Here is a 56,204-nt window from a genome sequence, read left to right on the forward strand (position 1 = left end):
CTATGTCACCGGTGGTCGCAACGCCCAAGATGGCACAGAAATGCAGCGGATCGACTCGTACCATCTTATCGATAATCAGTGGAGCAGACTTCCTGACATGCCCGTTGGGCGTGCGGGCCATGGAGCTTTTACCTCTAACGGAAAATTGCATATATTCGGCGGGGAAGCACTCAGCGAAAACAAGGTGCTGGATGATCATATGATATTGGATCTTCAAAGTGGAGAATGGACTTCTGCACCAAGGCTACTGCAACCACGGCATGGATTTGCCGTTAGTGATGTAAAAATCGGCAATGAAATTGTGATTGTTGGCGGCGGGGCGCGGGCCGGCTTGGAAACCATCTTTTCCGTAACCGGCACTGTTCAAATGCTCAATTTACAGCGCAAGATCAAAGGTTTAGAGAAAAGTCCAGAAAAATAGGAGGTAGGATTAATGAGAACAAGCGACCAGGATGGCGTACTGCTTTATGCGTTTACCTGCGGGTATATTACCCTACCGATGAGCTTTTTCCTTGATGGCGAACCAGGCAAAGCCAAAGTACCCGCTTGTGTGTTTTTGATTGACCATCCCAAGGGCCTCGTCCTGTTTGATTCCGGATTTAGCGACCGATTCATCGGAATGGAGAAAGGCCTAGGTAAAATAGTCGATATGCCAGCTGGTGAAACAGTTTCGGACAAGTTGCGCGGGTTGGACATTGACCCTGCGCAAATCGACTATGTAATCAATTCTCACCTCCATATTGATCATGCCGGTGGCAATCGATTGATACCGGACGCCACGATTATCAGTCAAAGCAGCGAATGGGACTATGGAATGGCTGGCGAAGATACGGCCTATGCCATCGAAGATTTTGACACTGGTCAACCGGTTCAACGCATCACCGGAGAACTTGATTTATTTGATGATGGAACGGTAATTATTTTTCCGACCGCAGGCCACACACCCGGCCACCAATCGGTGCAAGTCAAAACGGCTACTGGTCTGGCCATCCTCGCGGGCGATTGCTGCAATATGCGTCGCTCCCTGGATGAAATGCATTTGCCGGATCATTGTTTCAATGTCGATCAATATCGAGGTTCGCTGGAAAAACTATCTAAAATCAGACGCGCCGGTGCGCAAATTTTCTACGGACATGATCCTGACTTTTGGGCCATGATCCCTCAATCCGAGTCCCTCAATTTGAATCGGATTGGTGAACCCAAATAGCGAGCCTACTCCCTATAACAATAGTGGCGAGCAGCGGGTCCTGCGCTATGTAGTTTGAACAAGAGAGAACCCCGTTAGCGGGCGATGATTAGAGGAGCTAGGCTTGAGCGATACACAGATGGCAGACAAAGATGTCCTGATCGACATTTTTACCCGCGCAGACTTGATCATGCAGTCGGATATTAAATTTCGCAAAATGATTGGCGCAGGACAATTGCAGATTGTCTATTATCCCGTGCGCGGCCAGGAAGTTGTGTCCGCCGCGATGATGGCCGCAGTTAATCAAGAAGATTATCTCGTCACCATTTACAGGGGCCTGCATGACCAGCTCGCCAAAGGCATCCCATCGAAGGATCTTTGGGCCGAGTTTGCCGGCAAAATGGCAGGCACGTGCAAAGGCAAAGGTGGCCCGATGCATATTACCCACCCGGAAACCGGCGTGATGGTTACCACCGGCATTGTTGGTTCTGGCATTCCTATAGCCAATGGTTTGGGCCTCGCCAGCCAACTTGAGAAAGACAATAAAGTAACGGTCTGCTGTTTCGGTGATGGCGCATCCAATATCGGGGCCTTTCATGAAGGCTTGAACATGGCGCAAGTTTGGAAATTACCGGTGATTTTCTTGTGCCAGAATAATCTCTATTCAGAGCACACACCGATGGCTTTCGCCACCAGTTCCGACACAATCAAACAGCGCGGGGACGGGCTCGGCATGCGTTCGGTTCGCGTCAATGGCAATGATGCCAGCGAAATGTATGCGGCTGCGAAAGAAGCGGTAGACTATGCGCGCGCTGGCAATGGTCCGACCTTAATCGAAGCAATGACCTTCCGCTTTCACGGCCATTTATTGGGGGATACGGGACACTATATTCCTGAGGCGGAAATGGAACAGGCATTAAAGGACGACCCGATGCCAATCTTGCGCCAGCAATTGCTCGACATTCAAATTAGCGAAGCTGATATCGCCGCTATTGAAGCCAAGAACGCGGCAATAATTGACGAAGCCGCTCAATATGCTCTTGATGCTCCATATCCTCCAGGTGACGAATATCGGATTGATGTTCTGGATGTGGAGATTGCAGCATGAGTGATGCACCCAAGGAAATAATGTTCGCGCAGGCATGCAACATGGCCATGGCCAAAGCCATGGCGGATGACCCGAAAGTCATTCTCATGGGAGAAGATATTGCCGATGATCAAGGTGGTGGCGTGTTCAAAGTGACCGCTGGCCTATCTGCTCAATTTGGCACGGACCGGGTCCGTTCTACACCTATTTCAGAGCAAGCTATCGTCGGCGCGGCAGTTGGCTCTGCTTTGGTGGGATATAAGCCCGTGGCCGAAATCATGCTAATGAATTTCATCACCGTGGCAATGGATCAGATCGTCAATCATGCTGCCAAGTTACGGTTTATGTCAGGCGGACAGACAAGCGTTCCGTTGACAATCCGCACCACTACCGGTGCCGGAACAGGCTTGGGCGGCCAGCATAGTGATATGCTAGAGGCATGGCTTGCTCATGTCCCCGGTTTGAAAGTGGTTGCCGCCTCTAATCCAGCCGATGCTTATGGCTTGCTTTATTCCTCGATCATGGATCCCAATCCGGTGATTTTCATCGAGAACACACCCACTTATTTCACCAAAGGCCCCGCACCCGATCCTGATCATGTGGTCCCGTTGGGCAAAGCTTCTGTCCCTCGCGAAGGCAGTGATGTCAGTTTGATCAGCTATAGCCGCGGTGTCGGAGCCTGTCATGCCGTCGCTGAGAAATTGGCGGCGGACGGTATTTCTTGTGAAATTGTCGATTTGCGGACTATCGCCCCATTTGACGAAGAAACCGTGCTGAAAAGCGTCGCCAAAACCAAGGCAGCGGTCGTTGTTCATGAGGCAGTCAAAAATTTTGGTACGGGTGCAGAAATTTCGTCACGCATCCATGAAGAGCTTTTTTCTGAACTTAAAGCTCCCGTCGGGCGTGTCGGTTCAGGCTATGCGCCGGTACCCTTTTCGCCAGCAATCGAAAAAGCATGGATGTTCAGCGAAGATGATATTGAACGCGAAATTCGTAAGATATTGGGGTAAAAATGACTACTGAAATACGTATACCAAAATTGGGATTCAGCATGGAAGTCGGAACCTTGGCGGAATGGCTGGTTCCCGACGGAGCGGATGTCACCGAGGGCCAGGAAATCTACGCGTTGGAAAATGACAAATCCACCCAGGAAGTCGAATCTCCTGCCAGCGGTAAGTTAAAGATCATTGTCGCCGAAACTGGTGAAGAATATCCGGTTGGGGAACTGATCGGAACAATCGAGTAACAAACGGCAGGATCAGCGCCGAATTTTAGAGCAAATCAGCCCCTATCGTTATTAATAGCAATGTTTGGTTGACTGCAAAACCAAACAACGCGACAAGTGGTGCAAATTGAGAGGCGCAAAGGAGCGGCTCCGTGGAGGATTGCATCATTATGGCAGAAAATTTCGTCGCCGAAATACCCGATGTTTCAAAAGCCACTTTCCGTCGAAATCTAGACAGTGTCACCATAACTAACGCCGCCGAAATCCGACCCGCGGCTGAGGCCATTCACAAAATTGCCCAATCCTATAACTTCCGGATCGCCGTAAGCGCGGATATTTCCTCTAAAGCCCATTTGGTGGATGCTGAAGGGGAGTTGATTAACAAGGATATTTTCGGCTGGGTCGCGGAAGGTGAACGCTGGTGGGAAGATACCAGACTGGCATTGAGCTCTCCTTTACCGCGAGCCTGCCGCTACGAAAGTGAGCCTATTTGGTGCAATTCCGATGGTTTTCATGGCCATTGGCAAAATGAATATCTCGATGAAATTGAACTCAAAGATTTTTACGAGAGCGGGGCCACCGCCAAATCTGCCATTTTGATCCCGGTGCATTTGCCATTCGGGCAAATCGCTGCGGTTAGCTTTACCCCGATTGACTATAGTGTAACCGACCTCAGCGAACCTTATCGGCTTTATTCTGACTTTTTGTCGATTGTTACCAGTCGATTTGTTACCGGCTACGTTTTGGCGATGCGTAAGAAACACCGGATGCCGACCAATTGTATTTTGTCGAAACGTGAAGCTGAATGTCTGCATTGGGCGGCCATCGGTAAAACCGATAAAGAAATTAGTATGATCTTATCGTTGAGCCATGCGACCATTCGCTATCACGTCAACCGCGCAGGTCAAAAGCTCAATAGCGTCAATCGCGGACAAACGATATTCAAAGCCGGACAATTGGGTTATCTGGGAGCAACCGACTAAGCGCAGTCATTTCCGGAGCAAAGCAAAAACCCCGGTCATCGTCATGAGCAATCGGTCTGCTGCAACAATTTCACCATGGCAATAAGCGGTTCGCTTGCCTTTGCGATCAATATGCGCATGGGCCACTACCCATTCCCCCAATTTGGCACCGGCTAAAAAATTGGTGTTCAGATTAATCGTGGCGATCGGCAATCGGGGTTTTTCGCTGACAAAAAGTTGATAGCTCAGTGCGACGTCGGCTAACGTCGTCAACACACCGCCATGGGCCACATCGATCCCGTTGAGATGGGCTTCGGTAATCCGCATGCCCACCGCGATATGATCATCGTCCTCACGCGTGAAATACGGACCAGCAACATCCAGAAAGCCGGTCGAGAATTTTGCTGGCAGGAACCCGTCAGGTATCGACACCAAGCTGCTATTCTGCCGCTTGAAGCTTAGGGCTCTTAGGCGGTTCTTTACTGTTTAACCACAGATCGAGCGTCTCATGAAAATGACGAATTTTGCTTTCTTGATATTGAGCAAAAATCGACACACCATGCGGTTGATTTTTGACTCCTTTTTGCATCGCCTTGTGATTGAGATAATCCTGATTGAAAATCTTGTTCAAGTAGCTGCCAAATTCCGTTGCTTGGGTGTAATCATCGTGCAAATCAAGAAATGTGCACTTTGCCGGTTCCGGGCGCTCTGCCCCTTCCGGCAAGGCGACCATGAACATAACCTCATGCAGAGACTGTTCAGGGTTGTCACCATCGGGCCGAAAGCGATAGAAGATCGGGTTAAAATCAGCCCAAGGGCTCATGTTGGGGAACACGCTATAAAAAATCGCATCGGTTAGATCTGCATCGCTGATGTCATCTACCATATCACCCCATGCCGGACGCATTTCTTCGCGGCGTGCCTGCGCCGCTTCATCGCGCAACTGATGCGCAGAGACATCCGTATAAACCATCGGCGTATCTTCTTCGTCGGGCGCGATTTTCCCTCCAATCCAATTGCACATATGCGGATCAGCGGATTTCAGATCGCCTTCAATATAGTTGGCATCCATGTCGAATAGTCCCTTTTTGCCATTGGGCAATGAAACTTCAACTCGGTTCTCTTCCAAACGCCGGAATGTATGTTTGCTAATCGGATGAATGAAGCTCTGAAAGGCTTTTTGATCTGGGAATGCCGTCGGATCCGGCTTTTCTAGATCAGTATGCGGACTTGGGGCGCCGTGAGCAGACATGGCGCGCGATACATTATGCCAAACATCATATTTGCTATTCGCGTCAGCAAAGGCGGGCATGAGTTCTGGGTGCGTGCCGACGACATGGTAGGATTCCATAAACGCCTCTTGCGCAATTTTCCAATTACACGGCAATCGTTTGATCATATGAGCCGCTTTGTATCGGCGTTCGAACGGGATTTGAAAATGGCGGTCCAGATCGCCAAGAAAATCTTCCAGTGGTTCGCAATTGCGATCGGGATTGATAAAAATAAATCCACCCCATTCGCCAATGCTCACTTCTCGAAGACTATGAGTTTCTTCGCTGACCGATGGAAAATCCCATTGGCACGGCACTTCTTTTAGCTTCCCATTCAATTCCCAAGACCAACCATGGAACGGGCAACGCAATGCTTTTTGCCCTTTCTTATGATTGTCGCAAAGCGCGCGCCCCCGGTGCATACAGCTGTTGGGATAAGCTTTGATCTCATCTTCAGAGACGCGAACAATGATGAATGACAGTCCGGCAATATCATAGACAAACGTATCGCCAACTTCCTTAATTTCATCCTTGTGGCAGGCCATTTGCCAGACCCGCTTCCAGAGCATCTCCACTTCTTTATCATGCTCTTCTTTCGACCAGTAGCGGCTGACTTCAACTTCAGTCAGTCCCGGCTCCATCGGAGATTCTTCAAAATAAACCGCCGGCGCCCTCACTTTGTCGCCTTCGAGCAATTCCGTATACGCAATTCCGTTTGACCGATTGTGACCTGTCAATGTCTCGACCATTATCTTCTCCTGAAAACCAACACTATTTTGCCATAGACTACCGCAAGAGCGACCAAACTCCACTAGTGAATCTGGCAGCTTGAGCAAATCGCCAAGAGTTTTTGCTGGGGATTGGTTTGCGCCCAAAACCTAATGTTTTTGAGAGGACCGTTTGAACCGCTTACCTGTGTATCTTCTTCTGCAAGAGGCCGTTCCGAATCTGCCCAAAGGAGAGAAATCAGTGAAACTCTATTCCAGCCTTGGTCCCAATCCGCGACTTGCCCGCATGTTCCTGATGGAAAAAGGCATAGAAGTGGAACGAATCCATCTCGATATCATCACTGGCGAAAACCGCAGCGAAGAATATGCCGAAAAAAATGTCATGCAAACCACCCCAACTCTGGAACTGGATGATGGAACATTATTGAGTGAATCGACGGTCATTTGCGAATATCTGGAAGAGATAATGCCCAACCCAGTATTGATTGGCACGACCCCAGAAGAACGTGCTGAAACTCGGCGTTGGGCTCGGCGCATTGATCAGGACATCGCTGTTCCCATGACCATGGGCTTTCGCGGCGGCGGCGGGCGGCCCATGTTCGAACCCAGGATGAACGTGGTCAGCACCGAAGCTGCTGCAGAGCTTTCAGCCATGTCAGACAAGCATTGGATTTGGCTCGACGGCCAATTGGGTGACAAGGACTATATTTGCAATGGCCGTTTGACATTGGCCGATTTGGTCGCGTTCTGCTTCATCAAATTTGGTGGCACGGTCGGTTGGACACTGCCCGAAGGGGCCGACAATTTGGCGCGTTTCGCAGCGCAAATGGAAGAACGTCCTTCCGCTGAAATCTGGCGCGGTGCAGAATGACGAAAAGTCCAGCGACTCTGGCGCAGCTTGGCACGATCATGCAGATTAGCTATGTGCCCGACGATTATGGTGCAGCTTTGGCTTATTGGACCGAAACCATGGGCGCGGGACCGTTTTTCCATACGGAAAGCGTCCAAGTAGAAAATGTTAAATATCGCGGTGAACCATCTGATATCCAGTTTTCCATGGCCATTGGCTATTGGGGCGATGTCCAGATCGAACTAATTCGTCCGGATAATGACGCCCCATCTATGTTCCAAGATTGGCGCACAAAAGGGCTACAAGGCGTGCAACATCTTTGTGTCATCGTCGATGACTTGTCAGAGGCTCGGCAAATGACAGAGGATAAGGGTGGCGAAATCATCCAGGAAGTCAGCCTGCCTGGAGGTGTTGGAGGAGCATTTTATGCCGATTATGGCGGCGGCCCGGGCACAGTGGTAGAATATTTGCAAATCCCTCAGCCCGGTCTCGATGGTTTCGCAGCCATGCGCCAAGCCCATCTTGATTGGGATGGCGTCAGCAACCCTGTCATAGGAAAAGAATAGATGAGCAATACCCAAGATCAGCAATCACCATCAGAGCGCCGCCCGGATCAAAAACCCATAAAATGTGTTCTTGTGGCCGCAGGAAAATATCACGACATCGATTTCGCGCGTCTTGAAATATTGAAATTGCTGGCTGAAGATGATCGCATCCGAGTGCGTATCTTTGAAGACTATGAAAACCTCGAAGCCATTGTAAATGCTGATTTGTTGATCAGTTATACCTGTGATCTGTTGCCGAGTGAAGCAGCGCAAAAGAATATTCAACAATTCGTCAATTCCGGCGGTCAGTATTTTGCGTTACACGGCACCAATAGCGTATTGAAATTTCTAGAAGATGGCCGCGTTGATGCTCCAGATGATATGCCCACTTTTGTTGATACATTAGGCAGCCGGTTTTTGTCTCATCCCCCAATCATCCCGTTCACAGTTGACAATGCGCAACCCGATCATCCGCTGGTCAAAGATATTCCCAGCTTTGAAACCGTTGACGAGCAATATCTGGTCGAAACCCGAGCTGAAATTGATGTCTTGCTCGACACTGAATATAACGGAGAAGACGATATTAGCGGCTTTGTTCATAGCGATATTAAGAAAAGCCGCCACCCGGTTTTCTATATTCGCAAAATGGGTGAAGGCGCGGTGCTTTATCTGACCATGGGCCATTGTCGTGGCCACTATGACATGGACCCAGTGCTGGACTGGTGGCCCGAGGTTGATCGTTCAGGTTGGCAACAGCCGATAATCTATGACCTGCTCCGCCGCGGTATCAAATGGTGCTGTCAGCCCGCAATCGCCAAATTTTAGACGCAAGACCCCAATAATATCACACCCCAAATTACAAAAGGAGAGCAACATGGATTTAGGATTGAAGGGCAAAAAAGTCATTCTCACGGGCGGCAGTCGCGGATTAGGGCGTGCCGCGCTCGAGCATTTCGCCAGAGAAGGTGCTGATGTCGCGTTTTTCTCACGCAATGCAGACCAAGTGGCGGCAGCCAAAAGTGAGTTGGAAGCCCATGGCGGCAAAGTGTTTGCCGAAGCATTTGATATGACCGATGCCGATGGCTACCCGAAATGGCTCGAAAAAGCGGCCGGCGAGCTGGGCGGCTGTGATATTTTTATCCATAATGTCAGTTCTTCGGGTGCAGGCGCGACCGGCGATTGGGAAGTCACTTTCCAGACCGATATTATCGGCGCCGTCAAAGCGCTGGAAGTATTGGAACCTCATCTGGAAAAATCGGATGATGGTTCGATCATCTTCATGTCATCGACCGCCGCGTTCGAAACATTTGTTGCGCCGCAGGCATTTAACGCAATGAAAGCCGCATTGATTACTTATGGTAGTCAGTTGAGCCAAGCGCTCGGTCCCAAGGGCATTCGGGTGAATATGGTATCTCCTGGTCCTATCAAATTCCCTGGCGGCAACTGGTCGCAAATCGAAGCGGGTATGCCAGAATTTTATGAAATGACTAAGGCTGGCTTTGCTTTGGGAGATTTTGGTGAGGCGGATGATGTCGCACGCAGTGTTGTATTCCTTGCCAGTCCGGCGTCGAGCTATACCACTGGCGCCCATCTTGTCATTGACGGCGGCTTTACCAAGCGCGTCCAGTTCTAATTTCGTCGAATGCCGGGCGGTTTAGTTGACCGCCCGGTCTTTCCCTTCCCAATAGGGAGCGCGCAATTCGCGGCGCAGGATTTTGCCGGAAGGATTGCGCGGCAATTCCGGAATAAAGTCGACTGATTTTGGGCATTTGAATCCTGCGATATTGTTGCGAGCATGGACAATAACATCGCTTTCGGTCATCGCCGCCGACTCTTTCAGCACTACACAGGCCTTTACGGCTTCCCCCCATTTATCATCAGGTACCCCGATCACAGCGACATCTGCAATTGCCGGATGCCCATAAATCGCATTTTCCACTTCAGCAGGATAGATATTTTCCCCGCCTGAGATGATCATGTCTTTCACCCGGTCATGGATATAGAGATAGCCATCTTCATCAAAATAGCCGGCATCGCCAGTTCGGAGCCATCCATCTGCATCTATCGTCGCAGCCGTGGCTTCATCCATGTTCCAATAGCCCTTCATATTGAATGACGATCGCGTGGCAATTTCTCCGACTTCACGCGCAGCCAATGTCGCACCGGCTTCATCGATAATTTTCACCTCCACTCCTTGCAACGGTTTGCCCACAGACCGCATTTTATCATTGCCATTGGGATCATGGTCTTCCGGCGGCAGCGCTACAATTGTCCCTGATGTTTCGGTCATGCCGTACATTTGTATAAATTCGCATCCAAACATGTCGATGCTTTGTTTCATCATTTCCAATGGAATCGGAGATGCACCATAGGAAATATATTTGAGGTTGGAAAAGTCGACTTCACTGACACGCGGGTGATTCAAAAGGATCTGTATGGCCGCCGGCACCATGAATATCTTGCCGATACCATATTGCTCAATAAATTCGAGCGCTTGAGATGGATCATATTCCCGAACCACCACGGCATGCCCGCCGCTATACATATTGCCCAATCCTGATCCGGTTCCACCGATATGGAAACATGGCATGGCCAGCAACATTGTTTCGCCTGGCTGGGATCTTTGCCAGTCAGCCAAATCGTCATCGGTCAATTTCGACCGCGCACCAAAAATCGAATAGCCGGTCATGATGGCACCTTTGGGATGCCCTGTCGTTCCGGATGTATAGAGCTGCAATGCATCATCGTGAGGAGCGCAAGGCACCATTGGATCAATATTCGAAAATTCATCCCGCCACTGCGTATAGCTGGCAAAATCTTCACTGGCTTGCTCAGAACAATAGATGGATTCAACATGTTCAAATTCTGATCTTATCTGCTTCACCAGATCGATAAATTCCGGGCCGATAAACAAGGTTTTCGCTTGGCAATTATTGACAATATAGCGAACCTCGGGGCCGGCTAACCGCCAGTTAACGGGTGTCATTACCGCTCCGATTTTCGCGGCACCCAATAATATCTCGAAATAAAGATGCGAGTTTTTGCCCATATAAGCAACGCGGTCGCCTTTCCGAACACCCAGCGATGCCAGAGCATTGGCGGCTTTGTTGCTGTTGCGATTCAATTGCGCATAAGTCATTTCATCGCCCTCAAAGGTGAAGACGAGAGCGTCGCTTAAATCCTTTGCTTGTTGGCGTATAACGTCTGCGATCGTGACTATATCTTTGCTCAGCATATGTCTTTCCCGGTTAATCGCGACCACCATTGCGGTCGATTCTCTGGTTCTTTTAGTCGCAGCCCCAGTGCATACTGCCTAGCATATTGACTAGCGGCTGCGATCAAACTCTGCACCAAAATCATAGGTGCATTGCAGATGAGTTGTTTTAAACTAACCTCATGCGAAACGTCGCCCTCCATCAAATTACCATGACACAAGGGGGAGCCAAAGGGCTCGTTGTTTTCGCAGCGCGACAAGGCCTGACAAAAGTGTGCCTGTTTACGGCCTCACCCGTTTCCCAAACGGGAGAGAATCTTTTCCCAGTGGTAGTCCCAAAAGAGGAACAAGATTTTGCCGCGCTTCTCGATGACAATGGAATCTCAATTCTCAATGCTGAATATTTTCCGGTAATCCCGGACAAAGACGTCGCTGATTATGAACCGACCTTAGCGCTAGCCGCCAGATTGGGAGCGAAACGGGCAATCAGCCATATTCATGAGCGCGATCCAGCCCGAGCAGAAGATCAACTGGCCGCCTTATGCTCAATGGCAATGCAAATGGACTTGGAAATTGGGTTGGAATTTACAGGGTTTGCACCGGGCTGCAATAGTCTCGATACGGCCATCAAATTGCATCAAAAGGCAAACCAACCCAATCTGACAATCGCGATTGATGCCTTGCATCTTTTTCGGACTGGCGGAACCATGGCACAGATACAGACGCTGGACCCGGAGGTTGTCGGTTATGCCCAGCTATGTGACGGCCCGCATTTGCAGCAATCAACCAGCTATATTGAAGAGGCGATGAACCGGATGATCCCCGGGGAAGGACAATTCCCACTGGCCGCCCTGATTGATCAATTGGGTGAGCAAGTTGATTGGGATATTGAAGTTCCTCAATATAATTATACGCCCGATTTCGACCCGGAAAAATGGGCCATCAGAGCGATTAAGGCGAGTAAAAAATTGCTATGAAAACCGAAAAAAATACCCCAGAAAGTCTAGTCGATCGGGCGAAGATTACCGATCATATTCTCAAATATGCAACGGGCATCGACCAACGTGATTGGGATCTTTACCGATCCATATTTGCCGAAACAATCACACTGGATTTTTCCAGTTGGTCCGGAGAACCAGAGAGCGAAATGACAGCGGACAATTGGGTGGCCGGCGTGCGCGCAACCTTGGAGCCATTTGATGCAACACAACATGTGCTGACCAATTTTGTGATCGATTTGCAAGGCGACCGCGCCCAATGCACATGTTATATGGCGGCGCATCATTACCTGGTGATCGACGGTAACCGGCAGATGCATTCTATCGGCGGATTTTACATCCATGAATTGCAGCGCGCTAAAGCGGGTTGGTTGATCCATCAGACAATGTTGAACGTCACATGGGAAATGGGTGATCGCGTCCTCTTTGAATTGGCAGCTAAACGCGCGGCGGCGACTTTGATCTAAGTTTGTTGCTTCTCGAGCAATACATGGTAAGTTGTCCGGACAACATCAAAAGGTCCTTTAGCAATGTTCATTACCAGCTTGTCGATATTCGCAATGGCCGCCGACACCCAAAACATCGCAGCGCTCGACCATCAATTGCCCGGCATTTATACCAATGAAGAACATAGCTATTTTGAGAAAGATGCCGGTCGAACTCCGCCCGCTTGGATTGGTCTGAAGATCGAAAAACAGAAGGATCAACTCGTCATCACGCGAATCGATGATTTTGGAAAATCGATTGCTCGCCCATTGCAGGCCGCTGTTTCTGCACATAAAATTCGAGACAATTTAACCGTTGATGGCTGTTCGCGTAATTTTGATCGCGTCGAATCTGGCTGGGTCTATAGCGCCTTACAAAACAAGAAGGCCTGCAAACAGGACTATCAGATTATTGCGGTCAATGCGGCTGGCCTGAAATTACGTTTTAGCGATGGCACCGAAACCAGCTTAAAACGGTCCCGCCCTGTCCAATGCTGGGCGGCCGCCAAGAAAAACCAACCCAAAGCAGATGGCAGCCCTGATTGGCATTTTGCGCAAAAACTCGATCTGCATGACCAAGGCGGACGAGTGCTTGTGGGCGGCGGCGAAAGCGGGGCTGATCCCCTTGTTCTGCGGATGCGCTCCGTATACTGGCCCGCGCCCAGCACCAATCGGCCCAGCATGGTGCTCTATGTTCACCGACCCGATGCGCCGGATCGCGCGGTGAGTTATAGTTGGGCGGACATAAATGCCAGTCGAGTGGGATTGAATCTGCGTTGGATGCAAGCCAGTTGTACGATCAAAGGCGCCGAGCGCCCGTCTCAAGTCAACCCAAAGAATTTTCGGGGATAATTAAGGCGGAGGTGACCGGAAAATCGCTGGGGCAATGACCTGATTGACTGTTGTCTTTTCCCAGAACACTTCATTGGATTTCTTTCCATCATAGTAAAGCGTGACGTGGCGCGATTGAAGCCAGCGCGGTTTTTGAAGTCGAACAAAATCATCATAGACACGCAAATGCCATCCTTTCGGCGTGCGAAAGCCCATAGTCCGTATGGCGTAGGATTGCTGATCAATGCCAAACTGGGTTTTGCCGCCCGTTGGGTCAACCAACTCCACTTTATAAATCGCATGTCCTCCAATATCATCATCGGGCAATCGATTGGCGACAAAACCCGGTTGCTGCGCCTGTCGAATAATCCCAAAACCAAAATTGCTCGCCCAAAATTTATCAGCTTGCGCTTTTGGCGTTATACCTTTTTCGGTCCAGGTAGTTTCCCCATCATAGCCGACTTCAAAAATCAGTTTACCGTCATTTTTCGCAATGATTCTCACTTTACCATCCGCGCCATGCGCAATATTGCGATCCGGATCAAATTCTCTCCACATGCGATAATCACTGGCGATTGAGCGAGGTTTATATCCTGTCGGCCCATAAAAGACAGCCCGGCCCGATAGCATTAAGGTCTGCGCATTGGCCCAATCATCACCGCCCGCCGCCTCTCGAGCCAAAGCTAATATTTGTGGACCATCAAGATCACCGTCTGCCGCCCAAACGGGTCCCGACAACATAAAGGGCAGTATGAAAAGGGATAAATATCGATAGTTGGGCATAGCAAACAACCTCTTTGTCCGGACAAATTCACCTTGCCTTTTGGATCATGTTTCTGTCAACATATCGGCATGAAAGATCGGCTAACCCATATCACCAGGCGCACATTTGTCGGCGGCGCCAGTGCATCGCTTATCGCTTGTGCGGCTCCGCGTCGAACGTGGAGCAAGACCACTGCGGATGTTATAGTTATCGGCGCAGGTCTCGCCGGCCTCCACGCCGCCAGCCAGATAGAAAAAGCGGGCTATAAGGTAATCGTCTTGGAAGGAGCGGCGCGGATTGGCGGGCGGCTGCATAATTTGGACGACTTGCCCGGCCGACCTGATGCTGGTGGTATCCAAGTCGGAGCCAGTTACAAACGCTTTCATGCTATTGCCGATCGGCTCAATGTTGCGCGCTATAGCCCGCCCCAAACCGGCCGCGGGTCTTTATATCATATTGGCGGTAAATCCTTGTTGGCCGAGCAATGGCCGACCGCAGACCAGAACAAGCTTGCCACCGCTGAAAAAGAAACACCGCCAGATCGACTGTTTTTTTCCTATCTTAAAGACTTACCCAAATTGAAGAATATCGAAGATTGGATGCGCCCATCCCATCAGAAAATAGATATCGCGCTGCGTGAATATTTGCTGCAACGCGGCGCATCAGATGAGGCTTTGCGGCTGATCAATGCCAATCTCAACGGCAACGATATCGCGGAGCAATCGGCACTGCACATGGCACGAAGCCTAGCCATATTTCGGGCTGGCAGTGGTCCCACAACCTATGTGCGCGGAGGCTCGCAACGCATGACCGACGCGATGGCGAATGCGCTGCGTAGCGAGATTATCTTAAACAGCGCGGTTGCCGTTATTGAAGATGAAGGAGATGGCGTTGAACTCGGTTTGACGGATGGCCGGAAATTTGGAGCGCGGCACGTGATTTGTACGGCTCCGTTTGCGGTCATGCGTGCGATGAGGATAGAGGCCGACTTGCCGTCTAGCCTTCGGATGATGATCTCTCAGCTTCCTTACACCAAAGCCAGTTTTGCTTATTTGGAAGCGCGCTCTCTTTTTTGGAAAAAAGATGGCTTGCCACAAACCATCTGGTCCGATGACCCGTTATTGGGACGAATGTTTGTACTCGGCGAAGATCCGGCGATGGTTAAAGTCTGGCTCAATGGCAAAAGTGCAGAGCGTGTTGATCAAATGGATGAGCAAAGCGCTGGTGCCGAAATCGTTAAACGGATTGAACAAGCGAGACCGTCGGCACGAGGACAACTCAAGTTTCTACGCCTGTTCAGCTGGCAAAAAAATCCCTTTGCTCGCGGAATTTACCATCATATTGGCGCCGGACAAGGCGCGGCCCTAGCTGCCTCGACCCGGTATAAAGGTGCGCGCTTGCATTTTGCCGGAGAACATCTCGCGCAACAAAGTTCGGGAATGGAAGGCGCCTTGGAATCGGCTGAACGGTCCGCACTTTATGTGCTGAAAAAACTGTGATCCGAATTGACGAAACCCGGTTGATCCCGATCTACTAACAAGGACCGTTTGATGCGACGAAAGTGGAACCGACGGCAAGTTCTTGGAAGCGCGACAATGGCAGCTTGGGGGCTTTCCATATCCGGATGTTCCCATGTCAATGCGGGATCGCTTGCCTCCGCTAAAAGTGGACCCAAAACATTTTTGCTGGTTCATGGCGCCTGGCATGGCGGTTGGTGCTGGCGCGATGTACGTGCTCAGCTTGAAACGCAAGGCCACAAAGTGTGGACACCAACTTTGACTGGTTTGGCTGACCGCGCGCACTTATTATCGCCTGCCATCGGGCTGGATACTCATATTCAAGATATTACGACACTGATCGCTTTTCATAATCTGACCGACATTATCTTAGTGGGTCATAGCTATGGCGGAATGGTTGTCACTGGTGTCGCGGATCGTATGAAAGAGCGGGTTAGCGCGATTGTCTATTTGGATGCCGCCTTACCAAAAGATGGCGATACCATGATTACACAAGGTCCACCGCGCAGCCCCGAGATTATTCAACAAACCCAAAGCGCTTTAGCCAATTTGGCTCCTGATGGCATTGGCATGGCCGCCTTTGCTCCTGAGTTTCTGGGCATTCCCAAAGATCATCCGAGCTATTCATGGGTCGCTGCCAATCTTACACCGCATCCGCTCAAGACCTGGCTTGACCCTATAAAATTGCAATCCGGAGGATCGATCGGTTTGCCGCGAACTTATGTACATTGTACATCACCAGTTCTACCCAATAGCAGCTTTCCCTATCATGCTGCTAAAGCCGCATCGGATCCCAGCTGGACCTATCGTCCATTACGCACCGGCCATGATGCGATGATCACCGCGCCGGAAGCGGTCGCACGAATATTGATGGCTTCGAAATAGGGGCGAACTAAAAACGGGCCGGAAGGTTTGTTCTGCCGGGATCTGGACAAAAAGAAAGCCGCTAAAAAGCGGCTTTCCTCTTCCATCTTTCAGGTATCTTAGAAACTAAAGTCTAGCTTGATACCGAATTGACGGCGCGGGCGCAGACCAATTTGTACGCTTTCCCGGAGGAAATCGAACACGCCGCTGAATAGAGGCAATCGGCCCCGGACATCAGCGCCGGTATCGGCAACATTATTGGCAGAGATAGGTGCATCTTCTCCCAATACATTGGTCACAAAAAACTCGATCCGTACATCATCGGTTTTGATACCGGTCCGGATGTTCAAGTCATATGCGCTTGGCGTTTCAGCCAAGTTAGTATTGCTGTCGAAAAACTGCCCTGTGTGGAACAAGTCACTGCGAATATACCAATCAGCATCTCCCAGTCCCAAAAAGTCCCCCTTGATCGGTTGGGTAAATGTGTTGCCAATCGACCAAGTCAATTTCGGGAAACGCGGAGCTCGTTGTCCAGTCACATCTGCGCCGGGACCGAATACATCGGTAAAGTCACCCGCTCCTTGCCCAACTGGGAAGGACTGGATCTGCGCATCTACAATGGCCAATGAGCCTTGTACCGAGAAAGCATCAGATACATTCCAACTTGCATCCAATTCGAGACCATAGATGTTCGTTGTAGCTCCGTTGCCGGTATAAGAAACCGTCCGAATAGGATTAGGTGCACCCGGCGTTGTGTCTGTGACAGTTTCAAAAGCGGAGAAGATTTCATTGCTTCGCTTCATGTAGAAAGCAGCCAAGTTAAAGGCGAGTGATTTGTTGAACAATGTCTGCTTCCAACCCAACTCGAAATTTTCCAATTTCTCTTCTTCGTACGACACATCATTGCCAGGTGCGGCGGCGTTAAATTCTGCCAATTGGGCCGCATCCAGTTCGGCTACTTCCGGATTGAAACCGCCCGGTAAGTTACCCACACTGTAGTTAGCGTAGAGCAATGTATCGTCTGTCGGCTCATATTGTACCAGAACGCGCGGAAGGAATTTTTTGAACTTGGTCGGAGAAATTGGCGTTGCCAATCCCGCATTGACCGCATTTTCGCTGATCTCATCCACTTGATACCGACCTTCGAATATCAGCGTCAGTTCGTTGGTCAATTCAAAATCAACCAGTCCGAACACACCAATAGTCTGCGCTCCAGTTTCCGCAGGATCCGCATAGACACCAGGGAACCAGGTGTCCCGTGGGAACACTGTACCCCCAAAATAGCCAGCGAAATTATCATAAAAGCCGCCAGAGCTTAGGATATTAATGTCGAGATAGTTACCGCCTACGGTCCATGAAATCCGATCGTCCCAGAAGCTTCCGGACATGCGCGCTTCAATACCGAAATCTTCCAGATCACGGCCGATTGAGGAGTTAAACCCAAAACCAATCGTGGCATCAAAATCGCCGAAGAAAAGGAATTTTTCTCGGTTATAACCGGTCAGTAAATCGAAACTCAAATTGTCGCTAATATTATAAGTTGCCGCAAGACTGGTACGGTAGGCTTTGCGTTTCAAGCCATAGCCACCAAGTTCTTCGTAGCTAATGCCCACATCCGGCACCGTCGCGCCAGGTGCCAAGCCAGCATTAAGAGCAGCCAGTGCGCGCTGAAAGTCTGCGTCCGTTGTATCTGTGCCGACTTGATCAAGCGAAGGCACTCGCAACACGCCTTGAAACGCGGTTTCAGTAGTGCCGCCGCCGGGCAATGGGAATCCACCGAAATTGTGCTGGAAAAATCCACCGGCACGGGTGAATGCCGCTGGGCCATCATCATCTTCATAATAAGTGCCGCGAATCTTCACCCGAAAATCATCACTGGGCTCAAACAGCAAAGTTGCGCCAACAGCCCATGTTTCTTCGGATCCGAGTTTTTGAGATGGATCCTTGGCGTTGCGATAATGCCCACCATTGGAATCGAAACTACCGTTCACACGAAAGGCTAAGCTATCTCCTATCGGCCCTTCAATACTTGCCGCTACGCGATATTCATCACGCGTTGCTGCGGTCAATGAAACATCGACACCAAAGTCACGGCCCGGATCTTTTGTGATGTAGTTGATTGCGCCAGCAAATGTATTCCGTCCGAACAGCGCCGATTGTGGGCCTTTGATGATTTCAACCCGCTCCACTTCGCTTAGACCAATGCCCTGGATACCACCGGAAACATATACGCCATCCACAAAAACCGTTGCGGTTCTTTGCAAGGGATTGCCATTGTCCACGGTGACACCGCGAAAGCGAGGAACTGAATCCACCCGCGCTGCCGTATCATTATAGGCTTCAATGAACACACCCGGTGACGCTTTTGCGATATCCAATATGCTATCAAAGCCGGCTTCTTTTATATCTTCACTATCAAAAGCAGAAATGGCAATCGGTGTATCTTGTAAGGTGGATGCATTTTTCCGTGCCGTCACGATGATGACATTGGAATCATCTGCGGCTTCTTCGCCGCCATTATCTTGTGCCAATACTGGCGCGCTTGCCAGAATTGTTGCTGCAAGCAGTGATGTTTTAAAAACCATTTTCATTGAGTTAACTCCCTGACGTCAGATTGTCTGACAAATCCCCATGAGCAGAAATCACATCGAATTGCAGATTTGTCCAGACAAATTTTACTTTATTTTAATCTCCAGCAAAAACTGTCGCATAATTGCAACTCTTCTGAGATTTTTGCTGACTTTTTGTTAGTTTTCCGCCATTTTTTGTAGATTAATTTGTCCGGACATTTTATAGAGTTATCATAGAAAATGGCGCTGAAATTCAGAAGGAACCATCATGCGACTGATTCAAAACTCTCAAATTTTGCTTTGCCTGACTTTCTCAGGATTGCTTTTGTCCGCCTCTCCATCTCTCGCCCAATCCCTCACTTCTGAAGCAACCCAAAGTCCGATGATTACAATGAAGCGGGCATTTTACGATGGCCCTTTTGGTCAAGTACATGTGCGCATCGCGCAGCCAGATAACAAAACTCAAGAACCACCACTGGTGCTCTTTCATCCCACGCCTTATTCCAGCGACTATTTTCTGAAATTCATGCACCTGATGGCCATTGACCGCGTGGTCATTGCGATTGATACGCCTGGCTATGGCGACTCGGATCGTCCCAAAAAGTTGCAATCGATTGATGGCTATGCCGCTTCTGCGGCTGCAGTGCTCCAAGCCATGGGCTATGGTAAAGAGTCAAGCCAACCACTAGATCTATTAGGATATCATACCGGCTGCCTCATCGCTGTAGAGCTTGCTGCGCAGCATCCGGAACTGGTCCGTCGCCTGATCCTTCCAGGTCTTCCTTTCTTTTCCGGAGAAGACCGCGGCAAGGGCTATAAGGCCAACGCGAAACCGGATCAGGTCTTGGCAGATGGGTCGCACCTGAACAAAAAGTGGCAATTTGCCGCAGCAGCGACAACGGTCAATCTGCCTTTGAGCCGGGCGCAGGAGCATTTTAATGATATGATGCAATGCCACCCGCATTGTTGGGAAGCCTATCATGGTGTCTTCACTTATCCGGCAGAGAGTCGCTTTCAGAAAGTCAAACAACCGGTATTGCTCATCACCAATGATGGCAGTCTCAAACAGGAGACCGAAGCGGCTTTATCGTTTTTTCCCAACGCTCAAATGCGTCATATTGACGGAGTCACTTTAGGGGGCTTTGATCTGGCGCCGGAAAAATATAGAGCCGTCATCCTCCCCTTTCTCGGCAACGAAACAACCGTCGACAAATAGTTCCAGCGATATAACTTTTATAATATTCGCTTTTTCTCCAAACTTGCACAAATGCCTGATCAATTTTAAGCGACAACTCCTGTCGGTTGAAAATAGCTGTTGCAATCGTCTCTCCTTGCCGTAATTTGTCCGGACAAATCTAAAGGAGGAATCGTTCATGGCTGCTTACATGATTGTCACCGCCGCTATATCCGATCGCGAAAAATTCATCCAAGGCTATGGCGCAGCAGCGGGAGCCTTAGTTGAAAAATTTGGCGGCACTTATGTGTTGCGCGGCCCTGGTGCAGAATTGCTGGAAGGCAGTTTCGGTGACGGGGCCTCGATGGTCATTTCTGAATGGCCAGACAAAGAAGCGGTGTACAAGTTCTGGAACAGCCCCGAATATCAGGAAGCCAAAAAATTGCGTGCTGATATCGCAGATTGCCAAGTCCTTGTAATAGAAAGCCCGAAAATCACATGACTGACATTATCAAACGCACAACATTAATGGTCCGTGATGGCGACATTGCTTCCCATTGGTATGAGACGGTATTGGGCATGACCAAATGGATGGACACGCCCTTCACCCTGTCTGGTACCCAATTGGCCGCGGGCAAAAAGGGTGATCAAACGCGCTTGATCATATTGAAATGTGAGCATGACATGATTGGCATGATCGGCTTACTCGAATGGCTTGACCCCAAACAAGATGCTCCAAAAGAATTGCCAACCGAAATCAAATTTGGCGCACCCGTTTTTGTTGTTGCTTCTGAAGATGCCAAAGGAGCAGTCGAACGGGCACGAGCTTTAGGGTCGCGCATTCACAGCGAACCCAGAGAATGGACCGTTACCGGAGCGGATGGAAAGCAAAAGGATATGATCGGCTGTTCCTTCTGGGATTTGGACGGCTATTTCTTTGAAGTGAACCAAGTTGTGAAGGTTCATGACTGAGTGACAACGCCGCTTTCCTCCCTAGCTGAATTTGACGCGCTGTCCGCCAATAAGCAAATGGACGACAATGCCAATTATCAATGGCGGGTCGCCGCTCGGCCTGTTGGCAATGTTAAGCCAACTGACTTTATGTGGACGCAAAATGATATTCCGGTGCCGGGAAAAGGCGAAGTGCTTTTGAAAACGCATTATCTTGGCCTTGCGCCGGTTATGCGTTTCTACATGCAAGGCACCGGTGCGGCAGGAGAAAAAGTCCTGGAGCCTGGAGATATTATTCACGGCCGCGGTGTGGCCCAGGTCATTCAATCCCGGCATCCTGATTGGCGCGAAGGCGAAATGGTTCAGGGCCAAATGGGCTGGCAGACCTACAAGGTCTCTAAAATGACAGCTCAGGAAAAATTTTATAGAATGCCGCCAAACGGCTTGCCGGCTGCACTTGGATCTGGCGTACTGGGCATGACCGGCCTGTCGGCTCATGCTGGGTTTTTTACCTGCGGCGACCCGCAACAGGGAGATCGGATGATTTTGTCCGGCGCCGCCGGCGGTGTCGGTTCGATGGTCAGTCAATTGGCCGCAAATGTATCCGGTTGTGATGTGATCGGGATGGCCGGTGGGCCAGAAAAATGCGCGTTCATTCTCGAACATGGCTGTTCACATGCGATAGATTATAAATCCGAAAATATTGCAGCGCGACTGGACGAATTACAGCCTGATGGCATCGACCTTTATTTCGACAATGTCGGCGGCGAAACTTTGGAAGCCTGTCTCGAAAGACTGCGCTTGCATAGCCGGATTGTGCTGTGCGGATCGATCAGCGAGTATACGCGAGACGAACCATTTAAACTGTCTAACTATACCCGTTTGCGGGCCACAGAGTCCCGCATGCAAGGGTTTTTCGTCTACAACCATCTCGATCGCTGGAAGCTGGTCATGGATGACCTTGCCGGTTGGATCCACGAGGGTAAATTAAAACCCGTTCAGGATATTGAGCAGGGGTTTCAACATATGCCACGCGCCTTGGCTAATCTCTATTATGGTCAAAATGTCGGTGTACAATGCTGCTCAGTCCGCGGTGAACCGGAAAACTGGATTTAAGGAAGATAGTAATGACGAGTAAACCTCAAACACGATTTCAACGCGGCAATTTTGTTGTGGCCGATATCGATCGTTCTTTGACTTTTTATCGGGACGTGCTTGGCTTTGAAGAAACGTTTCGCAAAGGCCATAATCCAGACAGCTATTCCTTTCCGGTCTTTGAAATCCCGAAAGATGCGGAGATTGGTTTTTCGATCCTGTCGCTACCGGGACAGCCCCGAGTAATGGCTCTGTCCGAAGTCAAAAAAATTCCGCTAGATCCGGTACCTCATCCAAGACGCAGCGCAATTGTCCTCGACGTTGCCGATCCCGATGCTGTGATGGAAGGCGCCCGCAAACTGGGCCTGCAAGTCTATGAAGAAGGCCGACTTGAAACCCATGATGGCAGGATCGGTCGGGAAATCGGCATTGTAGATTTTGACGATAATCTGGTGGTCATCTACCTGATTCCGGACGCGCAACCATGACCGATAAAGCAGACAGTCCCGCGGCGACGTCGCCATCAGCAGCGCCCTATCCGAGCGCAACAGCCGGCTGGTTTCTCGTCGTCATGCTGACCATCGCCTATATTTTTAGCTTTGTGGATCGATATATATTGGGATTACTGATTGAACCGATCAAAGCCGAGTTTGATTTGTCAGACCGGTCAATCGGTTGGCTGCTGAGCGCGTTTACATTGGTCTATGGCTTTGTCGGTATATTCATGGGCTGGTTGATTGATCGCGGAAAACGGATTTGGATCGTATCCATTGGCGTCGCACTCTGGTCCGCAGCCACGGTGGCGACGGGTACAGCCAAAAATTTCGCGCAACTGTTCACCGCGCGTATGGGCGTCGGTATTGGCGAAGCGACGCTCAGTCCCGCAACATTCTCTATGATCGGAGACAGCTTCCCCACCGAAAAGCGCGGGAAGCCGATTGCTTTCTATTCCTCCGCTCTTCCCATTGGTGCTGGCTTGGCATCCCTCCTAAGCGGCGCAATAATCGCCTGGACGGTATCGAGCGGGAATCAGTCGCTACCGCTGTTTGGTGAATTATCACCCTGGCGCTTCACGCTCATTCTTGTGGGCCTTCCCGGTATATTATTCGCGCTCTTCTTTCTGTTTATGAAAGAACCGGTGCGGCGGCCTGCTGCTGCGACAGCCGATGTCATAAGCGGCAGCGGCTTTTTCGATGCGCTCAAATATATCTGGTGCAACAAAACACTCTATATCGGGTTCGTCCTCATCATTTGCACGATGACAGCCATTGCCTATAGCCAAGGCTTTCTCGCGCCAACATTCGAACGAACCTGGGGTTGGTCGCCACAAAAATATGCCACTATAAACGGTATCGCGTTGCTCATCATTGGTCCGGCCAATATGCTCATCATGGGTACAATTTCAGACTGGTGGACCAAAAAGGGTGTTCAAGATGCGTCCTTGCGGATTCTGTATATCGGCTTTTTCATCATGGTTCCAACCGCGTCACTGCCCTTGTTTATGCCAACAGCAGAACTGGCCTTCGCGATATTATGCATCAACACAATTGGCATCGGAATTGTCTCTGCCATTGGCGTAACATCCTTGTTGGTCATCACGCCTGCACAGGTTCGCGGGCAAATTATCGCACTTTACTATCTTGCAATCAGTTGGTTCGGATCATTGGGTCCGATAGCGGTCGGCGAACTGTCAAGCAGCGTGTTTGGTGAGGATAATATTCGGTATGCAGTGGCCACAGTGCCGATTATTTTTGCAATTATTCCCCTGGTGATGATGCCGCTTACCCGCCGGCTCTACCGGGAACAAATGACTCGCCTTGGAGACTCCAACAAATGATCCGAAAAGGATATTCAGACGGCCCATTTGGTCAAATTCATTGGCGCAAGTTAGTGCCCGAAGGCCCAATATCCGCACCGCCTCTTTATTGCCTTCACCCCGGACCATTTAGCGGTCTCGCTTTTACCGCAATCATGCCCCATCTCGCGCGGGATAGAATGGTGGTTGCTCCTGACTATCCAGGCTATGGTGGCTCTGATCCGTTTAAGGAAGAACCCACTATCGCAGAATATGCACAGGCGATGCTCGCAGTGATTCACGAACAATCCGGTAGTGGCACGGTTGACCTCTTGGGCTTTCACACAGGCAATCTGGTTGCGGTGGAAATGGCATTGATAGACCCGCTTAAAATAGGGCGTCTCGCTTTGGTCGATATACCGGCCTTTGACGCCGAAACGAGCGCCAAGCATAAATCTGCCAGCTCCAAGACTTTTGAAATCACATCTGAGTTAGAATGTCTCGAATGGCCGTGGAAGCGCGGCATTACCAACCGCATCGCCAGTCAAACCTATGACCGCAGCTTTGAAATGTTTGTGGAGCAATTGCGGCCCGGGAAATTCATGAACAAGGCCTTTCATGCTGCTTTTAGCTATGATGTGGACAGTAAACTGCCTGCCATGACACAGGACAGCTTGATCTTGGCGACACAATCCGGTTTGCTTGATGCAACGCGCCGTGCAGCCACATTAATTGCAGATGCAAGACTGGTTGAGCGATTGGACATTACCCGCGCCGTTTTGGATGAGGCGGCTGAGATCACAGCAGCTGAAATTTTGAATTTTCTTAATCGGACAAAAACATGAAAGCCTTTGCCATATATTGCACGGATAAACCGGATACCGCACAAAAACGACTAGCGGCCCGAGACGCGCATTTTGCCCATATTGAAAAAACTATCGAAAATCTGTTTGTTGCTGGTCCATTGAAAAACCAAGAGGGAGATACGATCGGTTCGCTGCTCATTGTCAAAGCAGAAACCGCAGCGCAGGCGCGAGCCCAGCTCGAAGCGGATCCCTATTATCATGCTAATCTTTGGGCCGATATCCGAATCCATGAATTTACGGCTGCGGCGGGCGACTGGATCGGCGGGAAAATATGGTAAGATCCCTTATACAGCAAGGATAGAATATGACCCGGATTACACCTCTGACCTTAGAGCAATTGCCTGAAGAGACTCAGGCGGCGCTTAAATTTTCCGAAAATCTGATGGGCTATGTCCCCAATTCCGTGATGACCATGGCGCATTGGCCAGAATTATTGGGCGCTTTTCGCGGACTTGTCAGCGTTATCTATGGCGATAGCGCAATTGATAATGGACTAAAAAGGCTCATCGGTGCGGTAACCAGTGCGGCCGCTGGGTGCCAATATTGCAAAGCTCATACAACCTTAGGTGCCCGAGATGTTGGCGTTGATGAAGCTAAAGTCCAGGCGGTTTGGGATTATCAATCCAGTCCGTTATTCTCTGCTGCAGAAATTGCTGCGCTCGACCTTGCCTTTGCAGCCGGCCAAGTTCCAAATGCGGCCACGGACCAGCACTTCGAAGCCTTGAACGATCATTTTGATGAACGGCAAAAGACCGAAATTATGGCCGTCATCAGTATGTTTGGTTTCCTTAACCGGTGGAATGACAGCCTCGCCACCGCGCTTGAGGACAAACCTTTTGAATCCGCCAGCGCGCTATACAATCCTGACCAGTGGCAATCAGGACAACACCGACCCTGAAGCGAAAGAGGATAAATGACTGGAAGAATATTATTTATCGCTGCACTGGGCGTCAGTCTTGTTGCAAATCCGACGGCTGCCGAACCGGCAATATCAGCCCCTGCCCATAGCGATGCAAAAGCGATAGTCGCGCATGGTGCGCTATGGAAAAAGCTGTTCGAAGCAGGTGATATCGCTGCCATGCGGGATCTGTATGAAGAGGATGCTTGGCTCATGACGCATGGGGCACCAGCGGCCAAGGGTGTCAATGCGATATTGACCTATTTGCAACGCAACAAGGACCGCGGGAACCGGGTCTCGTTTTCCTTCACCCCGGAAGATATTACGATTAATGGCAATACCGGCTATCTAATTTCGAAATATTGGATGAACGTTGTCACACCCGGCAATGAAAAATTTACGGCAGCGGGGCGATCCTTTCTTGTTTTCAAAAAGGGAACAGATGGTAAATGGCGGCTGTGGCGTGATATGGACAATCAGGCACCTGACGTGACCGCCAGCGATCAACCGGAGCAAAGTTCCAACTAGCCGATTTCAATCAACTCCAGCAATTCTCCTACGGGGCCATGGACCGTGGCAGTGCGTCGGTCCCGGTAAATTGCCCCTTCTCGAACCTGCGGTTTGGAAATCCAGTCCAGGTTTAGTGCGTCCAACTTGTCCACCGCGAGCGTGACCAATGCATTACCAGGAGGCAATAAACCCTGATGGCGCAGGCGTACCGTTGCTTCTTTCGGATAATCATCGACCTCGACTATCGGCAACCGGTCATTTTGGATCATCGTCAGATCAGAGACCGTTCCAGCGGGTTTGCCGAATGCATCGTTGATCATGCTATATTCCAGCGTGTAGGTATCGCCGACAGTCAGATGCAATTGATCACGATACCAATCCACGGTCGCCTCACGATCGGGCGTTGCCAAGATCACGATAAAAATATGGTCGGTCAACGATCTGGCTTTCGGCAAATCGGAAGATGGTGTGTCTTCGCGGACCTCATTTAGATAGATCATTTCTCGCCCGCGACCCAATACTTGCATCGGTACAAAAAACGGTAAGCCTTCAAGCTCTTTCGGCGGACCAATTATATCAAAACCGCTTTTTTCCAATCGCTTTGGCCATCCAAACACATCCTGGACCGTCAATTCATAGGCAGCCCAACCATAAGTGGTGGTGGGTTTAAATTCCGGATGATCCGGCTGTTCGACTAGCCGAATAAAGCAGTCCGCACCACTCGTTGGCTGCAACACTGCACTCGATGCTCCGGCATTTTTCGGACAGGCCCAGCTTTGAGCCAATGCCATATCCAAGTCATCGGCCTCAACAAGCTGCATACCCAATATGTCTTGATAGTCATTAATCGCATGTTGAATATTGGGAACAGTGACGACACCGCCCAAAATAGAACCATGTTGAAGAGCATGTGTCATGTTAAAATTCCGGTTTTCTCTTGTCTAGAAAGGCACTGACACCTTCTTTAAAATCTCGGCTTTCAAAGGCGGCATCAAACAGGGCTGAGGTCTCGGCATCATCGTCGGCCTGACCATCCAATATACGTTTAATGATTGCTTTGCTCATCGTTTGGCTGTGCGAAGATACAGAGGCCATAGTTTGCGCGATCGCGGCAGCCTCTGCATAAGGGTCAGCAGCGGATATTGTAATCAAACCAATATCCAAGGCTTCATCGGTGGATAATAGTTGACCTGTAAATAATATGCGTTTCGCCTGTGAGGGGCCCACCAGATCAACAAGCAATTTGGTGTCGTGCAAGGGATAGACCAATCCCAATTTTGATGGCGTGATCCCAAAGCGGGCTTTGGGCCCCGCAATCCGCAGATCACAGGCCAAAGCCATACCGCAGCCGCCGCCAACGCAATCGCCATCGACGATTGCAATAGTAGGTTTCGGCGCCCCAGCCAGTTCATGTTGCACACGGCCTATGGCCGCCTGGTTTTTCGCACGCCATTGCGGATCGGTAGAACCAGTAGCAAATTCACCAATATCCGCGCCCGCACAAAAGGCACTATCGGGCTGACTGGCATGCAAACATAATATTCGAATGCTTGTATCCGCCATCGCATCAGCTAATAAATCGGGCAGCAACTCCCACATCGCTTGATTGAACGCATTGCGCTTTTCAGGCCGATCAATAATCAGATGTGCGATCTTGCCCTTTTTCTCCAAACGCAAACTCATAGTGGAGAGACCGTGGCCAGATGTTGCGCGATTTGGTGGCGGGTGGTTACCCAGACATCCTTTTTAGATCTTACATGCTTGATAAATTCTTCAAATGCCCAAATGCGGCCAGGCCGGCCGATAATCCTTAGATGAAGACCGAGCGACATCATTTTGGGATTACCCTCTTCGCCCTCTCGGTAGACTTGATCAAAATTATGCTTGGCATAATCAAGCCATTGCTGAGGCGTCATTGCCGGATCCGTCCACATTTTCATGTCGTTACTATCCAATTGATAGGGCACGATCGCAATAGGCTTTTCCGGGACAGTCATTTTGTCCCAAAAGGGAATATCTCCGGAATAATCGTCCATATGATAGGCAAAGCCCTCTTCGATCAAAAGCCGTCTGGTGTTATCGGTATGGAAATAGCGCGATAGCCAACCATAAGGCCTGGTGCCGGTTGTCTTTTCAATGGATTGAACCGCTTTGCGGATAAACTCCCGCTCTTTCGCCTCATCCATTTTAAATTGATGCACCCACCGATAGCCATGGCTGACAGGTTCATGACCCATTTCAGCGATAGCTGCGGCTATTTCCGGGTGGTTCTCGAGGCTCATGGCGGCCACAGTCCAGCTCGCTAGAATATCATATTGCTTGAGCAATTTTACAATGCGCGGTGCACCGGCTTTGATCCCGTAAAGATAATTGCTCTCATTACCATAATTGCGAATGGGCGATTTTATATGAATGCCGAGTTCATCCACGGGCTCCATTCCCCGGTCGCCACGGGCCACGGTCATCTCGCTGCCTTCTTCAACGTTGACGACAATACTAAGCGCCATTTTCGCGCCGCCCGGCCAATCCATCCGTTCTTCTTGCATATTAGTTTTTTTCCTTGATCATAGTCGGTGTCCGGGAGGCGCAATGCACTTGGCAAAAGGAACTATGGCAACTCCGCGTACCCAATTCTGCGGGCATTTTCTCGCTATGAAAAATAAGATTCAGTGTTCCACAATGACAAACTCCAGGATCGTGCATCATCAGTGCATTTCCTCTCCGCCGGATACGTTAAGTGCTTCTCCGGTTACGTAAAAGGCATCATCACTTGCCAGCCACGCGCAGGCGGCGGCCGTATCGGATGGTAGGCCCGGTCGGCCCATCGGATTGCTCTTGCTCATATTGGCAAGATAGGCCTCCACGCTGTCAAAGCCGAGTAATTTCGAAAAATAGGCATTTTGCTGAGCGCCGAGGCCGGTGGTCACATGGTTGGGACAAACCGCATTGACAGTAATCCCATGCGCCCCCAGCTCCACCGCACTGGCCCGGGTCAGGCCGACCATGCCATGTTTGGAACTGACATAGGCGGGTAAATGCGGGAAACCAGTTTTGGCGGCTTGCGAAGCAATATTGATGATGCGGCCGCCATTGCCAGCTGCGACCATCGCTTTGGCTGCTGCCTGCGTGCAATAAAAAGCACCGGACAGATTGACCCCGATCACCTGATCCCATTCCTTGGCCGTATCGACCTCCAGCAGCGGCTTCATCATGAAACCGATACCGGCATTATTGACGAAAATATCTACCGCTCCAAATGCATCGACCGTTTGATCAACCAACGCCTGACATTGCGATGCATCGCTTACATCGCATGCGACAGTCGCGACTTTGGCGCCGCGACCCCGCAATTCTTCGGCCACGCCTTCTTCCTGATCACCAATGGCGAGATCCGAAACAACACAATTGGCACCTTCATCAGCAAAGCGTTTTAAAATGCCCTGACCCAGGCCTTTCTCTTTGCCTGAACCCGTGACGACGATAGTTTTTCCTGCAAACTTATCGGACATTATAAATCTTCCGTGAGAATGAATTGCGGGCCATCAGCATAATCCTGAAACGGAGCCGACATCGCTTGGAATTCGGGATCGGATACGTCTGCAACAAACTCATCCATACCAATAATATCGATAATTTCGAAATATTCATAAGGTGAGGGGTCATCGGAACCGAATAGGCCGGTTGCCTTGTGCACTGTAAATGAGGTCACCGAGCCGAGGGCACTGGCGGCAGGGATATCCCGGGTTTTCGCCCATTCTTCATATTCGCCGATATTCACGCCATCTTTCAAGTTAAACAAAACGATGATCCGCATAGTTTTTCTCCTCTTATGAAATTTCCAAATAGGTGCTAGGGCGGCGATAACCGTTTAATTTTTCATCCAGCCTCCTCGCCAACGAAAACAAATCCGCTTCACAGCCCTTAGATGCGATTATCTGGAGGCCCAAGGGCATGCCATTGTCATTGAAACCAGATGGAATGGTTATCGCAGGAAGGTCTGCAATGCTGGCAAGACAAGTATAATCAGCTTGATTGGCCGGTGCTTCTTCGCTTTGGGGAAAGGCTCCTTGCGGAGCGGTCGGCAAGATACAAAAACCATGTTTTAAAACCAGCGTCTGCATGGTTTTCGCTGTTTGTTTTAAAATTGCCTGATCTTTATCCCAATCCAAAGCGCTGCGTTTCGGACCGTAGGTTAGCAACTTTTTCAGATGATCAGAGAGACTCTCAAGGTCTTCTCCACCGAAATGCTCTGCCATTGCTTTTGACGTTTTAATAAACCCGGCAAACCGAATGCGCGACAACGAATGATTGAGCTGCGCCACAGCAATTGTTTCCCCTGCCCAACGCATGATATCGCGAAAATTCTCGATAACTTCCAGTTCACAATCGACACCGGTTTCAACCAATGTCGCTAAAGACCCGGTGATCGCCTTATTCTCTCCAAAATCGCTCATGATTCTGGCAACTTTCTCCAAAAGACTTAAATTTCGAGCTAGCGGCCCGATGCAATCCATTGTTGGTTCGGCCAGCTCCAAACCGTCTTGGCTGATCGCCGATTGTGCCGGCTTAAACCCGTATACGCCGCAATAGGCCGCTGGAATACGGACAGATCCCATGGTGTCTGTGCCCAGCGCAACATCACAAAGACCTGCCGCCACCGCAGCTCCGCTTCCACCCGATGAACCGCCGGGGGTATAATTTTCCTTATGCGGATTATAAGTCTTACCAAACCATGGATTATCCGTCTTCGCACCGAGCGCAGCCTCTTCCATATTCAGCATGCCGATTATAGTTCCGCCCGCCGCCCGCAATTTTGCAACCACCGCCGCGTCGGTGTCTGCCACGCGATCGCGATGCAATTTGCAACCAGCAGTCCAAGGCATGGCTTTGACTGCAATATTGGCCTTTATGCCAATCGTAACTCCAGCCAACAATCCAGCAGAGCCAGTCGCTGTCTCATCGAAATCGGTAAAGGCATTTAACCGCCCATTGACAGATTCCAAGGCACGCCAATCAATCATAAACCACGCTCATCGATTAGACGAATCGGTTTCTGCCGCGTATCGATTTGGGTATCTTTTGCAGTCCCGCCGGCATCGACCAACGCAACTCCCACCTCAATTCCGATTCCCTTTCGGAGCAATTCGGCCAATTCCACCTGACTGCTGCTACCTTTGCTTTCAAGGGTAACGTGCATATCGTCACGGCCGGCGTCATCGCGCGTAACGCGGCAAACATATTCGCCCGTGAGATCACTCCGCCCTTCTATGATAGCCCCAATCGCGTGAGGGAAAATATTAATTCCGCGCAGTTTTACCATATTATCACTGCGCCCTTTAAAGCCAGTAATCCGTTTGAAAACCATATCTGTTGCGTTGCTGTCGGTTCGCTCTTCGGTGATATCATGGGTATTGAAGCGAATACACGGAGCGATATCATCTTTGAACAAACAGGTGACGACCATGTCACCGGTTTCTCCCGGAGCCACGGCTGCGCCGGTATCGACATCCAGCAATTCCAAATATTGCGCATCCTCCCACACATACATGCCATCCCTTTCAGGACCTTCGCCAGCTATGGCTCCGGTATCGCCGACCCCATACCAATCATAGGCTTTGGCCCCTTGCCAGGCCGCTTCTGTTGCCGCGCGATCTTCGGTTCCCAAATGACCAATAATCATCTTGAGATTGACGCGGTCAAAAATCTCCTCCGCGGCAGCCACGTCAGCCAATTTCCGAATGTAGTCCACAAAACCCACCATGCAGGTGACATTGAAATCAGCCAATAAATTGACCTGATTGATTGACCGGGTTTCAATACCCGTTCCCGCACTTAGAAAAAGAGCATTGGTAAAATGCGTGACCGCCTCACGAATATAATGGCCGCCATTGATCATTCCATGCCCATAAACAGATTGCACGACATCGTCTTGCCCGAGCCCCATCCAGCGATACATCCGACCAACCAACAAATTCGTGATTTCACGCCCTTTGGGCCCAAACATAAGCGGCTGTGGTCGTCCGGTTGTTCCGGACGTCGTATGGAATACCACCGGTGTGTTCCCGCGCCCGTCAAAATCTCCGTAAGGAGGAAATTGATTAACCGAATCCATGAGATCAGTTTTATCATAAACAGGCAATTTTGTTATGTCTGCTAAGCTTTGAATATCTCCTGGCTCAATGCCCTGATTGCCCCAAAGGCGTTGGTAAAATGGGATTTCCCATCCCCGCTTCATTAGTTTCACAAACCGCTGTTCTTGTAAGGCAAAAAGTTCATCGCGAGACATTTTGGTATAGCGCGCGACAAATGCATCTCCGATGGGGTAATCGGCAAGCATTTGCTGTGCATCAAAAGTTTCAAAATAGGTCGGAAAAGTCATTATAACTCCGTGGCATAGGCTAAAGGGTCAGTAAAAATTCGGTCATCGCAACGACCATCCGCCAGCGATTTTGCGAGATCGCGTTTGGATTGGGCTTGGTTTTCCGACATTGGAGCCGATGGACTCCCCAAATTGTCAGTAATGGTCCGCTCGATCCGTGTCCCATTGGTCAGCACAATCGTCAGTTTCTGTGGAGACAATGCATTATGGTCAGGATTGTCATCTATCCGAATAGACACTTTACCGCCTAAGCGAACCAAATCAGGATCGGCAAATTGCTCTTTGCGGAAACAGCGCGGATCAATGATCTGATCGCGCAACATCAAAGGTACCAGAAAGGCAAGGCAAAGCCGAGCATAGCTCGCTGTCATATCCGTCTTATATGGTCGCCCGACCAATCGATGTATCAGCGGTGGCGCTTCAATATCAACCGACTGGACCTGTCCACTGTCGATAGATCCATCACGGATCATATCGTCAATTGCGCCCAAGATACCATGACTGGCCCGACCAGATGGGAAAGGCTTGATGCTGACCTGTTCGATCAACCAGATTTTTCCCAAATGATTTGTATAAGGCGTGAGATCGCCTGGTTCGAACAATTTAAAATATCCGAATGGGCCGTCCAACACATCGTGAGGGCCGTCCATTCCGGCCTTTGCGAGATCTACCGCGGTGATCGCTGCACGGGCTGCATTGGCAATTTGCAATGGCAAAGCGATCGAAGCCTCCAAATGCGCTTGCATCGTCCCGGCTGCTTGAGAATAAGCCAATCCGAGAACGTCAGCAAATTTATCGGCTGCCAGCTGTTCCAGCCTCGCCACTGCCAAGGCAGCACCAATTACTCCCGCGGTAGCGGGACGAAAAAATTGCATGGCGCCGGATGCTGCAATACCCATCCCGCTCGCGATATCCACGCCCACTGCCAAAGCCATAAGGAAGGCATCCTCATCACAATCATCCGTTCGGTCTGCGCTAGCCAACAAGGCTGCCACGACAACAGACATGGCATGAACCACCGCCGGTTCGTGCACAGCATCCCATTCCAGGCAATGGATCGCAAAGCCATTAAACCAAGCGGCAGATGGGGTTGGCAATCGGTCTGTGAGGCCCAGAAGCCTGGATTCATCGGCTTGGCCCCAAGTGCGTACAGCCGCCAGCAAAGACTGTGCTTCATTCGACGCTGCGCCAGCAGCACCGCTGGCCAATGTGTCTGCGAACAACCGACAAGCGGCGGCTCTGGCTGTGCGTGGCAAAGCATGATCGGCAATTGCGAATTCAAGAACTTTTTGGGTTGTAGTCATGACAGCCACCCGGTTAGCATCTTGCTAATCGCTGTTGGATCGTCGCCATTTAATGCCAGATCCACCGCGCGATCAGCCTCCCTCGATGGCAATTCACCCCAAGTGATCAAAGCTCTTGCTTTGTCGATAATGCCCTCTTTTGGCATTGGCCGTTCTGGATCACCTAGCGTGTCTACCAATTCAACATGCGCCCCGCCACAAGTTAGCCGTGCACCATAATGTTCGGGGTAGCGCTTAGTTATGCCACCGGCTTCGGAAACCGAAACACGGGCCCGAACATCAGTCAGAGATGCGATGGCTTCGGGTTCAAAATCCGCCAGTTGCGGCACGCCGCGTTCGGCCACTACCGCTACAGCATGCTGAAGAGAGAATTTTGCATCAAACACGGTTTTCGGATCAGGGCGATCACAAAATTTAATGGCATCGGCATAGGTTCCAACCTGAATATCGCCATCTAGCGATCCCAGCTTGGCCTTGAGTTCCAGCGCGGCATCAATCGCCGGATGGGCATGACGACAAGCACCCCAGGGTTTGAAGCTAACCTCGTGGATACGCCATTGATCCGGGAAGATCATCGGTTTGGGGTTTTCACATGTGGCAGCGTAAAGACCTTGCGGGCCCTCAAGGATGAAGCGAGGTCCGGTCGCGTCCTCCAGCGCGGCTCGAGCGGCACGCCGTCCGGTTTCTGCAGCGTGGGAAATATGCCATTGCTTCGCAACTGTATCTTCGTGACGCATCTGCCAGAGACCACCTGATACTGATCCTGCCAATCCCATGGCATTGACTAAATTTTCTAAAGAAGGCTTTTGTTGAGACGAGAAACATGCTGCCACTGCAGCACCAAATATTCCAGCGGTCGATGTGTTATGCCAATTTGAATAATGTCTGTCGTCAAAAGTCGAACCGATAGCAATCACCGTTTCATAACCTCTAGTCGCGGCTGTCAGCATATCATCAAAGTCAGTAACAGATTGACCAAATATGCTTCCCCAGACCACGGGTCCAGGATGCAAAATGGATGAGCGGTGAATATCATCCATCTCAAGAACATTACCCAACCAAGATCCTCGCGAACCCGGCACCCCTGAGGTTTCTATTGGCAAGCTGCCAACGCCGCTCGTTCGCGCACCCGCGACACATCCCAACCAATCGAGCAAATGCAGCCGCGCGCGCTGCTGGGTTGCTTCATCAACAGGGCGCATCAAATGAGTTGCCAATTTCTCGGTCAGGCTCTCTTGCGTCATTGCAGGACCCGTCCTAAGACTAACCCATGTCCGGTAGAGAAAAATTGGCTGCTAAAGCATCTGCGAAATCGAAACGTTCGGCTAAGAAAAAGCCGCGTTATCTTGAGCTTGCAGATGAATTGCGAGAAGCGGTGTTGCGCGGAGACTATTCCGATCCCGGCGATTTTCCAACCGAATCCGTTTTGTGCAAAAAATATGATGTCAGTCGTTTTACGGTGAGGGAAGCTTTGCGCAAGCTTACCGCCGAAGGATTGATCACCCGCAAACGCGGCTCCGGGACGGTCGTCCAACCGGCGACGGCGCGGGCTGGTGCTTTGCACCAACCGCTCAGTAACGTTGGTGAAATTCTGCAATATGCGCGAGATACGACGATTAGCTTTGAGAAATGCAAGACGGCGGCCATTCCTAAAGATGTGGTCGAACAAATTGGCTCCAACGCCGATGGCGAATGGTTTGCCTTTCGCGGAAAGCGGATGAAGCCTGGCCGCAAACGGCCGATTGCAGTCACCGAAGCTTGGGTTCATCCCGATTTGGCTGAAGCGGTCGCCCAGATCGATGTCAATGCCACCACCTTGTTCGGACAGATTGAAATGCTGGGAAAAGTTAGCGTGACCCGAGTCACCCAAGATATTCAGGCGATCAAAGGAGCCAAGACTATATTGTCTGACCTGGGCCTGGAAAAAGGAGACCCAGTTTTGCGGATATTGCGCTGCTATTTCGATGAAGGCGATCGCATGTTTGAAATATCGGCGAGCTACCATCCCGGTGAGAGATTTGCCTATTCGATGCACATAGAGGTGGACTGAAACCCCGTTCATTTTTTCTCGTCCAACATCGGCGCATCGCTAACTTGCCAATTTTTTTCCGATTCAAAACGGAAGGATGGAGCGATTTGATGGCTGCCATGGGCTTCAATCCACAAGCCCTTTTCCCGCACAAAATCTTGGTCCAATGCTTCTCTAAAATCGAGAACCGGCGAGAAAGCCACGTCCTTGTCGGCAAACCACTGCACCCATTGATCGCGGGTTTTGTTTGCGAATGTTTCCCGCAGAAAGGCAATTAATGGCTGTTGCGCGGCCCCGGCTTCCGCTTCGGCTAGAGCGATCAGTTCCGGCCGATCGAGCGCGGTTAGCAAATTCCGGGCGAACTTAATCTCACGCCCCCCGAGAACGACATATTTATCATCTAAAGTCTTGTAAACATTGTAAAAACCAGCACCGCCCAAGGAGCGCTGATTGGCTGACACAGAAGATTGGCCACCGCTTATTGCATCCCCGGCAATATGGGCACTCCACGGCAACATCGCATCAAACATCGCAATATCGATATAATCACCGGCCCCGGTTCGCTCGCGTCCGAGCAAGGCCATCAACACTGCCGACAAACCATTTAAGCCAGCCGCCATATCTGCCGAGGGCACGCCCGGCACGACCGGCATACCATCGGGCCCGTCATTAACCGATAAAAAGCCTGACAATGCTTGGACCGCCATATCATGCGCCGGATGATGCGCCATTTCTCCTTCCTGTCCAAAGGCAGAAATCGAACAATAAACAAGCTGGGGAAACCGTGCTGAAACACTTTGATAGTCAAAGCCAAGACGCTTCATAACGCCTGGCCGAAAACCTTCGATCATGACATCGGCATCCGCAAGCAAATCCCAAAGTTGCGCGCACCCGCGTTCTGATTTCAAATCAAGCGCAACAGCCTGTTTGCCGCGATTGAGATTGCGGAACCAAACCGATTGCCCAGCTTCCATTGGATACATTTGCCGGGCCGGGTCCCCGGTAGGCGGCTCAACCTTGATCACTTGCGCGCCATGATCTGCCATCATCATGCTCAGCATCGGACCCGGCAAAAAAAGCGATAGGTCGACAACTTTGATACCGGTCAATTTGGCCATGAGCGTTCAGACAATTCCTTTTGCACGCAGATTGGCAATCGAGTCCCTATCATAGCCTGCTTCTGATAAAATGACGTCACTGTCAGCGCCCAATAGTGGCCCAGCACGATTGGGAAGACGTTCTCCATTTAACTTAATCGGGCTAGACAAGACATTCATATCTTCACGATCTGGATGGCTGACAGTATCCCGCATACCAATTGATTTTAACCATGGATTATCAAGCGCTTGGTCAAGGCCATAAACAGGAGCGATCGGCATTAAGCCCTGTAATAAATCCAACCAGTGGGCGACGGGCTTGGCGCTGAAAATTTCGCCGAGAATATCTGACAAAGCGCCGCGGTTGGTCAACCGTTCAGCCGGAGTGGCGAAGCGCGGATCTTCAGCCAAACTCTGATGTCCGATCCGTTCGCATAATATTGACCAGAATTTTGGCAATTGCGCCATGACAAACATCCATCCATCCGCTGCCTTGAACATCTGGCTGGGCGTGGCGGAAGGATGGGCCCCAAAAGGCGCACGGCCGGTGACATCTTCTTCGTTCATATACCACAATGCCGGATAGCTTGTTTGGTGCAATGCAGCTGACAGCAAATCCACATCAACATCACAACCTTCACCGGACCGCTGCGCATCCAGCAAAGCGGCGAGTAATCCTACGGCCGCCATTGTTCCGGTCATAAAATCAACCATCGACAAACCAAAGCGCACCGGCGGTCCGTCCGGCTCTCCCGTTAACGCGCAAAAACCCGCTTCGGCTTGCATCAAATAATCATAACCCGGCCATTTTGACCGTTCATTGCCGCGTCCATAAGCAGAGATATGTGCACAGACGATGGCCGGATTAACATCCTTCAGCGCTGCATAGTTGAGGCCAATTTTATCCGGCACATCACCGCGTAAGTTATTTGCGACAACATGGGCGTCTTTCGCCAGCTTATGGAGAACATCTTGCCCGTCTTCGGTCCGCAGATCGAGGGTAAGCGACCGCTTGTTAAGATTGAAACTTTGAAAATAGAGGCTTTCTTGCTCACGCAACCAATGCGGCCCTACATGGCGCGCCGTGTCGCCGCCATTTGGCGGTTCGATTTTGATGACATCGGCACCCATTTGCGCCAGAAACATCGTGCCATAAGGGCCAGCACCATATTGCTCAGCCGACAGGATACGAAAGCCCTTAAGAGGTTGCTTCACACTCACGCAGGGTTCCTTTTAACCCATTGCTTGGAGATAATCATCCGTTGCATTTCATTCGTCCCTTCACCAATGCACATAAGCAAGGAATCGCGATAATAGCGCTCAATTTCATATTCTTTGGAATAGGCATAGCCCCCATGCACGCGCATCGATTCTTCCGAATTGCGGACAGCGGCTTCGGATGCAAAATATTTGGCCATACCAGCTTCCAGATCACAGCGCTCGCCGCGATCATAAGCTTCAGCGGCATCAAGCGTTAACAGCCGTGCAGCCCGCGCCCGAGTAACCATTTCACCCAATTTTAATTGGATTGCTTGATGATCTGCAATGGGTTTGCCCATGGTTTCGCGCAGCTGCGCATATTCGGTAGCGAGACGCAAAGATCCTTCGGCCAGTCCAACCCCACGGGCAGCCACATTGATCCGGCCCAATTCCAATCCGCCAGTGGCCTGGAAAAATCCTTGACCCTCGACGTCGCCAATAAGATTTTCCGCCGGAATGCGATAATTGTCGAACACCAATTCTGCACTATCGATACTGTTATAACCCAATTTCTTGAATTTTTTACCGACCGTAAAACCTTCACCCTTTGGCGCGATCATAAGGCTCATACCCTTGTAGCGCGGATCTGCCTTTGGATCGGTTTTCACCAAAAGGGCGAAACAGCTGCCATTAATCCCATTTGAGATCCAGGTTTTGGTGCCGTTGACAATATAGTCGTCACCATCGCGTTCCGCAGTCGTCCGAATGGCTTGCAAATCGGTCCCGGCATTGGGTTCCGTCAAGGCCAGTCCGCCACGAATTTCACCGGTCGCGAATTTGGGAAGCCATTTTGCCTTTTGCTCCGCCGTACCAAATCGCTCCACGGCACAGGCCATGATCAAATGGGAGTTAAAAATTCCGGTAATCGCCATCCAATGGGAGGCAATTTCTGCGACGATTTTCGCATAGCTGGTTGCAGGCATGCCCAGACCGCCATATTCTTGCCCAATGGTAGCACCGAAAAGCCCCATCTCCGCCATTTCGCCAACCAGCTTTTCGGGCCACTTATCTTCGTGATCATGTTCCATGACGACGGGTTTCACCGACCTATCAACCCATTTCTGGATCGCGTCCATGAACGCCTGCTCTTCTTCCGGATCGATCATATGCTGTGCATTATCAATTGCCGTTGCCATTTTAGTCACTCCTGAATGTCTCAAACTTGGGTTTCCCTCCCCCAGTTTTTCTAGTCGTCTGCGCCGCCAAATCCGCGCTTCCAGATCAGCATGGTGCGTTCAAAGGTGCACACCACTTTATCATCCTGATTTTTTCCGATTGTTTTTATCGTAACAATGCCTTGCTCTGGACGTGATGAGGATTCACGCTTTTCCAAAACTTCGCTCTCTGCATAAAGCGTATCACCTGGAAACAGCGGATGGGTGAGACGGATTTTGTCCCATCCCAAATTGGCCACTGCCTTTTGGCTCGTATCCGAAACGCTCATACCCACCATTAGCGCGACTGTAAGAGGGGAACAGACGAGCGGCTTTTCAAATTCCGTTTTCTTGGCAAATTCATAATCAAAATGAGCCGGATGTGTGTTCATCGTCAACAATGTGAAATGTACATTGTCCGTATCGGTAATCGTTCGACCTGGCCGATGCTCATAAATATGCCCCACTTCGAAATCTTCGAAATAGCGCCCAAAGGTTTCGCGAAACCGTCCTGGGCTGACCTCTATTACTCCATCACGCATAAATTTGTCCTTGTTTGCTTGTCTGTTATTCTCTTGACCGATTGGACTGTTTTCATCTGACTGCAGTCACAATATGCCGGTATCGTTGCATGATTGGCGCCTCTAACATACGGCCATTATGACTAATCGCTTTGCCGCCGGCAGCATCAAAGGCTTGAATGGCATCTTCGGCTTCCTGAATTTCCGATTCCGTTGGTTTCATAGCCGTTGCGATGGCGTCCAATTGTTTGGGATGAATCGCCGCCTTTGCATGAAAACCAAGCATCTTTGCTTGACGAGCTTCTTCAGACAGACCCTCTGCATTGCCCATATCCACATAAGGGACATCAATGGCTGTGACGCCGGCAGATGCACAGCATAAAATGAAAGCGCTACGCGCCATAAACAGCGGTTCCCATTCCAACTTGGTCCCCAGTTGAGCGGAAAAATCGCCGCCTCCGAACATCATTCCAGTAACCCCTGCGCTGGCCGCAATCGCATCCCCCGCGCGCAGACCTTTGACCGTTTCAATCAAGGGGATAAGACCGCTCACCTTGTCTCCCAAAATCTGATGAGCAATATCCACTTCGGTAGGGCTTTCCACCATCGGTAAGAAAACGAGTTCGGGTCGATGATCAGACTGGGACAAAGCTAACAGGTCCGCGAGTCCCGCTGCAGTCTTTAAACCGTTGATTCGGACGGCCGTATTTCTCTGATCCAATCTCTTAAGCCCATCAAGAACGGATTCGCGCGCGCTATCCTTATCGTCAGCCGGGACCGAATCTTCCAAGTCAATACATATCAGATCCGCACCACTATTCAGCGCTTTTTCAAAGCGTTCAGGTCGATTGGCAGGAACAAAAAGGAAGTTGGTAAAACCAGTCATAGGGTCCAATATCATGTCTGAGCAAAATTGCCTCTTCACAATTTGTCCGGACAAATCTAAAGTCAACTAGAAAGTTAAATTTTTTATCTTTTTTTCGATGGGGAGAATCATCAATGAAGCGAATATTGAAAGCCGGTGGCCTTTTAACTAGCCTTTTCGCATTAACGGCAACAGGCACGGTACAGGCCCGCACACTCGATCCGAACAAGCCGGAAGACGCGCTGGAAATCATGAAACGCACACAATGTGGTACAGCAGATGGAGTTCCGGCTGTCTACTATTGGTCCGGAAAAGTCTATTCCCGCGTGCAAGGCGAACCTGATCGTCATTTGTTTAACGGTCAAGGAATGAATATTCGCCAATGCGTAAAAATCGAAGATCCCAAGCGGGGCATCGGTTACCGACAGGTCAGTAGGGAGGTCATGTTTTACTTAGATCCCAAGACCAATGAAGTGCTGCGGACATGGGACAATCCCTGGACAGGCGAAAACGTGAAGGTCATGCAAATTGCCAATGATCCAGTAAACAGTCGCCCGAACTATCCTTATCGTGCCGATGGCTCCCCTTACAAACTGCCTAATATCAATACCCAAGGCAAATGGATGTTCATGCCGTTGGAAGTGCCGCTATTTTATCACAACGTATTGGCTGGTGATTATCAAGATTATGTCGGCAACAAATATCATGCGATGGAAATTTTCGACTTCACCATGTTAGCGGATGAGATATTGGATACCAAAAATCCTACAGCTTATCCGGCCATTAGTTGGGTTCGGATTTCAGATTGGATGCCATGGATGAAAATGCGCGGTCGCCAAGGGCAAATGGTATTTAATGCCATGGGAGCCAAGCTCAAAAGCTACGATGAGCTGCCGCAATTGATCAAAGATGAAATTGCGCTCAATCATCCGGAATATACGGCACCACCGCCAGGCGATGACCCGCGCAAAAATGAGACCACTTGGACGGTTTTCAAAAAATTAATAGATGCGGAACGGGCCGAAAAGAAAGCAAAATAGGCGCTTTCCTTTACCTGTTTTCTCCCTGGGACCGGCCATTGGCCGGTCTCTTTTTTAGAACGGTTTTACATTTCCGAGAAACGCAGTTGCCAATAAAAGTAGGTAAACAACCCAAACCCAGATACGTGTGTTGTCCATAGTCCTTCGCAATGGTAATTCTGTTTCGTCCGATGATCCTTCAGCAATTAGCTGACCCAATTGCGGCCCAACCGGCTTGAAGGCCACATCAATCATGATAGCCGCCGCAAAAATCAAACCAAACATCAGCGCCTTGGTCGCCAACCAAACGGGGATTAAGGGTTCGCCTTGCATCAGCGAGATCAGACCGAGGCCGAGATAAAAAGCGGTTAATCCATATTTGAGTAGTGATTCGATTTTTCGATCTCGTACTGCACGGTCAGTCTGGTCATGTTGATGGGCATCCCATACCAGCCAGGTCCAGAGACCGCCTACCGCCCAGGACACAGCAACGGCCCAACCGGGCAAATCCCACCAGCCGCCAGCGTCTACCATGGTGATGGTAATGGGCACCATCAAAGCCCAAGCGGTGCGCGGTACCATGTCGAGGTTGACTAGCAGCTGCAGCAATATCAACCGCTGCGGCAAGTCATATTTTTCGCGCTTACGGAAGTGCTGCCCAAGCATGAAAACGCCAACATCAGCGCCCAACCAAAGCACGAACAATATGATGTGGATGAATATTAGCAATTGGTAAAAGGAAATATTGAAAAGCTCAATCATCATGCCCGTTCCTATATCTTATGCTGTGATCGATGCATATATATGTCCGGACAAATTGCAATGATCAACTTAAGCGGAAACCCGTTGTTCATTGCATAAAGTCCGCTTGAACAATTTTCCATTTTTAAACCATTGCCAGGTTCTGGCGCGGTGGTTGCCATCCTCTCCAAGACAGATAATCTCGAAAAAACGGGCGCCAGGATCATCTTTCCGCTCGAGATTGAGCAAGACCAAGCCATATTCTGTTTCCCATGCACAGCCGGAAAACTGATCGTTGTCCCACCATAATTTGCCGTCTCGCAGCACACCATTAAGGGTGGAACGATATTTCCGGCCATCCGGCCATTGGAATAAATTCTTCTGAACATAGCCATAGGGCCCGCTATTTGGAAAAATACAGGATATTTCTGCGTCATGCTGATCGATAAGATTATTGTCAGGATCAACATGAAGATAGGTCCCCACCCATTGGCCTTCATGTTTCATCATCTCTGGCATGATATCCTTCAACAAGGCGGCTTGGGGCCCATCCATCGTCATTTTGTCTCCATCCTCTCCATTTGGCATCGGTTAGTCGACATGGTAGCAGGTCTCCAACAACCATTTTGAGTTTCATCACATCCATTGATTGTGATTGGGAATGGAAGGACCGAAAATGACCCAGCCAGATCTGCGCCAGCGCTTCATCAAACCCTCCATGGATCCGCAGAAATTGCAGCATTTTCTGTCGGTATACGACACCGGCAGTTTTTCCAGAGCCGCGAGCAACAATAATGTCAGCCAGCAGGCGGTTTCGAAAAGCGTTGCAAAGCTTGAAGAAAGCCTCGGAGTTAAGCTTTTTGAACGCGGGGCATTTGGTGCTGAAGCCACACAATTTGGTCACGCATTAGCGCGCAGAGCCAAGGTCATTACTGCTGAAAGTCGGCTTGCCGCAGCCGAAATCAGTGCATTACGTGGCGCAGACCGAGGCTATGTCCGCATCGGCCTAGGCTGGTCCTTTCTAACTCGCATTGCGCCGATGGTCATTAACCGCTTTAACGCCAAACAACCTGGTGTAACGCTGAGCATCACGTCCGGTGACTCGCGAACGCTCTATGAAAAATTGCTGCGCGGAGAAGTCGAATTTGTTGCAAGTGCTCCGCCGACCGACTTGGAAATTGATACAGCCATCGAAACAGAAGAATTGTTCGAAGATCGTGATGTCATTATGATGCGGCGAGATCATCCCTTGGCGGCAATGCCTGATATCACCTTAGAAGATCTCGCGGCACAAACCTGGCTGGTTTCCATGCAATTGCAGATGCAATGGAACCGTGTATGCAATATTTTCCTAGCAGCCGGATTATCCCCGCCCACTCGCTATGTTGACATGGATTCCGTTATTTTGGCTAAATCGACTTTGTTGCAAAGCAATGCAATTATGCTGTTGGCCAAAGAATTATTCGCCACCGAAGAAGAGCGCGCACAATATTATATTATCGAAGGCACGGACTTCCCGGTGAGCCGCACTGCTTATCTGGCGGTACGGCGCAACTCCGTCCTGCAGCCTGCAGCACAAAGCCTGAAACAAGAACTTATATCCGCGTCTAGAGCGGTAATAGGGATCAGTCAGCTGCGCGGTCTCACTGTGGCGGAAAAACCATAGCCACCGAAAATTGAAGGTTGGTTGTGGATAACGGGCAATTGGTTGTTAGCGTTTGTCCTATCAAGAAGATTAGCTCGTTTTTCCAAATTTGTCTGGACAATTAACTCCTTTGCTGAGCATTCTCACATTGTCCGGAACCAGGGAGACACAATATGGCAAAGCGCAAAGCAGCTTATAAAAATTCCACTATTTTGGGACTGGCATTGGCTACTCTAGTCACCACCCCCGTTTACGCACAAGCAACAACCGAGCAAGAAGCCGCCGACGAAGGCGGACTTAATGTGATCGTGGTGACAGCCCAGCGCCGGGAAGAAAGCGTGCAAGATATTCCCATCGCGATCAGTGCTTTCTCCGCAGAAGAATTGGAAACACGCGGGGTTTCCAATGCTTTGGAAGTGACACAATTTGTACCCAATTTGGTTGGACTTAACAATACCGGTTTGGGCACCGCGAACTCCTATTTCCTTCGCGGTATTGGTAATACCGAGTCGATCGCGACGTTTGATCCGCCTATTGGTACTTATGTCGATGATATTTATATGTCGCGGCAGAATGCCAATAACCTCTCCTTCTTCGATGTTGAACGGCTCGAAGTTTTGCGCGGTCCGCAAGGGACATTATTTGGTCGCAACACAACTGGTGGCGCAATTAATGTCATTCTCAAGGAACCAGGTGATGAATTTTCTGGTTATGTCGAGGCTGGCTATGGGAGTTATGAACGCTATCTGGTCCGGGCTTCGGTAGATGTACCCCTGGCGGACAGTTTTGCAGTCAAAGTCTCTGGCTATTTTCAAGATGATCAAGGCTATGCGCAAAATACCACAACCGGTGAACGCACCAATGAAAGTGACGGCTGGGGCGTAAGGCTCGGTTTCCGAGGCGAATTATCAGACAACGTCCGTTGGACGGGTTCTTACATGCACACTTATGCCGATGCCGGCAACATCCTGAACTTTGATTGTGATCCTGCCGATCCCAGCAATTGTTCCGGTCGTTTCGTGACGACGGGCCTCACTAAAGATAGTAATTTCAACGGTATCCTGACCGGTCCAAAAAGCGATTTTGGCTTGGGCAATGAAGTCGAAATGGATTTCGTCTCTTCCAATCTCGAAATTGGTCTGGGTGACTTTACCGTCAACCTGATCACTGGATTTATCGATTTACGCCAAGATTTTGCGCTGGATTTTGCAGATGGTCGGGGACTCCCCAACACATCAACTCCGGTTCCAGGCGTTATCGGATTTACCAATGGCGGATTTACAATTTCCAATCAGGGCGAGCATGATCAGTTTACCCAAGAGATTAAGGTCAATGGCTCTTTGGCAGACGGTTTGATCGATTTTGTCGGCGGTGTTTATTATTTCGAAGAAAATAACCGCACCGATTTCGGTGATATTTTCTCGCTTGCGTTTCCACCGCTGCCTGCTGGATTTCCATTGGTCTTAGCCGATCGCGAAATTCGCAATGAAACCACGGCGTGGGCCGCCTATTTACAAGCTGACCTGAATGTCACCGACGCGCTCAAACTGACCGCCGGTATCCGATATACGGACGAAGAAAAAACCTTTGCCGTGCGAGATAATCGTCCGACGGTCGGTACCAATGCGTTGGGACAAAATACCTGTTTCGGCCCGTTCCAATTTGGACCGAGCACCTGCATCGACAGCGCCAATTTAGTGGCCAATAATGGTGTGGCTATTCCCCAGGAGCAAAATGTCAAAATTTGGACGCCACGTTTTGCGGTAAATTATGATGTGTCTGATGACATTTTGCTTTTTGTTTCGGCCACGCGCGGGTTCAAATCTGGCGGCTGGAATGCACGCGGAACATCGCCGTCCGAGCTGCTTCCATTCGGGCCGGAAACAGCGTGGAGCTATGAAGCTGGATTTAAATCAGAATTGTGGGATCGCCGTGTTCGCTTGAATGTTACAGCCTTTCAATTGGACATTGATGGCCTGCAAACACCTTCAGCATTTATTCGTCCGGATGGTTCGCTTGCTTTTATCACGCGCAATTTTGCAGATTATCGCAATCGCGGCCTGGAAGTAGAATTGAACACCGCCCTCTATGACGGTCTCAATATTTTTGCTTCATTGGGCTATCAGGATGATAATTACCGTATAGACCGCAACGCTCCCGGCTTGGATCCGTTCGGGGTGCAATCTGTCAATGCCCAACAAGCTGCTTGTCAAGCGCAGCTCGCCGGCGGGTTAATTCCAAATGCAGCCGGTGCCGATACAGCGGCATCATGCGGCGTGGGTATTGTTGCACCTGATGGCAGTATCGCGGAGCCGGTTCGGACGCCGGATTTCACAATTGCGATTGGCGCCAGTTACACAGCGGAATTTGGCGGTGGCCTATCATTGGTGCCTTCAATCAATGCAAATTGGCGCAGCAGCAGTGAAACCGGCACAAGCCAAGTGACCTTGTTCGATCAACCCATTACTGGACCGACTGGAGCCGTGTTCCCGGCCAACACAATAGGCAATGGCAATGTGATTACCGGCAGCTTTTCGGATGACCGGTGGATTGTAAATGCCGGATTGGCGTTAAAAAGCGACACAGGATGGTCAATAACCGCCGAATGCAAAAATTGTTTCGATGAAGAATCGGTTGAGTCCACCTTAGCCAATTATAGCTACTTGAACCCACCACGGTCCTTTCTGATCAAAGGGCGGTTTGAGTTTTAAACAAACCATGCGGCTCTAAGAAAAGTGATTTTCATCATTGATGGGTGCCTATAACTGCTTTTGGCTTGTATAAGCCAATACACAGTCTAGAGAATATGTCCGGACAAATTATGGAATCGTAGAGGACGCATGACGGAGCAGAATAGAAATGAATTTGCGATGGGCTGGAAGGTCCTGTTCGCCGGCCTGCTTGGCGTGGCTTGTGGTGCATCGCCGATTCCGTTCAATGTCATTGGCTTTACCGTCGAACCGTTGATTGAAGAATTTGGCTGGTCGCGCACTCAAATCTTATTTCCGATCACTATTTTCGGCATTATTGCATCCTTATTGGCACCGTTTTTCGGATCATTGGCAGACAAATATGGTGTCCGCAAAGTGGCGCTATATTCGCTGCTTGCCTTTGGCTTGTCGTTCGCAGCCATTTCTCTCACGCCAACGGCAGCGGCCACATCGACCCTTTATATTTACTATGCCTTGTGGGTTTTTGTGGGGTTGGTCGGCATCGGGTCGACACCGGTAAGCTGGAGCCGGGCGATAAACTTATGGTTCTATAAACATCGCGGACTAGCCTTAGGTATATTGCTTCTCGGGACCAGCCTTGCCGCAATCGTCGTTCCCAAAATCGCCGTTTGGGGCATCGAAAACTATGGCTGGCGCACCATGTTTGCGATTGTGGCTGCCCTTCCCTTGTTTGTTGCACTACCCATTGGCTATTTTCTGTTCCGCGAACCACAACCTGAAGAACAACCCAAAGCGATCATGAGCAACAGCGGAAAACTGACCGGCGTGACACTCGGAACAGCTTTAAGAGATTATCGTTTCTGGCTGATCTGGCTATCTATCGCGGTTATTGCCACAGCCTTTGGCGGCGCTTTTATCAATTTGCCAACGATGCTCGCCGATCGTGGGTTGGAAGCCCAGACTGCGGCTACCGTAATGGGTGTTCTTGGAATTGGTATTTTGTCAGGCCGGATCATTACCGGCGCGCTTCTAGACCAATTCTGGCAAGGTATTGTTGCCTTTCCCCTGCTGTGCCTGCCCGCTATTTCCTGCTATTTGCTATTGGGCACGTCTATCGATTTCCCGCTCGCAGCCTTAGCGGCATTTCTACTGGGTTTTGCAGCCGGTGCAGAAAGCGATCTAATTGCTTATTTGACTGGTCGCTATTTCGGTATGGCAAATTACGGAAAAATATACGGGATGCTCTATATGCCATTTGGCTTTTTCTCGGCTTTGTCTCCGATTATCTATGCCAGCGTAAGAGACAATAGCGGCAGCTATGATCCTATTTTAAGCGTCGCGATATTCGGATTTGTCATCGGCGGGGCATTGTTGCTGTTTCTTGGTCGTTATCCCGACAATCTCCCCGAAGCCGAATCTTCCCCCGAAACCAACTTAGCAATGGAGCCCAGCTAATGGCCACAATAGCCAATCCCAGCGCTGTCGAATATATTGCCAATTCCGGCGCGGAAGTTCTTACCGATGCTGAAAATTTGAATTTCTACGCCCATGATGTCTATCATCGTGGTGCGGACTTGCTTGCTGTTGTTCGTCCGCGCGACAAGGGCCAGCTTTCGGCAGCAGTTGCGGCCACTACGGAACAGAATATTCCAGTTATCCCGCGCGGCGGAGGCATGAGCTATACCGGCGGCTATACCAGCCCGCATAAAGGGGCGGTGCTTTTTGATTTGGCGGCCATGGACCGCATATTAGACATAAACGAAACCGATATGACCGTGACGGTTGAAGCCGGATGCACATGGGCAAAATTATATGAAGCGCTCACGCCCAAGGGGTTACGCACCCCATTTTGGGGCACTTTGTCTGGCTTGAAAGCATCAATTGGCGGTGGCATGAGCCAAAATTGCTTGTTCTGGGGGTCAGGCCGATACGGCACCGCTGCCCAAAGCTGCATTGCAATGGAAATCGTTCTGGCTGACGGTACTATCATGAAAACCGGCGCCAATTTCACTCGCCCCTATGGCCCAGATTTAACCGGTATTTTTCTGGCCGACACAGGCGCATTGGGCATGAAGGCGACGATTACATTGCGTCTCATTCCAGAAGCTGAAGCCCATGGCTATGCCAGCTTCACTTTTGAAAATCACAATGATGTGCTCACCGCCATGGCTCAAATCGAAAGAGCCGGTATTTCGACCGAATGTTTCGGCTTTGACCCCAGTCTCAATGCGATCAGAATGAAACGAGACAGCCTCGGCAGCGATGCCAAAGCTCTCGGTCAAATGATGAAAAAACAAGGCACTGTCTGGAACGCAATCAAAGAAGGCGCAAAGGTTGTCGCTGCCGGTCGTGATTTTCTCGATGAGGCGAAATTTTCACTTCACGTTTTAACTGAAGCCCGCATTCAAGCCGCCGCTGACGACGATCTAGAACGGGCGCGTAAAATTGCTTTAGCGCAAAGCGGCACAGAAACCGAAAACACCATCCCCAAGATTATCCGGGCCAATCCCTTTGGACCGCTAAATGGAATGCTCGGACCTGAAGGTCAACGATGGGCCCCCATCCATGGATTGCTTCCACATAGTCAAGCCATTGCTTGTTATGACGCCGTTTTGCGCTTGATAGCCAAACATCAAGAGGAGATGGATAAGCATGGTATTTTTACCGGTACCTTAATTTCGGCGGTGAGCGGTTCTGGTGCGATTATTGAACCTTGCATCTATTGGCCGGATGCAAGCAATCCTGTCCATGCAGCTTCTATGGAAGCGGCTCATTTTGATAAGTTGCCAGTATTGGAAAGCAACGCTGCCGCTTGGGAATTCACGCAAAAGTTAAAACAGGAATTGGTCGATTTACTGTACGAATATGGTGCCGCCCATTTGCAAATAGGACGGACTTATCGCTATCGCGACAGTTTAGATCCTTCAGCAGATAATTTGCTACAAGACTTGAAAAAAGCCGTCGACCCCAAAGGCCTTATGAATCCGGGATCCTTAGGGCTATAAACGAATTGCCGCCTCAATTAGCGACCTGCACATAGTAGCCGCGGTTAGAAAATATGATAAAGATACGATCATGACAGACATCCAAAATTATGCCGCGGTCGCGATGCAACTGGCCGCGCGGTCAATTGAGAAAACTCCCGACCGAGAAGCGGCCCGCGACCAGATGATCGCGATGATCGGTACGGTAGAATCCAAAATTCGATCCTCCGCAATCTTCATTCAGCAATATAGCGGTAGTGCGGTTAAGCTGGCTGTATTGCCCGAATATCTTTTGACTAGTTATCCCGGTCGGATTTCGATCCCAGATTTTGCGGATAAAGCCGCGATTGCCATTGATGGACCGGAATATGAAGCATTGGGTGCGATGGCTCAGCGCTTGAAAATGTTCATCGCCGGCAATGCTTATGAAATTGATGCGCATTTTCCTGGGCTCTATTTTCAGGCCAGCTTTGTGATTGCTCCATCGGGTGATGTCATATTGCGGTACCGACGGCTAAACTCAATGTTTGCGCCAACGCCGCATGATGTCTGGTCAAAATATCTGGATATCTACGGGATTGATGGAGTCTTTCCCGTCGCCAAGACAGAAATTGGTAATATTGCAGCGATCGCATCGGAAGAAATATTATATCCGGAAATTGCCCGTGCCCATGCGTTGCGCGGCGCGGAAATTTTTGTGCACAGCAGTTCAGAAATTGGCTCCCCCATCGATACACCCAAGCAAATTGCCAAGCGCGCAAGAGCGCAGGAAAATATGGCTTATGTCGTATCAGCCAATACGGCGGGAATAGAGGATACCAGTTTGCCGCTTGCTTCCGCCGACGGCAACAGCATGGTGGTCGATTATAAGGGGCGGCTAATGGCAGAATCAAACAGCGGCGAAACCTTTACCGCCTTTGCCGATATCGACATTGGGGCGCTGCGCGCGGCGCGGCGGAAACCGGCGATGACCAATTTCCTCGCCCGGCAGCGGTTGGAACTTTTTGCATCCACGTATAGCGAAACCACCGCCCAACCTGCTAATGGTTTGATGGAAGGCGATACGATTAAAACAGCGGACCGCGACTATTTTCTACAGACACAAGAAGCGACGATTGAACGCATGATAAAGGAGGGCCTGATATGAGCACAACCAATCCAGCGGATCAAAAATTAGATGTGGCACCGCCTTATAACGCTGTCGCACGGCACGGTGTTTCTCCCGAACCAAGCCATGATGAAAGCGCGCGCTTTGATTTTCTCGCCAATTTCAACAAGTTTATCGCCAGTGCCCTCGGTTCGGGCAATAAGCTGACCTATGATAAACGGGTCTTGCCAGCCTTTAAAAAAGAGCATGGCCGCGAACCCAAAGACCGGTTTGAGATTCGACATGCGATGAACAAGGATCCCTTCCACAGTTTCTGGTCCGCACTGAAACGCAACTCCATGGAAATGCGCCAGCAAAATGGGCGTGCTATTGTGTTGCGGCAGATTGATGCTCTCAACGACAAGGCGCGGCAATATAATGACGGTAAGGAAAGTCTCGAACTGCATCCCGATATCACCATTCCGCGCTATCAATCTGCAGTGGATATTCATTGTATGCCAGGCAGCTATCATGGCGAAGAGTTGGCCGAAGATGTCTCCGCAGGGGCCAATTATGATTGCGGTATTTTCGCAACCACTGGCGGTGGCCTGGGCGCTTTGACAGATGGTGGCGGACAAGCCTTGGTTGAATGGATCAAGCAACAGCGTCCGGGATGGGAACCACGCCGTATGCTGGATATTGGCACAACTGTAGGCCATAATATTGTACCTTTGGCATTAGCATTTCCCAATTGTGAATTTGTCGCAATCGATACCGCAGCCCCGATATTGCGCTATGCCCATGCCCGTGCCCAATCGCTAGGGGCCACCAATATCCAGTTTATCCAAGCCAATGCAGAGGATCTCTCCCGCTGGGATGACGGCAGCTTTGATTGGGTTCAGACGACCATGTTTCTCCACGAAACCAGCGGCAAAGCGCTGCCGAAAATCCTTCAGGAAGGCTATCGGGTACTGGCTGACAATGGTCTGATGTTCCATCTCGAACAACCCGAATATACCGATGCTATGCCACTATATGAGCAATTTATTCGTGACTGGGATGCCTTTAACAATAACGAGCCATTCTGGTCTTCCATGCATGCCATGGATATGAAGGATGAAATGGTCAAAGCCGGCTTCGAACGCAGCGAACTGTTTGAAACCGGTGTGCGCGCTGTCGTTGACACCGATATATTCCCGGCCAGCGATACTGGCGAAGAAGAAGATCACGGACGCGCAGCCTATTGGCATGCTTATGGCGCGTGGAAAAATGACAATATGATTCAGGAGGCAGCCGAATGACCGAAGACCCTTTCGATTGGATGGCATCGGCCAACCGCAAAGCCAAAGGCAAACGACCGGAATATTTTGATGATCCAGAAGACGAACGGATGCTATCCATTCTAATGGCCGTTGTCGGAGAAGTGTCCGTCCTTCGGCAGCGTGTAGACACGGTCGAACGCTTGCTTGAAGCCAAAGGTACGATTAGCCGGGCGGATATTGAAGCTTATGAACCGGATAGCGAGGCCGCTTATGAAAGAGGGGCGATGATCCGAGAATATATTTACCGGGTCATGCGTGGACCGCATCAAATGGTCCAGGAACTTGAACAATTTGAACCACCGGTGGAAGACGTTAGCCGCGAATTGAAGGATATCTGATGCACCATCGCATCATTGAAGGACGGCTGGAATATACGTCGCGCAAGCCCGATAAAATGGGCGAAAATCGCGGTTTCGAAACCTTCCTATTTACCCGTCATGGCGATGGAAAAGTGACGCTGCGAGCGCATTGCGAAATTTACGAACCCGAACCCACGGTAATGCGCGACATAATCTATGCGATAGACGAGCATCACCAACCGATGGATTGTCATGTGCGGCTGACCGTCGGCGATGCGTTTATGGGATCCGGTTGGATGCGGTTTGATGGGACCGATATCGAAATGGAATCCTATGGACCCAGCATTGGGCGGTTATCACAATGTGTCACACCGGAATTACCGTTGGATGGGTTCGGCACTCATCCGATAGTCTCGGACGGCTATCTGCTTTCTACAAAAGATTGGGAAAAGCAGCCCAAGCGTTTGCTCAACTGTTATTTGCCTTCTCCAGATCATCGCGGCGCAACACCACCACAAATTGCTCAAGTCAAAATCGGAGCCGTTTATTTGGGTCGCGAGGAAATTACCGTACCTGCAGGGACTTTTGCCTGTAAACATCTGCAATTTGTTGATGACGCTAATATCGTCCCCGGTACAGGCGGTATGGCAGGAGAACATCCGGCCTATGATGTTTGGATTACCGATGATGAGGATGGTATATTTGTGCAAGGCGGGGTCGGCGGATATATGATGACCTGGTATGAGCTGGTCGAACTCAACCGTTAGTTTTGCGGTTCACGCAGCGGCGCAAATATCCGGTCAATAAAGGCCTTAAGCTTGGCTTCGCGATCAATATCTGTACCGGATTTCTCTTCTTCCAAAACCAAAAGCCGCTCTTCCTGCACCCACATTTCCTGCGCCATATTCATGACCACCGCGACGAAACGGTCCATCCCGGCATCATCAAAAAACTGTGGTTTCCCATCGGCACCGTAAATATCTTTAGGCGTATCATCCGGCTTGAATGCCGGCGAAGGATTATCAGATCGGGTGCTCATTATTTCCACGCTCCAAAGCCAAACCACATAATACCTTCAGCCAGGCGGCCAGTGGTTTCACTATCCACCGCATTGGCCCCTTCATCCGCTATGGCTTGGGCAACCGCTTCTTCTCCGTAAATACCGATGCTGGGGACAACAAATTGGAAATATTTATCCGGTGCAAAACCACCAGCTTGGCACAAGGCAGGCGGGCTTTCATCCCGATATCCTTTGTAAAATGGTTCGCTATTATACCAGCTGTCCCAGTCGAGATAGAAACCATCAAAAGCACTCATCTGATCATTGGGCGGCAATTCCATATGCAAAAGCAAACCACCGGGTTTGAGAACACGATAGGCTTCTGCAAAAGCCGCGCTACGGGCTTTTTTCGACAATTCGTGGAGGAACATCGATGAAAAGACCAAATCAAAATTCTCATCGGGATAATCCAGTTTATCCGCAGACATCTGCGCAAAATTCACCTCTTGATCCTGCATTTTTGCGCGAGCCGACGCATAGCGTAATCCACCGGCTGCGGCGTCAATGGCTTCGACTTGGGCAGCAGGATAAGTCTGCTTCCATGGCAACGTATTATGCCCAATTGTGCAACCAGTATCGAGGATAGTTTGCGGTTGAAAATCGGGAAATTTGCCTTTCACGTAAGCCGCCATCGACAATCCTATATCATCGAGATTAGCGCCCATAAGACCCATGGAAAATACGGCCAGCCCCTGATCATAAACGGCTCCCGCTTCCAAGGATTCTCCGCCCCGGGTATAGCTTCCGGGCATAAGATGCACTTCAATCGCATCGACGTTGCGCGGAATATCAAGATCCGGATTTAGCGTGATGGAACCGGGTTTGTCGGCGACTTTTGCGGCCTCTTCTTCGAGCCGCTCGATGTCGCGTGCGACCACATCGCCCGAGGAATGCCAAACCATTTTCTGAGCCTGAACACGCATTGCTGAATAGATGTTAAAGGCCGGATCGCCGCGTAACGCTTGATGCGCTTCATTGCTGGTTTGCGGGGCATAGCCTTGATCGCGGGCAAAGGCGGGCGCGGCGCGCTTGTCATAAGCTGCTCGCAAGTCGCCCGCCAGATCATTGAGAATGAAAGCTCGGATCCCAGAAACAAATCGTCCTCGTGCGGCCTCTTCGGCGGTAAGTTCCGGTTTCATCGGATGCTGTAATTCAACTCCCATTAGAAATTCTCCTCAGCAAATGCTTCTATTCGCGCCGCTTCACCGGTTTGCCGGATCAGAGCCTGTCTTCGGAAAAACCGCATCAACCCGCTCGTGCCCATGCGAGATGCGCCCAGTCCCGAATAGCCAAAGCTGGATTTTTCAGCTTCCCAGACCATCGAAGTCAGGGATCCGTCGTTAATTGATACTGCACCAGCATAGAGGCGCGATGCAACTTTTTCTGCTTCTGCCGCAGAATCAGCAAGAACTGCCGCAGACAAGCCAAATTGACTTTGGTTGGCCATCGCTACGGCATCGTCAATATTTTCGAAAACCCGCACGGGAATAACCGGACCGAAATTTTCTTCCGCAATTATCGCCATGGACGATGTAACATTGGTCAAAATTGTCGGCCGCAGATAAAGTCCTCCCGACAGATTTTCGACGGTACCGCCTGTCAGCAACTCTGCGCCTTTGGATATTGCATCCTCAATTTGTTGCTGCGCGATTTGGGCTTGTTTTTCAAAAATAAACGGGCCGATATGCCCCTTTTTAATATCTGGATAGTTGAGTTGGACGGCATTGGCTTGCTCCACCAAACTGTTTAAAAATGGCTCAGCAATCGCCTGAGCGACATAAACGCGTTCGATTGATTGGCAGGCTTGTCCTGTATTCACGATACTAGCGCGCAAAGCAGTCGCCGCCGCCGTTTCGGGATCAGCGCTCGCCAAAATGATCATAGGATCTTTCCCGCCTAATTCCAGACTGGAAGGAATAAACGCCCGGGCAGCCGCTTCGCCAACTTTCTGCCCAGTCGAAACCGAGCCGGTAAAACAAATATAATCGACATGATCAATCATCGCAGCACCGGTTTCGCCATCGCCTTCTATGATCGACAAAATCGCGGATAATTCAGGAATAGAATTCACTGTTTCCATCAACGGTCGGACAAACCGTGGAGTCACTTCTGATGGCTTGATCAATACTGCCGATCCAGCCATCATCGCCGGAATTGCGTCAATCAAGGCCAGCGTCATGGGGAAATTCCAAGGGCTAATGACCCCGACCAAGGGATATGGAACCAGTCGCGTGGACGTTGTGATGGTTGGAATGGATGTCGGCTGTTCAATTGGCTGTGCTTCGGCAATCAGTTTCGGCGCCATGGCAACCCAACGCCGAATTTGACCGGGAACACCAGCTACTTCAATTTTCGAAATACCAGCCCGACCGGTATCATCG

59 protein-coding genes (2 of these 59 only partly in view) are annotated in these 56,204 nt (G+C 50.2%); 35 read left to right on the forward strand and 24 right to left on the reverse strand.

All coding sequences use genetic code 11. From position 1 onward, the window contains the following. The 6 genes from ABJU74_RS11980 to ABJU74_RS12005 form a co-directional block, all read left to right on the forward strand. Positions 1 to 421, forward strand: the end of a protein-coding gene (locus ABJU74_RS11980; RefSeq protein ID WP_348384448.1) for a kelch repeat-containing protein. The gene continues 578 nt to the left of window position 1, outside the view; the window shows 421 of its 999 coding nt (coding positions 579–999); its start codon lies beyond the left edge, outside the window; it ends in the stop codon at positions 419 to 421. 12 nt (positions 422 to 433) lie between these two features. Then, the gene (locus ABJU74_RS11985) at positions 434 to 1,207 is read left to right on the forward strand and encodes an N-acyl homoserine lactonase family protein (RefSeq protein ID WP_348384449.1); all 774 of its coding nucleotides are present in this window, start codon (positions 434 to 436) and stop codon (positions 1,205 to 1,207) included. 103 nt (positions 1,208 to 1,310) lie between these two features. Further along, positions 1,311 to 2,294 (forward strand): thiamine pyrophosphate-dependent dehydrogenase E1 component subunit alpha, encoded by a 984-nt coding sequence (locus tag ABJU74_RS11990; RefSeq protein ID WP_348384450.1) that lies wholly within the window; start codon positions 1,311 to 1,313, stop codon positions 2,292 to 2,294. Then, the gene (locus tag ABJU74_RS11995; protein WP_348384451.1) at positions 2,291 to 3,283 is read left to right on the forward strand and encodes an alpha-ketoacid dehydrogenase subunit beta; all 993 of its coding nucleotides are present in this window, start codon (positions 2,291 to 2,293) and stop codon (positions 3,281 to 3,283) included. Before ABJU74_RS11990 ends, ABJU74_RS11995 begins: the two co-directional genes overlap by 4 nt. 2 nt (positions 3,284 to 3,285) lie before the next feature. Beyond that, positions 3,286 to 3,519 (forward strand): biotin/lipoyl-containing protein, encoded by a 234-nt coding sequence (locus tag ABJU74_RS12000; RefSeq protein WP_348384452.1) that lies wholly within the window; start codon positions 3,286 to 3,288, stop codon positions 3,517 to 3,519. Between the two features lie 149 nt (positions 3,520 to 3,668). Beyond that, positions 3,669 to 4,481 (forward strand): helix-turn-helix transcriptional regulator, encoded by an 813-nt coding sequence (locus ABJU74_RS12005; protein WP_348384453.1) that lies wholly within the window; start codon positions 3,669 to 3,671, stop codon positions 4,479 to 4,481. A 6-nt stretch (positions 4,482 to 4,487) separates the two neighbouring features. Here the strand turns inward: ABJU74_RS12005 and ABJU74_RS12010 are convergent, their stop codons facing one another. Together ABJU74_RS12010 and ABJU74_RS12015 are read right to left on the reverse strand one after the other, a co-directional pair. Next, entirely contained in the window at positions 4,488 to 4,892 is a 405-nt protein-coding gene (locus ABJU74_RS12010; protein WP_348384454.1) for a PaaI family thioesterase, read from the reverse strand. A 7-nt stretch (positions 4,893 to 4,899) separates the two neighbouring features. After that, positions 4,900 to 6,480: an aromatic ring-hydroxylating dioxygenase subunit alpha gene (locus tag ABJU74_RS12015; protein WP_348384455.1), complete on the reverse strand. Its 1,581-nt coding sequence runs from the start codon at positions 6,478 to 6,480 to the stop codon at positions 4,900 to 4,902. A 220-nt stretch (positions 6,481 to 6,700) separates the two neighbouring features. Between ABJU74_RS12015 and ABJU74_RS12020 the strand changes: the two genes are divergently transcribed. From ABJU74_RS12020 to ABJU74_RS12035, 4 genes are read left to right on the forward strand one after another with little or no spacing between them, the layout of a single operon-like run. Next, on the forward strand, positions 6,701 to 7,330 hold the full coding sequence (locus ABJU74_RS12020) for a glutathione S-transferase family protein (RefSeq protein ID WP_348384456.1): 630 nt from the start codon (positions 6,701 to 6,703) through the stop codon (positions 7,328 to 7,330). Continuing rightward, positions 7,327 to 7,875, forward strand: coding sequence for a VOC family protein (locus ABJU74_RS12025; RefSeq protein WP_348384457.1), 549 nt, complete (start codon positions 7,327 to 7,329; stop codon positions 7,873 to 7,875). Before ABJU74_RS12020 ends, ABJU74_RS12025 begins: the two co-directional genes overlap by 4 nt. Continuing rightward, positions 7,876 to 8,679: a ThuA domain-containing protein gene (locus tag ABJU74_RS12030; protein ID WP_348384458.1), complete on the forward strand. Its 804-nt coding sequence runs from the start codon at positions 7,876 to 7,878 to the stop codon at positions 8,677 to 8,679. A gap of 49 nt (positions 8,680 to 8,728) precedes the next feature. Beyond that, entirely contained in the window at positions 8,729 to 9,487 is a 759-nt protein-coding gene (locus ABJU74_RS12035) for an SDR family oxidoreductase (protein WP_348384459.1), read from the forward strand. Between the two features lie 21 nt (positions 9,488 to 9,508). Here ABJU74_RS12035 and ABJU74_RS12040 read toward each other — a convergent pair whose 3' ends face one another. Continuing rightward, positions 9,509 to 11,089 (reverse strand): fatty acid--CoA ligase, encoded by a 1,581-nt coding sequence (locus ABJU74_RS12040; protein ID WP_348384460.1) that lies wholly within the window; start codon positions 11,087 to 11,089, stop codon positions 9,509 to 9,511. 191 nt (positions 11,090 to 11,280) lie between these two features. On the opposite strand from ABJU74_RS12040, the gene ABJU74_RS12045 reads away from it, so the two are divergent. The 3 genes from ABJU74_RS12045 (at position 11,281) to ABJU74_RS12055 (ending at position 13,403) form a co-directional block, all read left to right on the forward strand. Then, the gene (locus ABJU74_RS12045; protein ID WP_348384461.1) at positions 11,281 to 12,045 is read left to right on the forward strand and encodes a TIM barrel protein; all 765 of its coding nucleotides are present in this window, start codon (positions 11,281 to 11,283) and stop codon (positions 12,043 to 12,045) included. After that, on the forward strand, positions 12,042 to 12,533 hold the full coding sequence (locus tag ABJU74_RS12050) for a nuclear transport factor 2 family protein (protein ID WP_348384462.1): 492 nt from the start codon (positions 12,042 to 12,044) through the stop codon (positions 12,531 to 12,533). The genes ABJU74_RS12045 and ABJU74_RS12050 overlap by 4 nt, the downstream gene beginning before the upstream one ends. A gap of 63 nt (positions 12,534 to 12,596) precedes the next feature. Further along, positions 12,597 to 13,403 (forward strand): hypothetical protein, encoded by an 807-nt coding sequence (locus tag ABJU74_RS12055; protein WP_348384463.1) that lies wholly within the window; start codon positions 12,597 to 12,599, stop codon positions 13,401 to 13,403. Here ABJU74_RS12055 and ABJU74_RS12060 read toward each other — a convergent pair whose 3' ends face one another. Then, positions 13,404 to 14,165 carry a hypothetical protein gene (locus tag ABJU74_RS12060; RefSeq protein ID WP_348384464.1) on the reverse strand — a complete coding sequence of 254 codons (762 nt, stop codon included), beginning with the start codon at positions 14,163 to 14,165 and terminating at the stop codon, positions 13,404 to 13,406. A gap of 69 nt (positions 14,166 to 14,234) precedes the next feature. On the opposite strand from ABJU74_RS12060, the gene ABJU74_RS12065 reads away from it, so the two are divergent. Further along, positions 14,235 to 15,644: an FAD-dependent oxidoreductase gene (locus ABJU74_RS12065; RefSeq protein WP_348384465.1), complete on the forward strand. Its 1,410-nt coding sequence runs from the start codon at positions 14,235 to 14,237 to the stop codon at positions 15,642 to 15,644. A 51-nt stretch (positions 15,645 to 15,695) separates the two neighbouring features. Further along, a complete protein-coding gene (locus ABJU74_RS12070) occupies positions 15,696 to 16,547 on the forward strand; it encodes an alpha/beta hydrolase (protein WP_348384466.1) in 852 nt (283 codons plus the stop codon). Between the two features lie 98 nt (positions 16,548 to 16,645). Here ABJU74_RS12070 and ABJU74_RS12075 read toward each other — a convergent pair whose 3' ends face one another. Next, entirely contained in the window at positions 16,646 to 19,117 is a 2,472-nt protein-coding gene (locus ABJU74_RS12075) for a TonB-dependent receptor (protein WP_348384467.1), read from the reverse strand. A 247-nt stretch (positions 19,118 to 19,364) separates the two neighbouring features. Here ABJU74_RS12075 and ABJU74_RS12080 point away from each other — a divergent pair, with 247 nt between their 5' ends. The 10 genes from ABJU74_RS12080 to ABJU74_RS12125 all read left to right on the forward strand — a co-directional run bounded on the left by ABJU74_RS12080 (position 19,365) and on the right by ABJU74_RS12125 (position 26,403). After that, on the forward strand, positions 19,365 to 20,312 hold the full coding sequence (locus ABJU74_RS12080) for an alpha/beta hydrolase (protein ID WP_348384468.1): 948 nt from the start codon (positions 19,365 to 19,367) through the stop codon (positions 20,310 to 20,312). A gap of 157 nt (positions 20,313 to 20,469) precedes the next feature. Then, complete coding sequence (locus ABJU74_RS12085) at positions 20,470 to 20,772, forward strand: DUF1330 domain-containing protein (RefSeq protein WP_348384469.1); 303 nt, start codon at positions 20,470 to 20,472, stop codon at positions 20,770 to 20,772. Then, entirely contained in the window at positions 20,769 to 21,242 is a 474-nt protein-coding gene (locus ABJU74_RS12090; protein ID WP_348384470.1) for a VOC family protein, read from the forward strand. Before ABJU74_RS12085 ends, ABJU74_RS12090 begins: the two co-directional genes overlap by 4 nt. Further along, positions 21,243 to 22,337, forward strand: a complete 1,095-nt coding sequence (locus ABJU74_RS12095) for an NADP-dependent oxidoreductase (RefSeq protein ID WP_348384471.1) — start codon at positions 21,243 to 21,245, stop codon at positions 22,335 to 22,337. 11 nt (positions 22,338 to 22,348) lie between these two features. Then, positions 22,349 to 22,804: a VOC family protein gene (locus ABJU74_RS12100; protein WP_348384472.1), complete on the forward strand. Its 456-nt coding sequence runs from the start codon at positions 22,349 to 22,351 to the stop codon at positions 22,802 to 22,804. Next, positions 22,801 to 24,153: an MFS transporter gene (locus ABJU74_RS12105; RefSeq protein WP_348384473.1), complete on the forward strand. Its 1,353-nt coding sequence runs from the start codon at positions 22,801 to 22,803 to the stop codon at positions 24,151 to 24,153. Before ABJU74_RS12100 ends, ABJU74_RS12105 begins: the two co-directional genes overlap by 4 nt. Further along, on the forward strand, positions 24,150 to 24,956 hold the full coding sequence (locus ABJU74_RS12110) for an alpha/beta hydrolase (RefSeq protein WP_348384474.1): 807 nt from the start codon (positions 24,150 to 24,152) through the stop codon (positions 24,954 to 24,956). The genes ABJU74_RS12105 and ABJU74_RS12110 overlap by 4 nt, the downstream gene beginning before the upstream one ends. Beyond that, positions 24,953 to 25,255 (forward strand): YciI family protein, encoded by a 303-nt coding sequence (locus ABJU74_RS12115; protein WP_348384475.1) that lies wholly within the window; start codon positions 24,953 to 24,955, stop codon positions 25,253 to 25,255. Before ABJU74_RS12110 ends, ABJU74_RS12115 begins: the two co-directional genes overlap by 4 nt. Before the next feature lie 26 nt (positions 25,256 to 25,281). Beyond that, complete coding sequence (locus tag ABJU74_RS12120; protein WP_348384476.1) at positions 25,282 to 25,875, forward strand: carboxymuconolactone decarboxylase family protein; 594 nt, start codon at positions 25,282 to 25,284, stop codon at positions 25,873 to 25,875. Between the two features lie 15 nt (positions 25,876 to 25,890). Then, positions 25,891 to 26,403 carry a DUF4440 domain-containing protein gene (locus tag ABJU74_RS12125; protein WP_348384477.1) on the forward strand — a complete coding sequence of 171 codons (513 nt, stop codon included), beginning with the start codon at positions 25,891 to 25,893 and terminating at the stop codon, positions 26,401 to 26,403. On the opposite strand, the gene ABJU74_RS12130 is transcribed toward ABJU74_RS12125, so the two are convergent. From ABJU74_RS12130 to ABJU74_RS12170, 9 genes are all read right to left on the reverse strand, one after another. Then, positions 26,400 to 27,302 (reverse strand): VOC family protein, encoded by a 903-nt coding sequence (locus ABJU74_RS12130; RefSeq protein WP_348384478.1) that lies wholly within the window; start codon positions 27,300 to 27,302, stop codon positions 26,400 to 26,402. The two genes, ABJU74_RS12125 and ABJU74_RS12130, sit on opposite strands and share 4 nt — an antisense overlap. Before the next feature lies 1 nt (position 27,303). After that, positions 27,304 to 28,068, reverse strand: coding sequence for an enoyl-CoA hydratase-related protein (locus ABJU74_RS12135; RefSeq protein ID WP_348384479.1), 765 nt, complete (start codon positions 28,066 to 28,068; stop codon positions 27,304 to 27,306). After that, entirely contained in the window at positions 28,065 to 28,931 is an 867-nt protein-coding gene (locus tag ABJU74_RS12140) for a polysaccharide deacetylase family protein (protein ID WP_348384480.1), read from the reverse strand. The genes ABJU74_RS12135 and ABJU74_RS12140 overlap by 4 nt, the downstream gene beginning before the upstream one ends. A 159-nt stretch (positions 28,932 to 29,090) precedes the next feature. Further along, on the reverse strand, positions 29,091 to 29,894 hold the full coding sequence (locus tag ABJU74_RS12145) for an SDR family NAD(P)-dependent oxidoreductase (protein WP_348384481.1): 804 nt from the start codon (positions 29,892 to 29,894) through the stop codon (positions 29,091 to 29,093). Then, complete coding sequence (locus ABJU74_RS12150; protein WP_348384482.1) at positions 29,894 to 30,199, reverse strand: REDY-like protein HapK; 306 nt, start codon at positions 30,197 to 30,199, stop codon at positions 29,894 to 29,896. The genes ABJU74_RS12145 and ABJU74_RS12150 overlap by 1 nt, the downstream gene beginning before the upstream one ends. A 13-nt stretch (positions 30,200 to 30,212) precedes the next feature. Next, positions 30,213 to 31,406, reverse strand: coding sequence for an amidase (locus tag ABJU74_RS12155; protein ID WP_348384483.1), 1,194 nt, complete (start codon positions 31,404 to 31,406; stop codon positions 30,213 to 30,215). Next, positions 31,403 to 32,764: a phenylacetate--CoA ligase family protein gene (locus ABJU74_RS12160; protein WP_348384484.1), complete on the reverse strand. Its 1,362-nt coding sequence runs from the start codon at positions 32,762 to 32,764 to the stop codon at positions 31,403 to 31,405. The genes ABJU74_RS12155 and ABJU74_RS12160 overlap by 4 nt, the downstream gene beginning before the upstream one ends. Beyond that, a complete protein-coding gene (locus tag ABJU74_RS12165; protein WP_348384485.1) occupies positions 32,764 to 34,068 on the reverse strand; it encodes an MmgE/PrpD family protein in 1,305 nt (434 codons plus the stop codon). Before ABJU74_RS12165 ends, ABJU74_RS12160 begins: the two co-directional genes overlap by 1 nt. Beyond that, positions 34,065 to 35,312 (reverse strand): MmgE/PrpD family protein, encoded by a 1,248-nt coding sequence (locus ABJU74_RS12170; RefSeq protein ID WP_348384486.1) that lies wholly within the window; start codon positions 35,310 to 35,312, stop codon positions 34,065 to 34,067. Before ABJU74_RS12170 ends, ABJU74_RS12165 begins: the two co-directional genes overlap by 4 nt. Positions 35,313 to 35,338: 26 nt before the next feature. Between ABJU74_RS12170 and ABJU74_RS12175 the strand changes: the two genes are divergently transcribed. Beyond that, positions 35,339 to 36,118: a GntR family transcriptional regulator gene (locus ABJU74_RS12175; protein ID WP_348384487.1), complete on the forward strand. Its 780-nt coding sequence runs from the start codon at positions 35,339 to 35,341 to the stop codon at positions 36,116 to 36,118. Positions 36,119 to 36,126: 8 nt separating this feature from the next. On the opposite strand, the gene ABJU74_RS12180 is transcribed toward ABJU74_RS12175, so the two are convergent. Genes ABJU74_RS12180 through ABJU74_RS12200 form a run of 5 tightly spaced genes read right to left on the reverse strand, consistent with a single transcriptional unit; the run spans position 36,127 to position 41,015 of the window. After that, positions 36,127 to 37,215: a CoA transferase gene (locus ABJU74_RS12180; protein WP_348384488.1), complete on the reverse strand. Its 1,089-nt coding sequence runs from the start codon at positions 37,213 to 37,215 to the stop codon at positions 36,127 to 36,129. 6 nt (positions 37,216 to 37,221) lie between these two features. After that, on the reverse strand, positions 37,222 to 38,415 hold the full coding sequence (locus ABJU74_RS12185; protein ID WP_348384489.1) for a CoA transferase: 1,194 nt from the start codon (positions 38,413 to 38,415) through the stop codon (positions 37,222 to 37,224). Next, positions 38,412 to 39,590 carry an acyl-CoA dehydrogenase family protein gene (locus ABJU74_RS12190; protein ID WP_348384490.1) on the reverse strand — a complete coding sequence of 393 codons (1,179 nt, stop codon included), beginning with the start codon at positions 39,588 to 39,590 and terminating at the stop codon, positions 38,412 to 38,414. Before ABJU74_RS12190 ends, ABJU74_RS12185 begins: the two co-directional genes overlap by 4 nt. Positions 39,591 to 39,640: 50 nt before the next feature. Next, complete coding sequence (locus ABJU74_RS12195) at positions 39,641 to 40,150, reverse strand: MaoC family dehydratase (protein WP_109355237.1); 510 nt, start codon at positions 40,148 to 40,150, stop codon at positions 39,641 to 39,643. Positions 40,151 to 40,202: 52 nt separating this feature from the next. Beyond that, on the reverse strand, positions 40,203 to 41,015 hold the full coding sequence (locus tag ABJU74_RS12200) for a CoA ester lyase (RefSeq protein ID WP_348384491.1): 813 nt from the start codon (positions 41,013 to 41,015) through the stop codon (positions 40,203 to 40,205). A gap of 113 nt (positions 41,016 to 41,128) precedes the next feature. Here ABJU74_RS12200 and ABJU74_RS12205 point away from each other — a divergent pair, with 113 nt between their 5' ends. Then, positions 41,129 to 42,034 carry a DUF1838 family protein gene (locus tag ABJU74_RS12205; RefSeq protein WP_348384492.1) on the forward strand — a complete coding sequence of 302 codons (906 nt, stop codon included), beginning with the start codon at positions 41,129 to 41,131 and terminating at the stop codon, positions 42,032 to 42,034. A 54-nt stretch (positions 42,035 to 42,088) separates the two neighbouring features. Here the strand turns inward: ABJU74_RS12205 and ABJU74_RS12210 are convergent, their stop codons facing one another. Both ABJU74_RS12210 and ABJU74_RS12215 read right to left on the reverse strand, forming a co-directional pair. Continuing rightward, positions 42,089 to 42,778, reverse strand: a complete 690-nt coding sequence (locus ABJU74_RS12210) for a hypothetical protein (RefSeq protein WP_348384493.1) — start codon at positions 42,776 to 42,778, stop codon at positions 42,089 to 42,091. A gap of 66 nt (positions 42,779 to 42,844) precedes the next feature. Next, a complete protein-coding gene (locus ABJU74_RS12215; RefSeq protein ID WP_348384494.1) occupies positions 42,845 to 43,315 on the reverse strand; it encodes a hypothetical protein in 471 nt (156 codons plus the stop codon). Between the two features lie 115 nt (positions 43,316 to 43,430). Between ABJU74_RS12215 and ABJU74_RS12220 the strand changes: the two genes are divergently transcribed. From ABJU74_RS12220 to ABJU74_RS12255, 8 genes are all read left to right on the forward strand, one after another. Further along, a complete protein-coding gene (locus tag ABJU74_RS12220; RefSeq protein WP_348384495.1) occupies positions 43,431 to 44,420 on the forward strand; it encodes a LysR family transcriptional regulator in 990 nt (329 codons plus the stop codon). A 152-nt stretch (positions 44,421 to 44,572) separates the two neighbouring features. Beyond that, positions 44,573 to 47,110 (forward strand): TonB-dependent receptor, encoded by a 2,538-nt coding sequence (locus tag ABJU74_RS12225; RefSeq protein WP_348384496.1) that lies wholly within the window; start codon positions 44,573 to 44,575, stop codon positions 47,108 to 47,110. A 129-nt stretch (positions 47,111 to 47,239) separates the two neighbouring features. Then, positions 47,240 to 48,526, forward strand: a complete 1,287-nt coding sequence (locus ABJU74_RS12230) for an MFS transporter (protein ID WP_348384497.1) — start codon at positions 47,240 to 47,242, stop codon at positions 48,524 to 48,526. After that, positions 48,526 to 50,076, forward strand: a complete 1,551-nt coding sequence (locus ABJU74_RS12235) for an FAD-binding oxidoreductase (protein WP_348384498.1) — start codon at positions 48,526 to 48,528, stop codon at positions 50,074 to 50,076. Before ABJU74_RS12230 ends, ABJU74_RS12235 begins: the two co-directional genes overlap by 1 nt. Before the next feature lie 70 nt (positions 50,077 to 50,146). Then, on the forward strand, positions 50,147 to 51,202 hold the full coding sequence (locus ABJU74_RS12240) for a nitrilase-related carbon-nitrogen hydrolase (protein ID WP_348384499.1): 1,056 nt from the start codon (positions 50,147 to 50,149) through the stop codon (positions 51,200 to 51,202). Beyond that, on the forward strand, positions 51,199 to 52,443 hold the full coding sequence (locus tag ABJU74_RS12245) for a class I SAM-dependent methyltransferase (RefSeq protein ID WP_348384500.1): 1,245 nt from the start codon (positions 51,199 to 51,201) through the stop codon (positions 52,441 to 52,443). The genes ABJU74_RS12240 and ABJU74_RS12245 overlap by 4 nt, the downstream gene beginning before the upstream one ends. Beyond that, positions 52,440 to 52,802, forward strand: a complete 363-nt coding sequence (locus ABJU74_RS12250; RefSeq protein ID WP_348384501.1) for a hypothetical protein — start codon at positions 52,440 to 52,442, stop codon at positions 52,800 to 52,802. The genes ABJU74_RS12245 and ABJU74_RS12250 overlap by 4 nt, the downstream gene beginning before the upstream one ends. Next, a complete protein-coding gene (locus tag ABJU74_RS12255; protein WP_348384502.1) occupies positions 52,802 to 53,530 on the forward strand; it encodes a hypothetical protein in 729 nt (242 codons plus the stop codon). Before ABJU74_RS12250 ends, ABJU74_RS12255 begins: the two co-directional genes overlap by 1 nt. Here ABJU74_RS12255 and ABJU74_RS12260 read toward each other — a convergent pair. The 3 genes in view from ABJU74_RS12260 to ABJU74_RS12270 are tightly spaced (each overlapping or abutting the next) and all read right to left on the reverse strand, a layout consistent with a single transcriptional unit that may run on beyond the window. Beyond that, complete coding sequence (locus ABJU74_RS12260) at positions 53,527 to 53,802, reverse strand: hypothetical protein (protein WP_348384503.1); 276 nt, start codon at positions 53,800 to 53,802, stop codon at positions 53,527 to 53,529. The two genes, ABJU74_RS12255 and ABJU74_RS12260, sit on opposite strands and share 4 nt — an antisense overlap. After that, positions 53,802 to 54,986 carry a class I SAM-dependent methyltransferase gene (locus tag ABJU74_RS12265; protein WP_348384504.1) on the reverse strand — a complete coding sequence of 395 codons (1,185 nt, stop codon included), beginning with the start codon at positions 54,984 to 54,986 and terminating at the stop codon, positions 53,802 to 53,804. The genes ABJU74_RS12260 and ABJU74_RS12265 overlap by 1 nt, the downstream gene beginning before the upstream one ends. Continuing rightward, positions 54,986 to 56,204, reverse strand: partial view of an aldehyde dehydrogenase family protein gene (locus ABJU74_RS12270; protein ID WP_348384505.1) — the 3' portion only. 203 nt of this gene lie beyond the right edge of the window; only the last 1,219 of its 1,422 coding nucleotides appear in the window; its start codon lies beyond the right edge, outside the window; it ends in the stop codon at positions 54,986 to 54,988. Before ABJU74_RS12270 ends, ABJU74_RS12265 begins: the two co-directional genes overlap by 1 nt.

Origin of the sequence: Parasphingorhabdus sp. (assembly GCF_039982415.1) — a bacterium.
In the GTDB taxonomy this organism is placed as follows: domain Bacteria; phylum Pseudomonadota; class Alphaproteobacteria; order Sphingomonadales; family Sphingomonadaceae; genus Parasphingorhabdus.

Excerpts from the sequence above, each read along its gene's own strand:
- ABJU74_RS11985 (WP_348384449.1), top strand. The coding sequence starts at position 434 with ATGAGAACAAGCGACCAGGATGGCGTACTGCTTTATGCGTTTACCTGC.
- ABJU74_RS11995 (WP_348384451.1), top strand. The coding sequence starts at position 2,291 with ATGAGTGATGCACCCAAGGAAATAATGTTCGCGCAGGCATGCAACATG.
- ABJU74_RS12000 (WP_348384452.1), top strand. The coding sequence starts at position 3,286 with ATGACTACTGAAATACGTATACCAAAATTGGGATTCAGCATGGAAGTC.
- ABJU74_RS12005 (WP_348384453.1), top strand. The coding sequence starts at position 3,669 with ATGGCAGAAAATTTCGTCGCCGAAATACCCGATGTTTCAAAAGCCACT.
- ABJU74_RS12015 (WP_348384455.1), bottom strand. The coding sequence starts at position 6,480 with ATGGTCGAGACATTGACAGGTCACAATCGGTCAAACGGAATTGCGTAT.
- ABJU74_RS12025 (WP_348384457.1), top strand. The coding sequence starts at position 7,327 with ATGACGAAAAGTCCAGCGACTCTGGCGCAGCTTGGCACGATCATGCAG.
- ABJU74_RS12030 (WP_348384458.1), top strand. The coding sequence starts at position 7,876 with ATGAGCAATACCCAAGATCAGCAATCACCATCAGAGCGCCGCCCGGAT.
- ABJU74_RS12035 (WP_348384459.1), top strand. The coding sequence starts at position 8,729 with ATGGATTTAGGATTGAAGGGCAAAAAAGTCATTCTCACGGGCGGCAGT.
- ABJU74_RS12040 (WP_348384460.1), bottom strand. The coding sequence starts at position 11,089 with ATGCTGAGCAAAGATATAGTCACGATCGCAGACGTTATACGCCAACAA.
- ABJU74_RS12045 (WP_348384461.1), top strand. The coding sequence starts at position 11,281 with ATGACACAAGGGGGAGCCAAAGGGCTCGTTGTTTTCGCAGCGCGACAA.
- ABJU74_RS12050 (WP_348384462.1), top strand. The coding sequence starts at position 12,042 with ATGAAAACCGAAAAAAATACCCCAGAAAGTCTAGTCGATCGGGCGAAG.
- ABJU74_RS12055 (WP_348384463.1), top strand. The coding sequence starts at position 12,597 with ATGTTCATTACCAGCTTGTCGATATTCGCAATGGCCGCCGACACCCAA.
- ABJU74_RS12060 (WP_348384464.1), bottom strand. The coding sequence starts at position 14,165 with ATGCCCAACTATCGATATTTATCCCTTTTCATACTGCCCTTTATGTTG.
- ABJU74_RS12065 (WP_348384465.1), top strand. The coding sequence starts at position 14,235 with ATGAAAGATCGGCTAACCCATATCACCAGGCGCACATTTGTCGGCGGC.
- ABJU74_RS12070 (WP_348384466.1), top strand. The coding sequence starts at position 15,696 with ATGCGACGAAAGTGGAACCGACGGCAAGTTCTTGGAAGCGCGACAATG.
- ABJU74_RS12075 (WP_348384467.1), bottom strand. The coding sequence starts at position 19,117 with ATGAAAATGGTTTTTAAAACATCACTGCTTGCAGCAACAATTCTGGCA.
- ABJU74_RS12080 (WP_348384468.1), top strand. The coding sequence starts at position 19,365 with ATGCGACTGATTCAAAACTCTCAAATTTTGCTTTGCCTGACTTTCTCA.
- ABJU74_RS12085 (WP_348384469.1), top strand. The coding sequence starts at position 20,470 with ATGGCTGCTTACATGATTGTCACCGCCGCTATATCCGATCGCGAAAAA.
- ABJU74_RS12090 (WP_348384470.1), top strand. The coding sequence starts at position 20,769 with ATGACTGACATTATCAAACGCACAACATTAATGGTCCGTGATGGCGAC.
- ABJU74_RS12100 (WP_348384472.1), top strand. The coding sequence starts at position 22,349 with ATGACGAGTAAACCTCAAACACGATTTCAACGCGGCAATTTTGTTGTG.
- ABJU74_RS12105 (WP_348384473.1), top strand. The coding sequence starts at position 22,801 with ATGACCGATAAAGCAGACAGTCCCGCGGCGACGTCGCCATCAGCAGCG.
- ABJU74_RS12110 (WP_348384474.1), top strand. The coding sequence starts at position 24,150 with ATGATCCGAAAAGGATATTCAGACGGCCCATTTGGTCAAATTCATTGG.
- ABJU74_RS12115 (WP_348384475.1), top strand. The coding sequence starts at position 24,953 with ATGAAAGCCTTTGCCATATATTGCACGGATAAACCGGATACCGCACAA.
- ABJU74_RS12120 (WP_348384476.1), top strand. The coding sequence starts at position 25,282 with ATGACCCGGATTACACCTCTGACCTTAGAGCAATTGCCTGAAGAGACT.
- ABJU74_RS12125 (WP_348384477.1), top strand. The coding sequence starts at position 25,891 with ATGACTGGAAGAATATTATTTATCGCTGCACTGGGCGTCAGTCTTGTT.
- ABJU74_RS12130 (WP_348384478.1), bottom strand. The coding sequence starts at position 27,302 with ATGACACATGCTCTTCAACATGGTTCTATTTTGGGCGGTGTCGTCACT.
- ABJU74_RS12135 (WP_348384479.1), bottom strand. The coding sequence starts at position 28,068 with ATGAGTTTGCGTTTGGAGAAAAAGGGCAAGATCGCACATCTGATTATT.
- ABJU74_RS12140 (WP_348384480.1), bottom strand. The coding sequence starts at position 28,931 with ATGCAAGAAGAACGGATGGATTGGCCGGGCGGCGCGAAAATGGCGCTT.
- ABJU74_RS12145 (WP_348384481.1), bottom strand. The coding sequence starts at position 29,894 with ATGTCCGATAAGTTTGCAGGAAAAACTATCGTCGTCACGGGTTCAGGC.
- ABJU74_RS12150 (WP_348384482.1), bottom strand. The coding sequence starts at position 30,199 with ATGCGGATCATCGTTTTGTTTAACTTGAAAGATGGCGTGAATATCGGC.
- ABJU74_RS12155 (WP_348384483.1), bottom strand. The coding sequence starts at position 31,406 with ATGATTGATTGGCGTGCCTTGGAATCTGTCAATGGGCGGTTAAATGCC.
- ABJU74_RS12160 (WP_348384484.1), bottom strand. The coding sequence starts at position 32,764 with ATGACTTTTCCGACCTATTTTGAAACTTTTGATGCACAGCAAATGCTT.
- ABJU74_RS12165 (WP_348384485.1), bottom strand. The coding sequence starts at position 34,068 with ATGACTACAACCCAAAAAGTTCTTGAATTCGCAATTGCCGATCATGCT.
- ABJU74_RS12170 (WP_348384486.1), bottom strand. The coding sequence starts at position 35,312 with ATGACGCAAGAGAGCCTGACCGAGAAATTGGCAACTCATTTGATGCGC.
- ABJU74_RS12175 (WP_348384487.1), top strand. The coding sequence starts at position 35,339 with ATGTCCGGTAGAGAAAAATTGGCTGCTAAAGCATCTGCGAAATCGAAA.
- ABJU74_RS12180 (WP_348384488.1), bottom strand. The coding sequence starts at position 37,215 with ATGGCCAAATTGACCGGTATCAAAGTTGTCGACCTATCGCTTTTTTTG.
- ABJU74_RS12190 (WP_348384490.1), bottom strand. The coding sequence starts at position 39,590 with ATGGCAACGGCAATTGATAATGCACAGCATATGATCGATCCGGAAGAA.
- ABJU74_RS12195 (WP_109355237.1), bottom strand. The coding sequence starts at position 40,150 with ATGCGTGATGGAGTAATAGAGGTCAGCCCAGGACGGTTTCGCGAAACC.
- ABJU74_RS12200 (WP_348384491.1), bottom strand. The coding sequence starts at position 41,015 with ATGACTGGTTTTACCAACTTCCTTTTTGTTCCTGCCAATCGACCTGAA.
- ABJU74_RS12205 (WP_348384492.1), top strand. The coding sequence starts at position 41,129 with ATGAAGCGAATATTGAAAGCCGGTGGCCTTTTAACTAGCCTTTTCGCA.
- ABJU74_RS12210 (WP_348384493.1), bottom strand. The coding sequence starts at position 42,778 with ATGATGATTGAGCTTTTCAATATTTCCTTTTACCAATTGCTAATATTC.
- ABJU74_RS12215 (WP_348384494.1), bottom strand. The coding sequence starts at position 43,315 with ATGACGATGGATGGGCCCCAAGCCGCCTTGTTGAAGGATATCATGCCA.
- ABJU74_RS12220 (WP_348384495.1), top strand. The coding sequence starts at position 43,431 with ATGACCCAGCCAGATCTGCGCCAGCGCTTCATCAAACCCTCCATGGAT.
- ABJU74_RS12225 (WP_348384496.1), top strand. The coding sequence starts at position 44,573 with ATGGCAAAGCGCAAAGCAGCTTATAAAAATTCCACTATTTTGGGACTG.
- ABJU74_RS12230 (WP_348384497.1), top strand. The coding sequence starts at position 47,240 with ATGACGGAGCAGAATAGAAATGAATTTGCGATGGGCTGGAAGGTCCTG.
- ABJU74_RS12235 (WP_348384498.1), top strand. The coding sequence starts at position 48,526 with ATGGCCACAATAGCCAATCCCAGCGCTGTCGAATATATTGCCAATTCC.
- ABJU74_RS12240 (WP_348384499.1), top strand. The coding sequence starts at position 50,147 with ATGACAGACATCCAAAATTATGCCGCGGTCGCGATGCAACTGGCCGCG.
- ABJU74_RS12245 (WP_348384500.1), top strand. The coding sequence starts at position 51,199 with ATGAGCACAACCAATCCAGCGGATCAAAAATTAGATGTGGCACCGCCT.
- ABJU74_RS12250 (WP_348384501.1), top strand. The coding sequence starts at position 52,440 with ATGACCGAAGACCCTTTCGATTGGATGGCATCGGCCAACCGCAAAGCC.
- ABJU74_RS12255 (WP_348384502.1), top strand. The coding sequence starts at position 52,802 with ATGCACCATCGCATCATTGAAGGACGGCTGGAATATACGTCGCGCAAG.
- ABJU74_RS12260 (WP_348384503.1), bottom strand. The coding sequence starts at position 53,802 with ATGAGCACCCGATCTGATAATCCTTCGCCGGCATTCAAGCCGGATGAT.
- ABJU74_RS12265 (WP_348384504.1), bottom strand. The coding sequence starts at position 54,986 with ATGGGAGTTGAATTACAGCATCCGATGAAACCGGAACTTACCGCCGAA.